Origin of the sequence: Paenibacillus sp. FSL P4-0113, from assembly GCF_038009305.1 — a bacterium.
GTDB lineage: Bacteria > Bacillota > Bacilli > Paenibacillales > Paenibacillaceae > Paenibacillus > Paenibacillus polymyxa_D.
The window spans coordinates 3,180,858-3,238,528 of the sequence record NZ_JBBPAZ010000001.1 but is presented as its reverse complement, the minus strand read 5'-3'; the positions used below and the strand labels follow the sequence as shown (position 1 = coordinate 3,238,528).

Here is a 57,671-nt window from a genome sequence, read left to right as displayed (position 1 = left end):
AACACAAATTGGGGAAAAGGTTATGGTCTTATATATTCAAACGTTATCGCAATTAGACGTATTATACAAGATGATGGCTCAATAATTAACAAATAAGAAAATAAGAAAATAAGTAGTAGCTTAAAACATCATAATAATATTTGATTCCAAGGTATTCTCAGGAGAAAATAGTGCTGCCCCGTTTAGCTAGGTAGGCTTTATTGAGAACGGAAGAGGGAGTGGTAAGAAAGTGAATTTTATAAAAATCATATTGATTGTTACTTTTGTAGCCATTATATCGGCATGTAGTGGGTTTAAAGGAGAGGAAGCTTTCTCGTCTCCTCACCCCCAAGAAATATCATCACACAGGGTCACACAAGATAATAGAAATGTTACTGAAAAAGAAGCACGGTGGCTTTTAAATGGAGAAGAAGACCCATATCCGACTCAATTTTTGACCAATTTAGATGATCCTACAGGGAAGACCTATATACGAATCGATGACTTGGTAGATGCGATGCAAACTAAAGAAGAGCGAATAAAATATCGCGGCTCCCAAGTAACTGTCAGTAGAGTATCAAATGATGGAAGTCGAATGGCGATCGTAAGGACAATCTCTGATGTGGAAGAAGGGGGCGAAAAACACATTCTTGAGGTATATGATCTGAACTCAGGAAAAAAAGAGTCCGAGTTTGAACTGCCTTCAACGTCTTACCCTGTAGTCTCTCCTGATTTAAGTAAATATCTTTATGAGTTGAATGGGCAAGTGTATTTATATGATGCAGTAAAGAGGAAAACGACAAAAATAGACATTGGGAAACGTAAAATAGATTTAGGTATCATTAGTTCAGGATTATTTTCTCCAGATGGCACTAGATTCTGTTTTGAGGAAAATGACCAACCAGGCATCATTATGCTGAATCTGTCCGGTATTAGTGGAGTAAAACGTTTACTTACAGGGTCTATGGTTTCGCTTTTGCAATGGGATCAAGAAGATAAATTAATTTATACAATTTCTGAAGAGGACGACAATTACACAAAAGATGTCTATTCATTTGATATAGAGAGCGGAGAAAAAAGGTGGATAACTAAAAGTACGGCACCATTTATACTATCCCCTGATCAAAAATTGGCGCTGTCCGCAGAATACGAAGCATCAAAAATGTATCTGGTTCATCTGAGCGATGGAAGAAAGGAGGATATATCCTCTTTTACTAAAAACCAAGGAATACGCACGGCTCCAATACAGTGGATCGAAGCAAAAACCAATTATATGAAGTATAGCAACAAGGTTAAAGTGAAAAGAATTACTGCCTCTTCTACGCTACCTGATCAGGGTATTCGTTCTTTTAATGTGGACAATTTAACGGATGGAAATTATTCAACCTCTTGGTGTGAAGGAACCAAGGGGGGCGGAGTAGGGGAAACGGTAACTATAGATTTGGGTTCAACTCAAGAGATGAGAGGTATAGATATAACCGATAACTTCATGTGGGTTAATAATAAGTATTTAGACGTAAGTAAAATCAAAAAAATGAAACTTGATTTTTCGAATGGGCAATCTGAAGTGTTTGAGGGCAGTGGGGCACGTTTCAAATTTGATGAACCTATACGGACTTCTTTCGTTAAGATTACCATCCTGGAAGTGAAAAAAGGCGCGGACTTCCCAAATACATGTATAGGTGAGCTGAAGTTATTGTGATGAACAGTAGAAAACGGAAAAAAACTGCAGTATGGATAAGTAAAATTACGTTATTGGTCATGATCTTTTCCATGCTATGCGGGTGTATACAATCGAATGAGGGGCAAAAAGTAGGACAGGAGCGGAATGAAACTTATGCTTCTGTCTCTCAGTCCAAGAAACCTCCTCCAACAAAAAGGGCTGTAAATTGGTTGCTCTTTGAAGCGGAAAATGAAAACATGCCTGTGGACTATCTCGTTGATATGGATGATCCTACAGGCAATACGTTTATTGATACAACTGATATTATTGATCGGTTGTACGCAAGTGAGAAAGAGGATTTCCCTAGAAGTGAGCTGGAAATAATGCGATTTTCTAGTGACGGCAAGACTATAGCACTGAGCAGATATACACATATGATAGATTACAGTGCCATTTTTATTTATGACTTATCCACATATAAAAAGTTGTATGAATTTAATATACCTGATAGGGAATACGTCGTAATATCACCGGATTTAAGTAAATGTGTGTACACCAATAATGGAGATTTTTTTCAATACAATATTCAGGGACGAGTCACTCAAAAACTATCTATTTCCAACTATACTGGTTCGGAAGAATCTATTGGATATAGTGTGTTTTCTCCTAATAGTTCAAAATTATGTATTGAAGATAATGGTACTCTATATATTTTTGATCTGATGGCGAATAAAGAGGTTCAACGAATCACAGTGACCAAGGCAATGCAGGTTTATCAGTGGCTTTATAATAATAAGATAGTTTACCGTTCCTATGATGACGAAAAGTGGTACATGTTGAATTTAGATGACGGAAAGAAGAGGATGTTGGCAGAATTCTCTGAGAACCCTGTTTTAACTTTAGATAACCACAGGGTTGCTTATGTGAATTCGAAGGGTGAAATGCAACAACGAAACATCCAAACAGGTTTGCCTATAAAATACTCCAATCTATTTCACAGGATAGGCTATAACGTGTCCCCTACACAATGGATACAAACAACAACGGATTTAATGAAATATCGAAAAAGTATCCCGGCACGGAAAATCATTGCCTCTTCTACACTTCCAGACCAAGCAGGAAATTCCTATGCTGCCCAAAACATCATGGACGGAGATGCGAGTACAGCCTGGTGTGAAGGAGTTAAAGGAGACGGGATCGGGGAGTGGATCAAAATTGATTTCGGCTCTATGCAAGAACTGAAGGGGTTTGAACTTTTTAATGGTTTAGCCAAGTCATCCAAAGCCTTCCAAGCAAATAATAGAGTTAAACGAATGAAACTGGAGTTTTCAAACGGGCAGACCAGGGTGATAGATAATGATTTTATAAGAAACGAATTTCTTGATAACCCCATTCATACCTCTTTCGTGAAAATAACGATTGAGGCCGTAGAGCGAGGAACTAAATATCACGATACCTGTATGTCGGAGATACGATTCTTCTAGCATTTCTAACAAAGGAGAAGACATATGAAATGGAAAGAGCCAACGTTTGGTGCAACCCCTATGTTGAGAGCTTTAACAACTGCTAATGCACACAGGAAAGCACAGGCATTTGATCTTGCAGCAGAACAGAAAAAACAAAAACTAAGCTACCCAGACTGGGCCCAGACCTGGATGCGTAAATACAAAGAAGATTGGTATATTGCTCAAGTCAATGGTGACGAGGTAGGTATGCGTAAAGCGCAAAAACTGGCAGAAGGACTTCGAAGCAAATTACGCGAAATGGCCACATTCCCCAAGTGGGCTCAAGAGCAAATGCAAAAAGAAACCGTTCGTTGGATGACTGCGGAGGCAAGTGGAGATATCAGGGAAAAGCTGGCTGCCGAGAAGGCGGGACGAGCTATACGCGAGAAGCTAGGTCTGATTGATATGAGTACTAAAGCACCACCAGAAGTACCCGTTACCACCGAATCGAAAGATGAACCTACAAAAACGAACGTAAAGACTCCGGCTGGAAAATGGATACCTGCTGAATTCCAGTATAACGGTAGTTCTGAAGCTGAGAAATATTTCAAAAAGCGTTCGAAAAAATTTATTAAACAAAAATGGAATCAGGAAAAGCTGCACAGTTTGTGGGAAGCTACAAAAAGCATACAAGAAACGTATCATATTCAGATTGATCCACGTCTTTTGTTAGCTATTATTATTCAGGAAGGGACGGGAAGCTTTAATACGAGTAGTACAAATCGAGCAGCCGATGGTCAGCATGGTGTCGAGACTAATTATGCAAAGGATTTGGTGAAGGCACATAATTTAATATTTGGTAAAATGTTGGGATACATTTACTATGGTGAGGAATTTAGACAAGTTGTAGTTAAAAACAACAACTTGGAGGGGATTAAAGGTAAAGGTGATATATATCAATACTGCAATTGGATAACTCCGATTGTAAGAATGAATTCGAAGAGAGTAGATTGTGGGCCGTATGCTGGTCATGGTACATGGGGTGAAGATGTAAAATCCATTTATAACAAACTAAGTAATAAAGAGGCCGATAATTATGACTTATATCTATCAAATATTAGTAAAGACACAGCTCAAAATATTGCTAGCTCAGAAGGTATAAAACTTCCTGCTATTACCTTCAAGGCACTCCGAAATGCTCAAGATAGTGGTGGTAATGAGATTAAAAAGTGGACGGTAACGGGCGAACGATAAGCTAAAATTCGAAAAGAGGAAAAGAAGTGTACAAGCCAAGTTACGGTTATTTTATTATATTGACTTTTTTGGCTTTAGGAGTAACCGCATGTAGTCTTTCAGATATCAATACTTATGACAATGGGAAAACAGCTACTGCTAAAGCTAAGCAAGAAAGCTCTAGCTACTATCCAGAGAAAGGAACAGACAAAGCCAAAAATGTTGTATCTGCCGATCCAAAGCCCCTTCAGGATGAGGACTTCACAATATCATATCGGTCGCACAAAATTGATAGGAATACGGATATTAAAGAACTTATCCATAAGTGGGGTTACAGTGAGGGATACGATAGCTTCAATCGAGGATATATTAGTGGGAATGGAACCTACCGAAGATGGAACTTATCTTATCCTAACTATGAAGATTCAGAAATTCGATTTGTAGTTCTATCTAAGATCGAATTTGAAGGGGAGGAACCGGTTGATGGTGAAAGTTATCTAGTAGCCGTGAGCTTGGAAAATCCCAAGTTTAAAACCAAAAGAGGATTGAAGATTGGTGATACCCTTGGTAAAGTGCTACAACTTTACGGTCAACCAAGTACCATAACAAATAGAAGTCTGGTTTACTCCAAAAATGGCCTACATTTGAGTATTAATTGGGATACTAAAACAGAGAAAGTAAATAATATTTTTATTGAATATAACATGGAGAAATCCGTAAAGCAGCAACGTAGTGCTGATTATGTAGAAGAGGATGCTCAGCCCGACCCTGATCTGGAACCTTATACTATTCAAAGGGAACAATCATTTACCACCACTCTTAATGGATGGGGAGAAGTAAAGTTTATATCCACTTTAAAAGATGAGGATACGAATGATCTGATTCAAGCAAAGTTTTTTTTGGAAGTTAACAGTGACAAAAATGTGGAAAACAAGATCCTGTACGAATTCCCCGAATTTTATGGTAACAACGGTAAAATGATCGACAGGATCAAGGCAGTAAGTTTTAAGGATTTGAATCAGGATGGACGTACAGATATTGTTATTATTGCTGATTATATCACCGGAGTTAATGCACACGGAATAGAGACTCTACCTGTCGCGGGAATTTACTTTCAGAAAAAGGACAAAACGTACACTACCCTGCCTGAGTTGGATAAGAGTATCAATCAAACTGGACATAACCGAACACTTCAAAATGTCATTCAATACGTAAGCAAATAACGTATAAACGTTCAATGAACAATGTGAAAAGGGAGTTTTTTGAAATCAACTTTATAAAACAAAATAAAATACTATTTTTAATATTGTTATTTAGTCTGCTATTGAATGGATGTTCTGAACAACCTACGAATGAGAAGCAGCAAGCAGTTGAACCCATCAAACCTAGCACTCAAATGATAGAGAAAAAAGCTGTGACTGAACCAGAGTCTGCTGCTCAAAAACAAGATTGGAATAGCAATATTGTGAATCCGATTAATAAAAGAAATGAAAATAACGCCATAGATTCTAACACATTAGATCAGTTTATAAAGAAAATCCAACCCCCAAATGAGCAGCTTCAGAAAATATTAAAAGAAGATTTGGACCATGATGGAAAGCCGGAATATGTACTTGCTTTTGGATTAGAAAAAGAGGAGATTTACAACATATTTGTAGTCCGGGAGGATGATGGTTATCACATCATTGATAAACTAGAGGACCCGGTTATAGTTGTGCATCTAAATACAGATGTGAAAATCATGAAGCTGGATCAAACAGACCAAAAATTTATCGTTGTATACTCTATAGGCGACGGAGGGGCTTATTCAGAGGGATTCTCCATATACACCTTGGAAAATAATCATATCAAGAGTATAAATTCTGATTTTCCTAATGCTACTGGACAAGGAATTCGAACGTTAAAAGATACCGACCATGATGGTGTATTTGAAAGTGTCGATTATTACGAGTTTAGCGACACTCAGGAGCATACCATCGTGGTCTATCAAAAATATGATGGAACAGGACCTGAAAAAAAGGAGATTTTGTATAAAAATAAAAGTAAACAGTTTGTATATCCAAGCGATCCTAAGGCTGTGATATTGAACTACTTGGAAGTTGATTATCTTATGAAGTGGTTTGATTTACCTTTTCCTGAAATGGACCAGCTCACCGATCCGGCAGCAAGGCAAACGTATGATTTTGAGGATGCCATCGATTTATCCGGTTTAGCATATTTATCTTACCCGGTGTTGGAACTGAGTATTAATGAGGTTAGTAGCGATGATAACCGAAAAATATTTTTGGTAAAATATGATTCATTAGAAGAAAGAGCGAAAAAGGAAATTACGTTTACGTTAGAAAAACAGTCAGATAAATGGAAGATTATAAGTATAGAGATAAACGATAAATTGTAGAAAGCGTGATATCCAGCATGAATTACTTGAAGTACTGCCGAACTTGTTGCGTCCTGTTACTACTCATTTCCTGTGTGGTGCTGAATGGGTGCATGAAAGGACAGTATTCTCCAGCAACTGAAACAAATCATGCACTATCTCTCCAAAATGACGATAAAACGATTTCCTATTCGAAAAAGCTGGACACGCTAGTGAAAAAACTCCATATAGTCAACGATGAAAATAAGGATTCTGATACCAGACAAAATAAGCTTGAGGAGTTCACACAGGAACTTAATTTGTTGTTAAATGAGCCTGAAAGTGTAGAGATGAAGGATGAAGAATTAGTAGAAAAGTTCGATAATAATCTCACTATCTTAACAAAATCGTTTCCGTTAAAAAGCGGGCAGCTAAACGTTAGGGTTATGAATTATAGAGCACCTAAAACGGTGACAGGTACGATCGGAGATAAATACACATTTATTCAGTGGTGGAGTTCGAAGCAACTTGTACATGCTCAGATGATTGAGAATGGCGGGCCAGAATTGACTACAGACTTCGTGGTCCGAGATTCAGACCAAGGAATACAGTTGTGGTTAGGGGGGTATGTCTCCATATATCATCCAGACCCCGTATTTGTTGATCTGTGGGAGTTGTCTGGACAAAAGTGGACGGAGAAAAGCATAAATGTAGGTAAGATAAAGCTTCCGGATGCGTGGGAATTGAACGAGGATATAGATGAGCTTATTTTAGAGAATCGACAACATGATAGCATGAGTATCGAGGTTTTAGACCACGGCGATGGTTTCTTCATAAACAGTGATGATTCTGAACAAAACCTTATCATTGAGTTCTCCAAAAGTGGAGAAGTCCGTATTAATTCCGAATATAGCACTGCCTTGAATACTCATAGTGAACGGCAAAGCTTTGAACTCATTCAAGAGGAATATTCAAAAAATGGGATCGTGATTAAATACCCTCAAATTATAAAACTCAAGGATATTGCAAAGCAGAAATCTTTAAACAAAATTCTTAAGGCTGATGCTTTAGAAGGATTACAAAACTATGCGGATTCCAATGCTGGAGTCCATGTCGAAATTGATTATGAGATCAAACGAGAAAATGAACGATTCTTGAGTGTTCAATATACGGGTATTCATTATGTGAAGGACGCAGCCTATCCTACTCATATGTTTTATACGACGAACCTGGATATGAAGCAGGCTTCAAGAATAAGGTTGAGGGATCTGGTAAAGGTCGAGAAACCTTTTATTGAGCTTATAAAAAGCGGGAAGATTACAGCTGTTCAGCCGGAGCAACAAGGATTAATTGGTGATTTCACAAAAGATGATTTGATTCAATTGTTAACAAATGCGGATGTAACCAAAGGTTCGCTTGCGGAAGTAGAAATGGAATCGTTTAGTTATTTCACAAATGATTCATTGGGGATGAGTGTACCTATGGCACATGTGGTAGGGGACCATGCGGAGTATGAAATTCGTTTTGCACAAATTCCAGAGAATATTAGGCAAAATGAGGAACTATGGAGTGAGTTAAGTTCCGTTGAGGATCAGTCTGTTTCCACAGTTGGCGGTGAAAAGTTGAATACCGACCAATATGAAATTGAAGAGTCGCAGTCTTTTCAAACTACTTTCGAAGGCTTTGGGAAAGTGCGGTTTGTATCCACATATGGGTATTCGGAAGGTTTTCGTAAATTCTTTTTCTTCCTATTGGATGGCCAAGGACATATGCTGTATCCATTCCCCGATTTCTACGGGAACCGTGAGTGGGTTGCACGTTACGGAGGAGTAGAAGCAGTGGCCTTCAAGGATGTGAATAAGGATGGATTGAAGGATGTTATCATTATTGCCAAAGTTGACAACGGGATTCATGGACCTGGTAGAGTTGACCAGTTCCCTATAGCGGACATTTATTTTCAGAAAAAAAACAAAACTTTTACCACGCTCTCTGCATTAGATGAGGCTCTTAACGATCAGGAGCATAATCAAACCATTAAAGATGTCATTCAATACGTAAGCAAACAACGGATAAACGTAAACTAACCGACAAAAGGGAGCGGTAACATGGGATATCCAATCATCAAGTATAATGGAACGGTTTTATCTCTTAAAAATCCAAAAGTTAAAGTTGTACAGAAAATGAATGAGCATGTGAAAGTCTTTTTGACAGGTGTATTGACGGGTGCCCAAATGGAAGAGTACACAGATCATATGGAGGCAGGGGCGAAGTTAGTCGTTTCTTATGTGAATGATGATCAAAAGCAGAGTGTATTATTTAGGGGATTAGTCACGCAGTTCAGAATCAAGTTGGTGTCCAATGTAGCCTATTTGGTCGTCGAGGCCCTCTCCTATACAAGCCAGCTGGATGAAGTGCTTCATAGACAATCATTTCAAAATGTGAAGATGAAGGTGCAGGCATTACTTGAACATGTACTCAAATCCTATCCCAAAGCCAATTGTACGAGCCGCTTAAAAGATCAGCTTTTACAGGAATTTACGATGCAATTCGACGAAACGGACTGGTCGTTTCTAAAACGTATAGCGTCTCGGCTTGGTTGGGGACTAATACCTGATCCGATTGGAGAAAAACCTCAGTTTTATTTTGGATTACCGGATGGTGTCAATCAGCGTGAGCTCAGGCAGTATAACTACTCCATGACGAGAAAAACCAAACCAGGAGCCGGCAAGGATGACAACCTTCTATATTATAAAGTGCAAACGACGGGGGCTAGAGATGTCCTGCTGCAAATTGGGGCGGAGATTAAATTTAAAGGGAAAGCTTTATACGTCCTGCAGTCTGTTGCGTTTATACGACATAGTGCTTTGTGGCATGAATATGTGCTGACTACAGCGGATGGAATGAAACAGGATTTGATTGTAAATGAGGACATTCGGGGCATGTCATTGAAATCCAAGGTCATTGGAATCGAGCAGGATCATGTGAAGGTTTTCTTTTATGAAATGGATAAGGTCAAGCCTAACGTCAAGGAAACCTTCGCTTTTCCAACGGCTACATTTTATACATCGGAAGGGAATACAGGATGGTACTGCATGCCGGAGCTGTTTGATTTTGTAGATATCTACTTTCCGACCGCTAAAGAAAAAGACGCTATTGTGACCCACTCGATCCGAAAGAGATCCAAAGGCGGTGACTTTATTAAGGACCCGTCGACGAAGATCTTTATGACCAAGTACCGCAAAGCTATTATTTTTGAGAAAAATGAAATTTTAATCACGGGGAACGACGATGAAGTGGTGATTCGACTGCTGGATGACCATGGAATTGAACTGCGAAGCAAAAAGGATATCCGTGTAAAAGCTGACGGGAACCTGGTATTCAACGCAGGTAACACAATACAGGTCACCGCGAAGGATGCCATCGGTTTAAAATGTAAAACGAGTTTGGTCGAAATGGACGGTAACATCAAAATGACTGGAGAAAAGATAAAGACGCAATAACTAATCCATCGTGAGAGGGTAAAGAATATGGCTAAAGTAACTACAGGAGCAATCGTGAATGAGAAACCGCCTACCCAAGAAGATATGATTCAAGAATGGAAACGTAAAATTAGCAAAGGAGAATATCCTTTTATTCATGTAACTAAGCATAGCACCAAAGGTGAAGAGCGCTAAATATGACTAACGACGACTGGAAGAGGCCCCTAAGGGGCCTTTTCTGCAATCATGGTTCAATATTCTAATTCTTTTTAGGATTCCTACTATCGATGAACCAATCTGGTCCAGTCACGTAGACCACCTCTTTTTTCTTATAGTCGTAATTTATTGAGATTGTCTGGCTTTCATGCCCTTTTATATAGCCACGGAGATAAACGGTAGAGTTAACGTAACTGCCAATAAACTCGTTATTTTGGTAAATATACTCGGCATTATAATATTTCCTAATATAGTCTTGCCCGATAGGTATACCAGCTTGTACTATTTCTTCTTTTTCTACATTCGATGCGTACTGCATGTAATAGAAAACACCTACTAGGATGGAGAGCAAGATAAGAACATTAATCCAAAATTTCCCTTCTTCAATAAATTATCTCCTTCTGGCAAAGTGAACACACGAAAATATGTTTTAAAAACCGTAACCCAATTTAAAATGATGTTCATCTGTGCAACTTTCATCTAACATGCAGTTAAAAAGACCTATTCCAATTAAGCTATGTACTATGACCAGAAATACTGAATCCAATGACTTTATACTTATTTTTCCTCCCCGCTATATCGCTCGTAAATAGGATGCACTATAATTATACTACTTCTTAATTTGGGAAAAATTAGACTTTAACATAGATTACAAATATGTTGAAAGTGAAATGCTCGATGAGTATCCCTTCTCAGGAAGAAGGGGTCTTGTATTTGGGGACTTCACTGTCGATAAACCAATCTGGCCCGGAGACGTCGATCACTTCTTTGGTTTTATAATTATAGTAGATGGTAATTTTGTTGTCTTCGTGGCCTTTAATGTACCCATATAGATAGAGCCTGGAGTGGACAGCAGGATCATCCACAGCATAATCCTTTAATATGAAATCGGCATTATAGTGTTCTTTAATAAACTCCACACCGATGGGAGTGGCGACGTCTACTAATTCTTTTTTCTCTTTATCGGACAAGCTGGAACAACCTCCTAAATACATAATAATTAAAATAAGTGCCAGAATCAGTGGGATTTTTCTGTTCAAGTTACAATTCTCCTTTTCTGGTAATCACCTTTTTTCATAACTCTATAATATATTTACACAATAGACAAGGTGGGAATAACTTGACCTACATTAACGATAAAACATACTGGACCATTGCGGATAGAGTTTATGACCGAGAGTTGACTGCCAAAGATTCTAAAAGCAGAATTCTTCCTGACTGGAAGATTGTTGAGCCTGAAGGAGCTATGCTGCATGATACGAACGGTTCTGGATTCGATGCGACTGTATTCCTTAACGAGAAGACCAATCAGGTGATCATCGGTTATAGGGGTACAGAACCTCCAGATCGCCCCAAATGGAGCGTGGCGATGGACTGGGGAACGGATATCAGCGATGTCGTCGGAGGACGCGCGAAAACGTTGGAAGAAGTCCATCAATATTATGAAAATAATAAGGCAGAGGTGGCTAAACTCCCACCACAAGTGCAAAGCGCATTTCTTCAATATGAGGAGAAGTACCAGAATAATCAATTTACACAAGCTGAGAATCTATATGATGTCGTAAAAAAACAGTATCCCTCTGCTGAAATAACGACCACAGGCCATTCTCTAGGAGGAGCGGAGGCAGAATATGTGGCGGTGCGGAACGGACTGACATCAGTCGCTTATAATCCACCAAGCATTGTGCATCTGTTACCGGATGATCTTCAAAGGAAGGTGGAAAATGGCGATTTTCGAAAGACGAATGTCGCTTATGTCAATCCGAAAGATACTATCGGTTCGGGAGCTAATGATGCACAGCCACATGTGGGTACAACCTACTTTATAGACAATGATTATAAGACAGCTAATAGAGCTAAAATCACTATTCCTGTTTCATTACCAGTCGAAAGAGAAAATAAGTGGGCTAACTTTTTTTGGGGGCCCAAATGGTCTCCCATTGTGTATGTCCCGATGACGTTGCCTATGATGCAGCAAGATCCGATTACAAAGTTCTATAATTCGGTAATGGGAGAAGCGACACATAGCATGGATCATTTCACATTTGATGAAAACGGCAATATAATCAATCCACTGTACACCATGGACGGACAACTGGTAGAAGGTAATCCGCGGGTGCAGGCGTACGAGCAAATGCTGGCCGCGCAGGCAGAGCTCAAGCAAGTCATGGGCGATCTGGTTGAACGTTACGGTGCACAAATGGGTGCTTTCGGGCAGTTTGCTGCTACTGCACTGGGTGTGAATTTGATGGGAGCAGGACAACAAGATGGTCGCACTAATGGTGGGGCATATTTTGTGGGCAACAAAAATGGAGGCACAATTCAATTAACACCTGAGGAGCTAAAGCATGCTGCTAATCAGATGCGTTCTAGCTTGTATGGATTTTCCAGTGATACCCGTGCGTCCATTCAGTTATTTCAGGCTCATATTGGGACAAGTGAAAGTCAGTCTTTGACCCCGCTTGCGCATAGTGCTACGGCGACACTGGATCGGATTAATCGCTGGTATCAGGAATCGATTACAGAGATAGCAGAATATATAGATCGTAAGGGCCAGGAATTTACGATGGTGGATCAATAAGAAAGAGCAGCTGGAAGAACACAACGGGAGGCGAAAGAGATGAGCAGAATATCTTTGAGCCTGGGGGATCTGCGTAGGGCTGTTCAGCAATGCGAGCAGCTAAAGCAAAGACTTCAGCATCAGGAGCAGCAGATGAGAAATATATATGGTAGGCTGCAAGACTGGCGGGGCGAATCGGCTGCTGAATTAACACGTAAAATGGAGACGTTTCTCCAAGGCACAACTGTACGAATACAGGAATTGGACGACCATAAAGAGCAGTTGAAACGTTATATTCGGAAAATGGAAGAAGCTGATCGGCGTGAGGAGAGACGCAAACGGGCTGCACAATGGTGATACAGGCGGACTGCAATAGTTAGGAGAACATCATGAAAGATCAAAATGCATTTGTCATTTTACTTATATTGAATATCGTTTATGGCTTAACGCTATTTGCCTATCCGGCCATGCTGATGGTGGTCGCATTTCCTTTCGATGCACCAACAGCTGGAGATTATCTCAGCAATTATATTTTTGCCTATGTCATAATGAGCTACCCGATAGGAATATTCATATCATGGAGCTGTTGGTATTTTTATCATCGTTATGCTTTTAAGAGGGCGTATATCATAGCTAACTTTATGCTGCTGTGGCCGGCTACTCTTGTAGTGTCCTCGTGGATTCAATCGGCTTTTTCTTGAAGGGGTTCCCATCTGGCCAGTCAGCTACATAACATAAAAAACCGTACAATCGCTAGGGGACTCCTGCGGGGTACGGTTAAATGCATTTAAGTAAAAGCTACATATATAGTAGAAGGAAAAAAATTTCCTCTGGAATGACGACGATAAAACCCTTGGCCAGAGATTTACCGGAGTCTACTTTAAAATTACCCTGTGGGCGAATATAGCAGCGTTCGGAAGCTTGAAGATGAGTTAAAAAAGGTGTAAAAATGTTGAAAAGCTACAAAGTTCGACATATTGTTCGCTTTTTCGCATCATATGTGTTTGGATTAGGGATTTTTGTTTGCTATTTATCGTATATTTATGTATAATCTATCGTGTTGAAAGATTGATTGTACGTAATATGCTGATGAGGGTGGGTTCATGACGCTGCTCGACAGTAACGAAAGCAAGAAGCGGATGTGCCAGATTTACAATGAAGTTTCAAAGGAACTGTTCGGCTTCGGGACCACGCTGCTGCGGGCCACCGTTGAGAACAACATTGTTACCTTTGTGGCGAAGCACCGGCGTTCTCCACGCTCGGCGGCATTGGAAGTGGAAGCCCCCGGCTTGAAGCTGGAAGTGGATTTCCGAATGTCCATGCTGTACAAGAAGAGACTTCGCGAGAAGCTGATTGAGGATATGGAGCTCGATATAGATGCTTTACTGCGTGATTATGATTCAGCAACGCAGTGGGCTATTACGAACATCATTCTGAAGGAATCCTAATAAAATTGGATATTCGGCTTTTCGCTTCGGATCTATCTGAGGGGAGAACCTGTTATAACGCGCAGCGGGATCAACTTATTCTTTGTTTACGAAGAAAAGTATTCTTGTTTTACAAGAGTACTTTTCTTTTTTTGTGTCATAAGGTGTGCATAATAAAAAATAGGGGGAGTTTCATATGAAGAAATGGTTTAAAGGGTTTATGGCTGTGACCTTGGCATCCGTGGTACTGGCAGGTTGCGGCAGTAATGCTACTGGCGGTCAGACAGATGGAAAAGATGGTTCAGCTGATGGGAAAAAGAAACTAGTTATTTCCACATGGGGCTTTTCCGAGGACTTTTTTAACAAAGAAGTGTACGAGCCTTTTGAAAAAGAACATAACGTTGATATCGTGGTCGAAATTGGAAATAACGCGGAACGGTTGAACAAAATCAGTCAAGGCAGCACAGACGTCGATCTGATTTATCTGTCCGATTATTATGCTCAACAAGGAATCCAACAGGGATTGTTTGAGAAGCTGGATCGCAGCAAGGTGCCGAACCTGAACCAAATTTATGATATTGCCAAAGCACCGCTGGGTGAGGAGTATGGTCCTGCTTATACGGTCGGGCGTCTCGGTATTGCCTATAATCCGGAGCTGGTGAAAAAGAATGTGACCTCTTGGGCTGACCTGTGGGGAACTGAGTTCAAAGGAAACGTGACTTTGCCGAATATTACGGCGACTGCCGGACCGATGATGGTAGATGCAGCCTCCAAGGTAGCGGGTAGTAAGGAGTTTAATGAAGACCAAGCCTTCGGAAAACTGAAAGAGCTGAGTCCGAATATCGTTAAGTTTTATAGCAAAACATCTGAGTTTGTGAACATGTTTAGTCAGCAGGAAATTGCCGGCGGTCCGATCATGGAAATGTACTTCAAAGATTTGCAGGCGGCTGTGCCAGGAGCGAAATTTGTAGCTCCTAGTGAAGGTGCTTACGCAGTAATGAACACGATTAATGTAGTGAAAGGCTCCGACCAGAAGGAGCTGGCTGAGGAATTTATCAACTGGCAGCTGAGCAAGGAAGTTCAAGAAAAATCCGCCAAGGCAAAGGTTGATTCCCCGGTGAATACGCAGGTGGTACTGTCCGGTGCGGATACAGAGGGAATTACGTACGGTACAGAGGTAGTGAACAAGCTGACCAAGCTGGATATGAAGTTCGTTAACGATCATATCAAGGCATGGACAGATCGCTGGAACCGGGAAGTTGCACAATAATGAAGAAGGTTATATTAGATGTAGATACGGGCATTGATGATGCGTTGGGTATTTTACTAGCCGCCAAAAGTGGTCAGCTGGATATCCAAGCGATTACTACGGTATGCGGTAATGTTTCACTTAAACAAGCAACATTGAACACATGCAAAATCCTCGACCTTTTGGATAGACCGGATATTCCGGTTTATCGGGGGGCGGAGGCCCCCTTAATACGTAAAGGCCTGCACGAGCATCGTGTCCATGGAGAAGACGGCATTGGAGGCGCACTGAGTGGAGTAGTCCCAGCCATGTCTGCGTCCGAAGGTTTTGCACCGGATATCATTATTGACACCGTGATGGCTCACCCGGGGGAAGTGACGCTCATTTGCACCGGGCCACTCACCAATCTGGCACTGGCGCTGCTGAAGTGTCCCGAACTGACGGATCACGTCGATGAAGTCATTTTTATGGGCGGTGTTATTCACGGGTGCGGCAATATTACACCTGTAGCGGAGTACAACATGTATGCTGACCCTGAAGCCGCACGAATCGTATTTCATGCAGGATTTGGTCGGTTGATACAGGTGGGACTGGATGTAACACGGAAGGCTCTGCTGACTGCGGATCATATTGCTCGTCTGACCCGCCCAGCAATTCGTAATTATGTAGCTGAAAGCACGGCCGTTTATACCAAGCGTTATGAAGAACGCAACGGGGTAAAAGCCTGTGCGCTTCATGACCCGCTTGCCGTGGGTGTCGCATTGAATTCGAGGTTAGTCGATACCTCGTCGTTGTATGTCGACGTGGAAACCTCCAGTCGTATATGTGACGGACAAACGGTGGGCGATGTGCAGAACCGCCTCAATCATAGCCCCAATATGAATGTATGCGAACAGGTGGACAGCGAAGCTTTTCTGGAGCTGTTTATCCAGGTGCTGAATAAGGAATAACATTTTGATAACCGCAAGGAGCTACCCATGAAGAAAACATACTTGTATTGGCTGCTGCTGCCAGGTCTGCTCTTTCTGGCGGTGTTCATGGTCATTCCGATTGTGTTGACGATCGGTTCGACCTTCGTACAGAACAGCTCATTCACCCTAGAAGGCTATCTCCATTTCTTCAAGGACCCTTACTTTCTGAAAATATTGCTGACTACGCTGGAAGTCAGTGTCGTAACGACACTCGTGTGCGTATTACTTGGCTTCCCGACGGCTTATTATATTTCGCAAAAGGCCCCGCGTCGTAAAGGGATCCTGCTAGCGCTGGCTATCTTCCCATTATTGACGAGTCCGGTGGTGCGGTCATTCAGCTGGATGGTCATTCTGGGTCGCAAGGGACTGTTAAATAACGTGCTCATCGGTTTAGGACTTGTAGATGAGCCGCTGAATATTTTGTATACTCCGGCAGCGATGATTATTGGCCTGGTTCATTTGTTTTTACCACTGATGATTATTTCACTGATTGGTGTACTCGAAAATATTGACGGTGATCTTGTTCATGCTGCTCAGAGCCTCGGGGCCTCCAGATTCAGCGCATTCCGTAAAATCGTATTTCCGCTGTCTGTGCCGGGCCTGATCATTGGAAGCATTCTCGTTTTCGTGGGCAGCCTGACTGCATATACGACACCAGCACTACTTGGAGGAAAACAGCGGGTTATCGCTACATTTTTGTATCAGAACGCGATGACGCTAAACGACTGGTTTTTAGCTTCTGTTATTGCAACAATTATGATTGTTATTACATTTATCGTGGTCGGTCTCTTAAATAAGGCGGCCCATAAACTCAATCCGAAGGGGTAGGTGGATATGCGGGAGAAACATTACGGACTAGGCTTCTTTAGCCTGCTGGTCTTCATCTTTCTGCTCGGTCCGCTGTTGATCATATCGGTCACTTCTTTCGAGCCGGGCACGGTATTAAAATTCCCTCCGCAGGGCTTTTCCCTGCGCTGGTATGAAAATATTTTTGAAGTGGATTTGTTTATGTCCACGTTCAAAACGTCCATTGTGGTCTCTCTGCTAGGCAACATCTTGGCACTGCTGATCGGTATGCCTGCAGCCTATGCGCTTAGTCGTTTTTCGTTTCGCGGGAAGGATGCGCTGAATGCTTTGTTCCTCTCCCCTTTGCTCATACCGGGTATTGTGCTTGGTTTTACGCTGCTGCGCTATTTGATCATTGTTTACCATTTACCAGTATATGCTGGACTATTGATCGGACATACGGTGATTATGTTGCCGTTCATTATTAGAGTCATTGCATCCAGTTTGTCTAACTTTGATTTTGCGATTGAAGAAGCAGCGCTTAGTTTGGGGGCTGGACGGCTGGAAACCTTTTTCAAGGTGGTTCTGCCCAACATCCGCTCAGGCATTATTGCGGCTATCCTGATTGCCTTTCTGGAATCATTCAACAATGTCGACATTTCCGTCTTCATGACAGGACCGGGCTTCAGCACCCTGCCCATTCAAATGCTGACTTACGTCGAAAATTATTTTGACCCGACGATTGCGGCGATTTCGGTTATGCTGATGATTTTAACCGGTATCCTGATGTTCTTGATTGAACGACTGATGGGATTGTCTTACTTCACTAAAAGGTAATGGAGGCTTCAACCTTATGGCACTGCTTACTCTGGATCGCGTATCGGTCGCTTATGACAACCAACTGATCTTGCAGGATTTCGATTTGCAGCTTGAACGGGGGCAATTGCTCTCGTTGCTCGGACCGAGTGGTTGTGGCAAAACGACCACACTTCGTCTCATTGCAGGATTTCTCGAAGCTAAACAAGGAACATTTTTGTTTGGCGATAAGGATTATACTCGGGTTCCGGTGAATAAACGGAACTTCGGCTTTGTATTTCAAAGTTATGCACTCTTTCCGCATTTGTCTGTTTTTGATAATGTTGCCTTTGGTTTGCGGTTACGCAAAGTAAAGGAAGATGATATAAAGCGCCGCGTTATGACGATGCTGGATACGGTTAGCCTGAGGGGATTTGAAAAACGTTTCCCTGGTGAATTGTCAGGCGGACAGCGTCAACGTGTTGCGATTGCGCGAGCGCTTGTGATTGAACCCGATCTGCTGTTGTTTGATGAACCTCTGAGTAACTTGGATGCTAACCTGCGTGTAAATATGCGTGTGGAAATCCGCCGTATTCAACAGGAACTGGGCATCACTACTGTATACGTATCGCATGATCAGGAGGAATGTTTTTCGATTTCTGACCAGGTTGCGATTATGAATAAGGGGAACATCGAACAATTAGATGCTCCATCGACCATTTTTAAATATCCGACGACCGAATTTGTTGCCCGTTTTATTGGGTTTAATAATTTTCTAAGCTTTGACGAGCGTACTGAAGAAGGAGATCGTATTCGACTTAATACAGGTGATCTTTCGTTCGGCGTAGCGCGTAATCAGGGTACGGCCCAGCCGGGTGCTCGTCAGGGCGCTATTCGCCCGGATGATTTGGTCATTCGAACAGAAGGCAACGAGACAGGAGAAAATGAGCTTCCCGGTATTATTAAGGTAAGTACTTACCTGGGGCGTAGCTATCAGTATGTGGTAGAAACGGCGAAAGGCAACTTTACGGCTAATCAGGAAATGGATACGCCTTACCTGAGTGGTCAGCGGGTTACCCTGCATTTTCCGGCAGATAAAATGGTGCTGGTCCAATAATCAGCGGGTTCGATGAAGGAGATACATCATGCGTGCAGACAAAATGATTTTACAAGTTAAGGTGTATAACAGTTACTACAAGACGTTCGAAGAAGGTAATGTAGCTATACTTGATGGCAAGTTTATGTATATCGGTCAGCGTGGTCTGGAGTCTTTCGAGGCTGCTGAAATTGTCGAAGGGCACGGGAAATATATGATTCCCGGCCTGATCGACATCCATTTGCATATCGAAAGCACAATGGTGACACCGGCAACCTTTTCCTATGGACTGATTCGCAATGGGATAACGACGATTGTACCAGAACCGCACGAAATGGCGAATGTTTTCGGATTGGAAGGCGTCCAGGAAATGATGGAAGCCAGCAAGGATTGCGTGGCTGATATGTTCTACGGCATCCCAAGCTCCGTCCCGGCAACACCGCTCGAAACCTCAGGAGGCGAGATCGGTATTCCCGAGATTGATGCGCTGCTGCAAACGGGTGAAATGATCTGCCTGGGTGAAATTATGAACTATGTGGATGTCATTCGTGATCCAGAGAGCAAGACGAATCGCATCTTACGCCATGTTCGTGAGCACTACCCGGAGCTGATCATTGAAGGTCATACGCCACAGTTGCTTGATCTGGACCTGCATCAGTTGATCTATGCGGGGATAGGCTCAGACCATACTCACCAAAGTATTGAAGGTATGAAGGCGCGGATGGCTGCGGGGATGTTTATTGAAATCCAGGAAAAATCCATGACCCCTGAAGTGATGGACTATCTTATTCAGGAAGATGTGGCACAACATTTTTGCTTTGTAACGGATGATGTGATGCCAGACTCTTTCGTAGAGCGAGGGCATCTAAACCATATTGTAAGTAAAGCAATCGGAATGGGCATGAAGCCTGAGGATGCCATTTATGCAGCTACGTTTACTCCTGCTGCACGGATGCGTATGCATGACCGCGGAACCATTGCACCGGGAAAAATAGCTGACTTTGTACTGCTGTCGGATCTTGGTCAATTTGATGTGGAGCAAGTCTATAAGGACGGACTCAAGGTATTCGATAAGTTCGAGGAATACCATCAAGCACCAATAAAATGCCGCTTCCCCGCCCACTTTTATCAAAGTGTGAAGCTCAATCCCCTCACGGAGCAGGATTTTACTGTAAAGATGGATGTAGCTGATGGCACACATCAATGCCGTGTTATGATGGTCAAAGATGGCTCTACTTTTACAAGTGAACGGATTGCACCTGCACAAGTAGAGCAGGGGGAACTGGTATGGGAACATGGTGAACATGGACTGATTGCTACGTTTGAGAGGTATGGAAAGAATGGCAACCGTGCTTACGGTTTGATCGGGGGAGATACGATTAAACGTGGGGCAGTGGCAACCACCTATTCGCACGATAACCATAACTTGCTGGTCGTAGGGCATAACAAGCAAGATATGATACTGGCTGCGAATACGGTTCTTGCCAGCCAAGGCGGTTTTTGCGTAGTTGAAAATGGCAAGGTGCTGTCCCATTTGCCTTTAACCGTAGGCGGGATCTTAACAGAAGGACCGCTGGAAATGGTTGCGGCGCATGTGAAGGAGCTGCGTTCAGCCTTGCTGTCGCTGGGCTACCGCCATTACAATCCAATCATGTCGCTGAGCACGCATTCTTTGCCGGTCAGCCCGGCCTTGAAAATTACCGATCACGGCCTGATTGATGTAAATGCTGGCAAGGTTGTACCTTTAATCGTGGAAACTTCAGAGATGCAAGAATAATAAAAGAGCCGACCCTCTTATGGGCCGGCTCTTTTTTGATGCTTTAGCAAACAAAGTTAACATCTTCTATCCTCCTATTGATGTAACCTATGTATAAAAGATAAACAAGTCTTGATTCTGGGTACCCGATTGCATGTAGAGTTTGCTTTACAATTAGTTCATGTAATCTTCATGATTAAAATCGAATAAGGACTTGAAAAACATCGTCACAGTGTTATAATTAAAACAGGATTTAGATTAAGTCTAAATTAATTGATTAAGATTTATTAGATTGACGCATGGAATTTTGAAGAAAATCAGACACTACTGCTAACGAGCATCCAAGCTTTACACCAACTATATTTGAACGAGAGGGGATTTTAAACATGAGTACATTAAATCATACGAACGCACCTACACAAGAGGCTATTCAAGAATTGCACAAGGCATTGAATCGTCAGGTAGCTACCTGGTCTGTATTGTACACGAAACTGCATTATTTCCACTGGTATGTGAAAGGACCTAAATTCTTCACATTGCATGCTAAATTTGAAGAACTTTACAATGAAGCAACAGCTAATCTAGATACGATTGCTGAACGATTGTTGGCTATTGGTGGCCGTCCGGCTGCGACCTTGAAGGAGCATTTGCAACTTTCAGCTATTCAGGAGTCCGCAGGTGAGCAGACAGCTGAGGATATGGTGAAGTCCGTTGTTGCTGATTTTAAAACCATCACTGTTGAGCTGGCTAATGGGATGGAAGCAGCGGAAGCGGCACAGGATAAAGCGACAGAGGATCTTCTTAACGGCTTAAGAGAAGCAATGGATAAACACATCTGGATGCTGAGTGCGTATTTGGGATAACCCATTGGTATAGACTTCCATGTATATGGAGATCAGGTGAACAAGACACATATCCCGTTGGTTCCACTCTGCCACTGGAGTATAATAACGAGAAGGCGTGGAAGACCACAGGCTCTAGAGTTATAGAGCTGCCGGGATGGGGTGTGTGTTATGGAAGTGAAACAACAGCTTTTGCATGAAGCGGAGCAGTTTATATATACATGTTATGAGGAGCTGGGCCGAAGCCGCGATGAAGCGGAGGCCCGGCTTCTTAATATTCGTCACGACATAGAGACTACGGGAACGTATGATCATACGTACGAAGAGCTGGAGCACGGGGCACTTATGGCTTGGCGCAATAGCAATCGTTGCATCGGTCGCTTATTTTGGGACAAGCTTTTGGTCAGGGATGCGCGGGGCGCGTCAGATGCAACGGAAGTGGTTCGCGAGCTCTTGGAGCATATACGCATAGGAACGAATGGCGGTAAAATTAAGCCAACGCTTACTGTATTCCGCGCCTCCAAGCCAGGGCAGCCGAATATCCGCATCTGGAACCATCAACTCATTCGTTACGCTGGATATGAAACCGATCAAGGGGTCATCGGGGACCCGATCTCGGTAGATTTTACCAATACTTGTAAAGACATGGGCTGGCAAGGAGCGATGACCCCTTTTGATATATTGCCACTGGTTGTGGAAGCAGGCGGGCGGCCTCCCGAGCTATATGATATTCCTGAACATTTGGTAATGGAGGTGGCCATTGAGCATCCAGAAATCTCGGGTTTCGCTTCCTTGGGATTACGTTGGTATGCTGTGCCTATGATTTCGGACATGACGCTGGAGATTGGCGGTATCATCTATACAGCGGCTCCCTTTAACGGCTGGTATATGGGAACAGAAATCGGCGCCCGCAATTTTGCGGATACCTTCCGCTATAATATGTTGCCACAGGTGGCTAAGCTGATGGGGCTGGATACGACGAGTGAAACAACGCTTTGGCGTGATCGGGCGCTGGTGGAATTGAATATTGCTGTGCTGCATTCTTTCAAAAAGGCGGGAGTCAGCATTGTCGACCACCATACCGCAGCGGCACAATTCAAGCTGTTTGAGGAACGGGAAGCCAAGGCTGGGCGCGCACTGACAGGCAATTGGACATGGCTGATTCCCCCGCTATCCCCGGCGACAACGCATATTTTTCATAATTCCTACGATAATCGGCTTGTGAAGCCGAATTTCGGAGTTCAAGAGAAGTCGTATATGTCGAGACAGGCTAATACAGTATCAGATACAGTGCTTCAGCAGAAACGCCAAGGCTGTCCTTTTCATTCCGGATAACGATGGGAATGACCTGATTGCTGCATTAGGACTCGAGCTTATCCCATGCAACGATAAATAGGGTAGCCAGTGGTCCTATTAATAGGGAGAGAAAAAACCAATTTAGCCCGCTCCGATTTTTGGATTGTGCCAAGCCGGCATTAATCAAGGCAAGTGTTCCCCAGCCTGCATAATAATCTTCTGACATGGTATTCTCCTTTGTAAAAAGGTATAATATCGTACTGTGTATGGTATGAACACATCCATGATTTCATGAATTTAGAGTAAATATCACTTTATATATTCTGGTTTGAGGAGCGAAGCTAAGTTGGAAAGATATCAGGCAGAGCGCATTGTCGCTGAGCTTTTGGAACGGGCTGCTATAGGTGTGACAGTCAAGCTGGAAAAACGTTTTCCTGGTGGAAGGCTGATTGGGGGCAAATATGCTATGAATGCTCACGCCATTACCATGTATACGGACGTTATCGAAACACAGTGTTTACAGATGTTCGGCAGCATTGATCGAGTTGAGGAGTATTTTACAGTTGTGCTTGCACATGAGATTGGGCACGCCGCCGATACGGAATTAGTGGACCTCTCCGATGCGTTGGAGCAAGAGAGTGGGATAGGGACCCGGCAACGACTTGCGCTGCAAATTGAAGAAAACGCATGGAATTATGCGCTTGGGTTGGTGCCTGAAATAGATGCAACGTTTATTTCTGCCGTAATAGACGAGTCCTTGCTGGCCTATCGGGTCCCGATTATGGAGCAGTCTGACATTGCGTAACAAAGATGATCCGAGAGCCGTCAGGCTCTTTTTTTGTTGATTAAAACAGACGAGATTGGGTCGGATGATCTAAAGGAGTAGCTTTTTAAGCTGCGACACGCGTCCCTGGGATAGTTCGAGCATTTCGGCTAATTCTTTTTGAGATACATTTGGGTGCTCCTGCATGAGCTGTTTTAGTTTATTCAGGAGATCATTCTGATTTCTGTAACTCCTTCTTTTCTTGGGCTGGACAGGACGTGCTTCACTCAAATGACTAGAAGGATTATCGCTCTTCAGATTTTCAATACAACTTTTACATATCAGATGATCCCTGAAATAGCTCAAATGATCTACGGCACCACAAAAATAGCAAGAAACCCCCGTATACTTGCGAATCATCAGTCCCTCTGGGGTAATAAAAAAATCGAGGGCATCTCCAATATTAATATTCATAGAATTGCGCAGCTCCTTAGGCAGCACAATGCGGCCTAAATGGTCTAATGGCCGTGTCATTCCTGTGTTCTTCATCATTTTTCCCCTTTCCTGAAATGCGCTTATAGTTGTAGGAATTGTATGTATATATGCTGGAAGTACAAAGCGCTTATATTACAGTTTGTTTTGGTATAGCTATGCTGAAAAAAAAAGCTCCGGCATGACGAACAATTACGTCTGCCGGAGCATTGTACAGCCAATGAATCTAAGATGTCATGTCGAACTACTGTGGGTTGGTTGTCCAAATACCGGCTACTTTTAATTGAACTCGTGGAGGCAGTTTCAATGTGGCTAATGTCAGATCGGCCAAATCCTGCGGTTGAAGCATGCGATCCTCATCACCAATAGGTAAGCCTGCGTTTGCCGCCAGTTCTGTATTGACAGTGCTTGGAGTCAGCGCGGTGACGCGAATGTTAGATTTGCGAACTTCCTGCATCAGTGCTTCCGTGAAGCCCATCAAAGCAAATTTGGATGCGCAATATGCTGAGCCTGTTGCAAAACCCCGTTCTCCTGCCGTCGAGGAAATATTAATAATGTTTCCGCTCTTTTGCGCCAGCATGCTTGGAAGCGCAGCATGTGTGACATAATAGGTTCCCATCAGGTTTACGCGAATAATACGTTCCCACTCTTCGGGGTCCATCTTCGCGACTGTGCCAAAGGTAGCAATGCCTGCATTGTTGATCAAAATGTCGACAGCGCCTAGCTCATGTTCCAGTGAAGCTACAGCGGCAGCGGCCTGTGAGCGATCCGATATATCTGCAACAGCACTCACCACTTTCACACCGTATGTACTCCCCAGTGAATCCTGCAGCTTTTGCAGGTCAGTCAATGTGCGTGAAATTAATCCCAGGTTAACGCCTTCCTTAGCTAAAGTTTCGGCAATTGCTTTACCGATTCCTTTACTGGCTCCTGTAATAATAGCTGTTTTATTCTTAAGTTCCATCCAGTCTCCTCCTTATTAATCTATAATGTGGTTGTGCATCTGGGCACATGGTTACATTATACAAGGTTAAACTCATTGAACCAAACTTCGCCTCTGATGAGGCATTCATTTAGAGGTCTCTATTTGGAAATATAAATATCCCCTGAAGTGGTTTCGACCTTAATCACGTTCACACTACCGGGAACAGATTCGGGAGTATTGATACTCCCAGAGTCAGAGCGGACATTATAAACACCTTTAAAATCGGGAGCTTGCTTAATCTTCACGTCACCAGAATCAGCATTCACTTCCAAGTTGGCTACGGCACGTTGCGTAATATTTGTCTCCCCTGAGGTTAGGGAAATAAGGCCATTACCGCTATAATCACGAATGGTAACATCACCTGAAGTAAGCTTTAACTCCATATCTGCTGCAAGCTGACTGGCTGTAAAATTGCCGGATGTTAAATTTGCGATCAGGTGGGTACTTTGGAGGTTTGTAATCTCGGCAGTGCCTGAAGTAGCGGTGATGGAAGTATTCTGCACGGAGGCATCCTGAAGTTTTACATTCCCTGAATGTGCATCTACCTGTAGGTCAGTTAGTGTTTCGCCAGAGGGCATCTCTACGGTAATCGTTTGATCCAAATCAGGAGTGATCGAAAAGAATGACAAGGAAGGAGCCGGCTCCGATTGAATCGTAAGCTTACCGTTCTCAATTTGGGCATTATGAATTTGGTCGGCTACCTTTGTCTGAACTTCTCCACTAATGCGTATCGTACCTTGGTCGCCAGAGCCAGGAGTAAACAAAATAGAGACATCATCAGAGCTGTCCACTTTCAGCTTCTGTAGCTGACCACGTGTAAACGTCCATTTTTTGTTAATCGCAGTTGTTTCCTTCATGACTTGTTGACTCCATGGGGCACCGTAGGCCACCATTCCGGCTACACCGATGACAATGCACAGACCTGCTGCAATAAACCACTTTTTATTCATGTTGTTAGTAAGCTCCCCTCAGGGTAGTCTGATTCCATTTCCAGTATCGTACTGTGCCTTTGACCATAAGGAGTAAGAGATAACGTACACCAGGCAGCAGCAATAGACCTATACCCGTCAACGTGATAGAGAAAAAGAATTTGGCCGGGTAAAAGGTGCTGTTTAGCGCATAATCAGTAACAGCGAGAAGGGGGGCTACAATGAAGCTGATCGATACCACAGCCAATGAAGCCCATACTACCCATAGGGTAGCCATAATCGGGATGGAGATCAGCAAGTTAAGAAACAACAGCCCTAGGAAAGTAAAAATATTGCGTGCAAAGCTTCCCTGGCGAAGCGGAGGAGAAGCGTTCCAGGCTGCATTGGGATCATCCAACGCTTCTCGGGCAATATCCTCTGGGTTACCCAGCTCATTGGCAATCTCACTTTCGCTTTTGCCATTAACCAACCCGTAGTCAAAATGCTGGCTCAAATCACTAAGCAGCTCATTGCGTACCTCTGCAGGGAGAGGAGAAAGACGCTGTTCCACCTCTGTAAGAAACTGTTTTCTATTCATCGGAATTTCCTTCCTCCAGTAGGCTTGCGACATTATGGACAAAATCATTCCATTCCCGCGTAAGTATTCTTGTATAATGACTGCCAGTATCGGTCAGCCGATAATATTTGCGAGGAGGCCCCTCGGTCGATTCCTGTAAATACGTTGTGCAGTATCCTTCTGATACCAGACGGCGAAGCAGTGGATATAGGGCTCCCTCGGCTACTTCAATATGACGGGAGACGGCTTGCGCCAACTCGTAGCCATAACGGTCTTTGCGTCCAATTAGAACGAGAACGCACAGTTCCAGTACCCCTTTTTTGAATTGGATGTTCACATTCACGAGCGGTGCTCCCTTCCTGGATGTTATCAATAATTCATAGGTGTCGTTCGGAATAAGGGAAAGAAACGTGTGTTTGTGCGTAATTTGTCACGGGTACTAATTATAGAACAGTAGTCAGGTATAATTTAACATCATGTACTGATTAATGCAAGGTACTAAATTTTTAATAATAAAATATTTGTGTCAAAATGGACAGATTTCCTTCCTTGGAGGCTTTATTGAGTAGCGAATGTTGTAGAAAAAAGTATTTTTATTTGGGAATTCATCGAAATATGGCTGGAAGCACAGATAGGATGCCGCTTTAATTTCATTCATTAAAATGATAGATTGTAAAGTATTCAACAGGGTTAAAAATTACTTTTTATGAAGAGGTGGATAAAGAATGGACTGGAAACATTGGTATATGGAACTGGAACAGGATGATGAGTCTTGGGATGTATCTGAGGAGATTGTTCTGCGTGGTGTAGTGCAACTTGATTTTTGCGGGCAGCCCTCGGAAGTAGAAGTCGAATTTATCGTGGGAGCCGATTCCGAAGAACAGGCACAGACTATAGAAGAACCTACACTGTTGCAAAAAAAGACATGGGAGCAGTATATGGAATATTCATCAGCTATTCATCCTCAAGTGTTGGAATCCATACACCATCATTATGCTGGCATCGTGGAAAAGTATCGGAATGCTTACAGTACATGGGGAGAGGACCCGGATGAATATGCGCCTTATGTGGAGCGGCCGGAACAATTGTTGAATCGAATACAGCTTATGTCTATATTGATTTCCGACTCATCGGCAAAGGATGAACTGTATTTGAATTTTAGTTGTTCCTGGGATCGAGAACATGGCTTAGGCGTACATATGAAGCAGATGAAAATGGAGCATATTCAAGGCGCTTATACATTATATGACCTAGAATAAATCCCCTTCCCGGGCTTTTAGCAGAAAGGACCGGAAAGGGGAACAGAATATGTTGAAAATGAAGGCGTGATTCGAAACGATAAAAAATTAGTTGGATACAGCCAATGCAGCCCGGGCTGCTTGAGCCGCTTGTACCATTTGTCGCAAGGCGGCGACAGATTCCTCTTTGGTGCGGGTTTTCAGACCACAATCCGGATTAACCCAGAACAAATCTGATGGCAGTACGCGCAGGGCACGCTGGATCATGCTTAGCATTTCAGATACATCGGGGATGCGCGGACTGTGGATATCGTACACGCCCAGACCGATGCCTTTGTCGTATACCTGATCTTCAAAGCTGACAATCAGTTCTCCGTGGCTTCGCGAAGTTTCAATAGATATAACGTCGGCATCCATGTCGGAGATGGACTGAATCATATGCTGAAATTCGGAATAGCACATATGCGTATGGATTTGGGTCGCAGGTTCAACGGTGGCCGTGGTCACAAGGAAGGCTTGAACTGCCCAATCCAGATAGGCTTGCTGTTGTTCTTTTTTCAGCGGAAGCCCTTCACGAATTGCGGGTTCATCGACCTGAATCATGCTGATGCCCGCTTGTTCCAGTGCCTCTACCTCTGCCCGTAATGCCAGAGCCAGTTGTAAAGCAACTTGGCTACGCGGAATATCATTACGTTCAAAAGACCAGTTCAAAATGGTCACAGGGCCTGTAAGCATTCCCTTAACAGGCTTGGAAGTTAACGATTGAGCGAATGCCGTTTCTTCCACAGTCATGGGCTGATCGAAGGAGACGTCTCCGTATATAATCGGCGGTTTGACACAGCGGGAGCCGTAGGACTGCACCCATCCGTTTTGTGTAAAAGCAAAACCGTTCAGCTTTTCGCTAAAAAATTCAACCATATCGGTCCGCTCAAATTCCCCGTGTACAAGCACGTCAATGCCAATGTCCTCCTGAATATCAATCCATTCCTTGATTTGCTGTTGGATGAACGTCCGGTATTGCTCGGCAGACCATTCTCCTTTGCGATAGTGCAGGCGGGCCTTGCGGATCTCGGCGGTTTGCGGGAAGCTACCAATGGTCGTCGTAGGCAGTGGAGGCAACTTCAGCTTATTTTGCTGAATCTCACGACGCTCGGCGAAAGGAACGCTGCGTGTTAGAGGCTCCTTTGCCAGCAAGTCAGCCAGATCGTCAGCTGTTTGTACGCGTGCCGCTGAGCTGTTGAAACGGGCTACCGCATCTGCACTTTGTCCAAGCTTAGCAAGTGCGGATGGATCGTGTTTGCCAAGTGCAGCCGTCAGGACGGCGATTTCCTCGAGCTTTTCATCGGCAAAGGCCAGCGCTTGCACCAGTTCTCGGTCCAGCTTGTGCTCTGCTTCCAGACTGACTGGCACATGCAGGAGACTGCATGATGGCTGCACGATAAGCTGCTCGGCAGTGGTTTGTTCTGCTAACTGACCCAGCAGGGTAGCCACAGCGTTCAGGTCGCTGCGCCATATATTGCGCCCGTCAATGACCCCAGCGCCCAGCGTTTTTCCTTTAGGGAAACCATGCTGCAATATATGCTGGAGATTTTCGCCATCATCATACACAAAATCAAGACCCAGTCCCTGTACCGGAAGTGCGGACAGACGCTCATAATGGTCCAGGCTGCCAAAGTAAGTTTGCAGCATTATATTAAAAGAGGGCGCAGCTTGGGCCAAAGCTTCATAGACTTCCTGAATAATGTCCAGATCCTCTACTGGGAATGAGGTGGTCAGGACAGGTTCATCGATTTGGACCCACTGAACACCTTCTGCTGCTAGTTCAGACAGGACACGGGTGTATAAAGGCAGGAAGGTTCTTATAATAGAAGCAAGCTCCTTGCGATCATAGCCTTTGGAAAGGGTAACGAATGAATAGGGGCCGATGAGGACCGGTTTCCCATCAATGCCTAGCTCTTGTTTTGCTTCACGATAAGCCTGTAAAGGTTTATTTTCAGTGAACACCGGGACTGCGTTTGCCAATTCAGGAACGATGTAGTGATAATTGGTATTCATCCATTTGGTCATTTCACTGGCGGTTGCTCCCTTCTGTCCACGAGCGATCCCGAAATACACGGACAGAGGAATCGGACCTGCAGGACGATGGTTGAACCGTTCGGGTACTAGACCAAACATCACAGATGTATCCAGCATGTGATCATAATAGGAGAAGTCTCCGACAGGAATGCGATCAATCCCCTTGTCACGTTGCTTGCTCAGATGCTCCAACCGTAATCTTTTCATCTCCGTTTGCAGTTCGCTTTCGCTAATACTGCCGTTCCAGAAGCGTTCCAGTGCTTTCTTCCATTCCCGGTTTTCGCCAATACGCGGATATCCCAGATTACTGCTAATTAAGCCGGACAATTCAGGCCATTCAATGACGGACATGTACTTTTCCTCCTAGTGGGTGGCTGTTTTATTTTTACGTACCAAAAAAGGCATTCTTCCCCCCAGAGTTAAAAATAAGTAGGGGAAAGAATGCCTCCGTGATTAAAAAATCAAAAATGCGGCGACTGCTCTTAACACCTCCCTATCTTCCGTAGGTACTTGCGATGTTGTTAAAATAGGCAGGTCTCCTGACTTACGGATCATGACTCTCAGCATCCCTTCCCGGTCTGTGGACCAGTGGTTGTATGAACAGCTGAAAGTTCCCCGTTTACAGTGGCGGGACCGTGCCGGATTTGCACCGGCTTCCCTTTTAAGCCTGATCTGAATAGAACAGACACCTATCTCCAAGCTATGCGGTTAAGGTATGACGAATAATTATGCACTCGTATACTTGTTCACCATCATAAGTGAAACTTGCAGGATGCGCAATAGAAACTGCAATGGAATCTGTTAGGGATATGCAAAAAAAGACAAGCCTCATCCATGATGGAGACTTGTCCTAGATTAGATATAGCATTTGCCGAGTAACCTTCGCCTTAAGTCAATGAAACGGTGTAACCTGCCTGAATGCTGGCTTTTACATCTACCAGACGCTGGTTGCGGCTCCCCCGGAAGGGAAGGGTCAGGTCCTTTTGCTGTTCTACAAAGCGACCATCCACAATCACATCGCACAAAAGTGCTAGCTTTTGTCGCTCCTGATCTGTGAGTAGATCTTCATAGACAAAGCCAGTGTAAGCCCACACGGTTCGGTCGGGACAGGCCGCACGGAAGTCACGCACAAATTGCGAGCATTCTGCTGCTGAGAAAAACGGGTCTCCCCCGCAGAGAGTCAGTCCGTCCAACAACGGATTTTCCATGATGTCACGAATGACCTCCTGTTGTCGTTGGGGGGTGAATGGCTCACCTGCACGGAAGCTCCACGACGCTGGATTAAAGCATCCGGGACAGGCATGACGGCAACCGCTAATGAACACGACGGTACGCAGGCCGTATCCTTCATTCAGAGATTCCGGAATGTAGCCACATAAATTCACTTATGTTTCACCCGGTCTCGAACTTCTGCCTGTTTTGCAGCATTAAAGCGAACGGTATAATCTCCTGTCAGATATCCGGTTACCCGACGTAAGCGCTGAAAGTGTGTGTGCTCCTCATCTGTGCCACATTGGGGGCAGCTTGTCCCGATAATCCCTTCATAACCGCATTCCGTACAACGATCCACCGGATGGTTGATGGAGAAGTAGCCGATATTCTGATGCAGCGCGTATTGAACAATTTTAAGAAACGCATCTGGGTTATTCCGCGCATTACCGTCCAGCTCAATGTATGATATCGCACCAGCGTTGCATAGGTTATGGAACGGAGCTTCCAAGCTGATTTTACGAGCAGCCGGGAGCGTGTAATACACGGGAATATGGAAAGAATTCGTGTAATATTCACGATCATTCACCTCAGGAATAATCCCGAAATCACGTTGATCCAGCAAGGTGAACTTGCCCGACAGACCTTCGGCAGGCGTAGCGAACAATGTAATATTCAAATTGTGATATTCACTCATTCGATCGCAATACACGCGCATAGAAGTGATGATTCGTTGTGCCTCGCGGTATACGAAATCATCCTCCCCGTGGTGTTTCCCGTATAGTGCCTTCATGCACTCAGCCAGTCCGATGAATCCGATCGAAAGCGTACCGTGTTTTAGTATGCTTCCTACCTTATCATCTGGCTCTAGTTGTTCTCCACCTTCCCATACCCCTTCGCGCATCATAAAGTCCGAGGCTTTGGCCGGCTGGCTGGTCTGGATTTGATAGCGATGGATTAGGCCATCCACCGCAATGCGCATAACTTCTTCTAGTCTCGCATCAAAGCGATCACGGTCAGGTGTCAGGCGTTTGCCTGTGCAAATACCATACTCAATGCCAAGCCGCACCAGATTAATGGTATTGAAGGAGAGATTTCCCTTGCCACTCTGCCGGTTTCTACCGAAACGGTCAGAAATGGTGCGGGTACGGCAACCCATTGTCGCTATAATGGTATCCGGGTCATCAGCACGATAAAAAGGCAGGTTGAAGGTGGCATCCACATTCACAAAATTGGGATACATCCGTCTGCTAGAGCATTCTACCGCCCGTAAGAACAAATCATAATTGACGTCGCCTTCTGCCTGATTGATTCCCTCTTTGCATTGGAAAATATGCTGCGGGAAAATAGGAGTTTCCCCGCTGCCCAAGCCGCGGATCGTGGCCTCCAGTAGCGATTGAGTAACAAGCCGTCCCTCAGCAGACGTGCACATTCCGTAATTCAGTGAAGTGAATGGAATCTGTCCACCCGCCCGACTGCTCATGGTGTTCAGGTTATGAATGAGCGATTCAGCAGCCTGCCGGGTTTCCGTCTCTGTCTCTTCGCGTGCGAATGCGTAGGAACGAGGGCAAACTTCTTGCAAATAGGGATTGGCCATATGTAGTTCATCGTCAGACAGATTGGATTCTATCTCTTCCTCGAACAACCGGAGTCCCTTGCGCAGATGCTTGCGGAAGGACCGGGCAACGTATGGGGCAAGATCCCAATCGATTTTATTGGCGGAGACACCTCCGAATTGGCTATTTTGCTGAGACTGGAATATGATGGCAACTAGTGCCATAGCGGACATAATCGTTTGCGGTGTGCGTACAGAGCCATTGCCTGTATTGAATCCGTCTTGTAGTAACCGGCCAAAAGGGATAAAGATACAATTCGTAGTTCCGAGTGCGTATTGGTCCAAATCGTGAACATATACATATCCGTGATCAATCGCGTTCGTCAGTTCAGGCGGAAGTACCCGCAGGCGCGCATACCATTTGGCATACTCGGACCCAAGCTTGCTCATTTTGCCGCTGAACGATTCTCCATTCAAATTTGCATTCTCCCGCAGCATGTCCAGATCTTGTGCCCCAATGACCCGCTCGCCGATGTCGTATAATTGATGTTCCTCCAGCACCTTCATCGTAAAACCCTCCATATAGTAAAATATATATATTTTTCACAAAAACAACATATTGATGATATATAGTGATAACCAATTGTTTCGATCTATATATTGTATATACGTATACATCGGGAGTATGTGACTATTGTCACATTAGCAAGAGCGGCCGACACGAAAAAGCCAGGTATAGAGTAAGGGGCACATCCGTAGATATGCGCCTTACTCTATACCTGGCAATCGAAGTTGTGACAAAAAAATGAATAGGGTCGTCGGTACATTGTGTATGATTTTGGGATATAGATTTTAGAAGGTTTAGAGTAGCTTTTTCAATTGGGACACCCGGCCTTGGGAGATATCGAGCATTTCTGCATACACTTTTTGTGGCAGATTCGGGTGATCCTGAATTAGCTTGCGAAGCTTTTTTACCATTTCACCTTGCTGCACTCTGGATTGCTTGGGCTGCCACGTTGTGTTGTTTTGGATCGGCTGGGTATGTTCTTGAGCCTGGATAGCATCATTGCTTGTGGCATGCACATTTTCATCGGTCTTTAATAATTGAATGCAATCAGCGCAGATAAAGCTGTCCCGAAAATAAGTTAAGTGATCCACCGCGCCGCAAAATTTGCAGGAGACACCCGTGTATTTTCTTAATACAAATCCTTCTTCGTCTACGAAGAATTCAAGCGAATCACCGATATTGATATCCATTGTGGTGCGCATTTCCTTGGGGAGTACAATTCGCCCCAATTGATCCAGGGGCCTTGTCATTCCGGTATTTTTCATCAGCGCTTCCTCCTTCAATGATATATCCTGATTATACCAAAAAATATTATTTTTAGCTTTGTATATTGAAGGTAAAATGCAACTTTTTTTTGTCTTTATGCTGCGATTCTCTTTCATCCAGTATAGGATGTTTTCGGTATTGTTGCCGGGATACTCCTTTTTAGCTATGATATATTAAAACGCTTTCATGTATACCTTTTCATCATATTCTTAAATGGGATAAGGAGATGACGGATATGAGTCATGAAACAACGGATATCGAATATTTATTTCAAGATCCGAAGATTTATCTGGATGAGCGTGTACGGGATCTCGTGTCGCGACTAACCTTGGAGGAAAAGATCGAATCCATGTTGCAATACCAGCCGGCCATTGACCGATTGGGAGTCGCAGCTTACAAGCACGGTACGGAAGCGGCACACGGGATAGCATGGTTGGGTGAGGCGACTTCATTTCCTCAGCCTGTAGGATTGGCATGTACTTGGGATACGGAATTAATGCGTCAAATCGGCTCTGTTATCGCAGATGAGGCACGTGTTTACTATCGTCGTGATCCCCAATTAAACGGTCTGACCCTGTGGGCACCTACGGTGGACATGGAGCGTGACCCGAGATGGGGGCGCAATGAGGAAGCTTACGGCGAAGATCCATATTTGACGGGAGAGCTGTCGAAGGAGTTAGTCAAGGGAATACAGGGGGATCATCCGGTATATTTGAAAGCGGTTGCCACATTGAAACACTTTCTGGGTAACAACAATGAGGTGGACCGGGGAAGCGGCTCCTCCAGTATAGACCCACGAAACCTGCGAGAATATTACCTAAGAGCTTTTGAGAAGCCTTTTATGGAAGGCGGAGCCCAGTCGATGATGACTTCCTACAACTTGATTAATGGAACGCCTGCTACGTTATATCATGGGGTTAACGATATTGTCAGGGACGAATGGGGGATGGACGGCTTTGTCGTAAGTGATGCGGGTGATGTCATGGGGATTGTCAACGATCATCAGTATTACGATTCCCACACGCCAGGTGTGGCCGAATCTATTCGGGCGGGAATTGACAGCATTACAGATGATGCGGAGATCTCCAAGCGGGCGATTCGAGAAGCTTTGGCGCAAGGATCGCTGCAAGAAGAAGACTTGGATCGGGCATTGTTTCATACGTTCCGTGTCCGTTTTCGGTTGGGGGAATTTGATCCGGCTGCAGACAACCCCTATGCCTCGATCGGAGAGGAAGCTCTCATGACAGAGCAAGCCTGTGAATTGTCGTTGCGTGCGGCAAGGGAGCAGATCGTATTGCTTAAAAATGAGCATGAACTCTTGCCTTTGAACCCTGCCCGGTGCGGCAAAGTAGCGGTCATTGGTACCCATGGCAATGAGGTGTACCGCGACTGGTATTCCGGTACGCTGCCCTACCGGGTTACACCGCTGGAGGCGATTCGTGCCAAGCTGGAAGGCGAGGACGAGAAGGAACGCGTCGTGTACCGTGATGGCAATAATCGCGTGATCTTGACGGCGGCGAATGACGGATCGAAGCTCGCAGTTGATTCTTCTGGTGAGATGCGCCTATCCCAGGATGGAGAGCCCACGGTATTGACCATGACGGATTGGGGCTATGGTAGTGTGACGTTACATGATGAGCATCTGGGTACTTACGTGACGAGTGATGAAATAACGCTCCGTGTGACAGCTGATGAAGCGTATGGCTGGTATGTCAAAGAGGTCTTTGGGCTGACTCCTGTTGGACAAGGAGAGCATCTGTGGACGACATGGAATGGCAAACCAGTCATTGCCGGAACAGAGGGCTCATTAAAGGTAGTGGAGGCTGAAAAATCTGCACTTAACGCTGTGGAGTGTAACGCCTCGACAGCCTCGACAGTTTCAGGACAGAGCCATACAACATTCCAGGTAGAGACGGTGTCAGATGGTTTAGCGGAAGCGATAGCCGCTGCGCAAGCGGCAGATACAGCAATTGTATTTGTTGGAAATCACCCGCTCATCAATGGAAAGGAAGAGAATGACCGCCCAGGCTTGGAACTGGCAGCTTCCCAGCAAAGGCTTATCGAGGAAGTGTATCGCGTCAATCCGAATACGATTGTGGTTCTGACGGGTAGCTATCCATTTGCCATTCCTTGGGTTCAGGAGCATATTCCAGCGATCGTATACACGTCTCATGCGGGACAAGAGCATGGTGCGGCAATAGCGGATGTATTATTTGGAGATTATGCGCCAGCGGGGCGTTTGAATATGACCTGGGTTCAAAGCGAGGATCAATTGGGCGACATCAAAGATTACGATATTATTCGCGGTGGTCGTACCTATCAATATTTTGAAGGTGAATCCTTGTATCCATTTGGCCATGGATTGACGTATTCGCCTTTTGAATATAGTGACCTGCGTACAGATGCCCTGAAGGATAGCGTAACATCTAATGCTGCACTGGATGCCGTGGATACGCTCCAGGTGTGGGTAGAGGTGACGAATCGGGGCGTAGCTGCTGGTGAAGAGGTTGTGCAACTCTATGTACGGCCTGGTGCCTCACGAGTAAAGCGACCATTGAAGACATTGTGTGGTTTTCAACGTATTCGCTTAGAGGCAGGTGAGACGCGAACGGTTTCCTTTACGATTCGGATGAAGGATTGGGCGATCTGGGATGTTACGCGGGATTGCTATTGCGTTGAATCGGGTGAATATACACTGCTGGCTGGTGCTTCCTCAGCGGATATCCGATTGGAGCACCCTGTGTACGTTCGAGGCGAAGTCATTCCACCACGCCAAGCCGGACGAAGTATCCGCGCTGAAAACTTCGATGATTGCTCCGACATCGTACTAGATGAAAGCAAGGAGCAAAGGGAGGCCTGCGTACGTCCGCGCACACCTCAACGTTCTGGTTGGATTGCCTTTCATGGCGTAGACATGGATACGGTGAGTGTGGCCGAGCTTCAGTGCCGCGTGTCAGGCAACAGCAGTGATGCCACAATTGAGCTGTGTTTGGATGCACCCGATAGTGAAGCCGTGGCACGTGTGAACGTGGGCAATACAGGAGGGGCGCAAGCATGGGTTACACTCTCCGAAGCGGTACATTCAGTCTCTGGCATACGTGATGTATATCTGTTGTTGAGCGGGGAAGTGCGGTTAGCCCATTTTATTTTGGGCGATCATGCTACAGAGGATTCCGGCTTTCAGGCTTGAACTTACTTCTGACATCACGTACAATGCATTCAACGAAGTTTCTACAGCTTAGGGGTGTCATCTCATTTGAATAGTGAAAAAAGACTACGCACCGCAACGCCCAGATGGCTTGGGGTGGCGGTAAAGGCGCTTGTCTATTTGGAAAAGCACGGAGAACTCTGTGCCAGCGGTTCTATTGCCCGTTCCATTGACTGCGAAGTCACTTTGGTGCGCAGGGTGCTGACGCGACTTGTACAGGCAGATTTGATTGCAGCACGCGAAGGTCGTGAGGGAGGCTATGTGCTTACCCGTTCGGCCGACCATATTACACTTGCCGATATATACCACGCCATTGAAATATGTGATCCAATTTTCCCGGGTATGATGCATGAACCGGAAACCAATCCTTTTTGTGAGGAGTTGGCGATAGCCGTATCCGAAATTTTAGCCGAGAGCGAACGACGTATGCTGGAAGTATGGGGGGCCCATACGCTGGCTTCGCTTGCCAAGCGTACATCACTCGTGGTGGGGAAATGCAATCATAATGAAGATTCAAAATGATAATAGCCGATACGACTCTCAAAAGAGGGTTGTATCGGCTATTTCTATGAAATGGTCATGCCTCAAATTATATTTCATATGAGCAAACCCGGTTACGTCCTGCATTTTTAGCTTCGTATAGTGCTTTATCTGCCTGCTCCAGCAGGGCTGCCCCGGACATATCTTCCCCGGTACCAGGAAAGGTCGTCACGCCGATGGACACCGTGACTTTAAGAACAAGATCGTCCGCTAAACTAAACTCGTGCTGATTTACTCCACTAAGAATCTGATTAGCTATGCGTAGCGCTTGTCGAAAAGCACAATTCGGCAAAAGCACGGTGAATTCTTCCCCCCCGCTGCGGGTGACTACGTCATTAGGACGACATTGATCCATTAAAATCTGTCCAAGCTGGCGCAGCACTGCATCTCCTGCGGCATGTCCGTAGGTATCGTTGACTTCCTTGAAGTGATCAATATCCAACACCAGTACAGATAAATGCTCATGACGTTGGCGAGCTTGAGGGAGCTTCTCTTCCAATGAGAACTCAAGCTGCCTTCTATTGCTTAAATTAGTGAGATGGTCTGTGTAGGAGGTATGCTCCAGACGAAGTAACAGCTCATTGGATGTGTTGATAGATTCAGCAATGAGGTACAGAAGACATCCGCCGACCATGGAAATGAAGAATTGGAGCGGATACACGTGCAGAACATCATCAAGATTTTTCAAATTAATCATAAGGGGACAGAATATAATGCCCAAAGCAAAAACGTTCATAATCATCAGCTTGGGTAAACGTGACCAGGACAGATGTGACAATAAAGCGCACCCCAGGCCAACGAGTATCATAAAAATAGCGCCTACGATGGCTTGAGCGTTAATACCAAACAGCAATAATCTACCTATACATATAAACAGAGTAGCCGTGAGCGCTGCTGGGCCGCCGATGTAAGTGGCGGTAGCTACGATGGCCAGATGACGAAGATCGGCGATCGTATTAAATCCTACTGGAATTGAATAGTACATCATGACAATGCCGTAGCACCCAAAAAGGGCGCCTCCAATCCAATGTATCTTACGCTTCAAGGTGTGCAGACGGATTTTATATCTTTGTGATATGAGGCCGGTTATGTACAAAAAGGTGACAAGGATACAGGTATTTACAAAAAACGTACTGAACAAGATGTTAACCCTCCCGAGAGGCATATTTCTTCATTTTATCAAAAAAACTGACATTAAGCTTGCAAATGAAGAATTTATTGAAATTTATTACGCGGGTACGCTTATAACGTTTCGTTCACGTATTTGGTGCATAACTGGGAATAGATTGAGCATACTCCAAAGATACAAGAATAAGGAAAAATGGGCGGTGTCTATTGCTGCCTTACTGGAGATGAGGTTTGCTCATGATTCGCTATCCCTATCGCAAACATAATAAAAAGTCGGGTGCGGGTAAGAACAATGAAAATTCTCCGCGCTATCTAAAAATAGATACTTGTTTGGAAACCAACTTGCAGCAAATTAAGAAATTGACTTCAGATAGCCCAGACTTTCTGATGCGTCGCTTTAAATTGGGGCTGAGGGCGGATGTTCCCGCCGCTATTGTGTTTCTGGATAGTATGGCTAAAACGGATACGGTGAATGAACTCATCATGAGATCCATGCTTAGCCGCCCATCTGCTGAAGTGGCTGCTGAGGTGGAGAGTGCAGAAGCGCTGTACGCAAGAATACAGAGTCATGCGCTTTTACTGGGAGAAGTGAAGGACTGCGATGATTGGAGTTCCATGATGGAACAACTGTTAATGGGAGACACGATCATCTTATTGGAAGGCTGCGAAAAAGCGATTGCGTGCGGTACGCGTGGGGGAGAGACACGCGCGGTCAGCGAGCCAACAACACAGACAGTCGTCAGAGGACCAAAAGATGGATTTGTAGAATCCCTGTTCACGAATATTTCTCTGGTCCGGCGACGGATTAAAAGCTCCGATCTTACACTGGAGATGTTCCAAGTGGGAAGCACGTCCCTCACGAATGTGGCCATGCTGTACATGAAGAATATTGCAAATCCACGCGTCGTAGATGAGGTTCGTAAACGGGTAGAAAGCATCAATATTGACGCCATATTTGAGTCCGGCATGGTTGAGGAGATGATACAAGAAAATCATTTCACACCATTCCCAACGATCTTTAACACGGAAAGACCTGATACCATCAGCAGCAATATTATGGAGGGCCGAGTGGCACTCATTATAGACGGAAATCCGTTTGTATTGGTGATGCCCACAATATTTGCCCAATTTTTCCAGAATTCTTCGGATTATGAAGAGCGTTACGATATGGCGACTGTTGTTCGGCTCATTAGATATATCAGCTTCATTATTCTTATTCTAGGGCCTTCTCTCTACATTGCCTTAACAACATATCATTATGAAATGATACCAACTCCATTGCTGATCAGCATATTGGCTCAGCGGGAATCCGTTCCTTTTCCGGCATTTCTAGAGGCGTTTATTTTGGAAATCACCTTTGAGATTTTGCGTGAGGCGGGTATTCGAATGCCGCGTGCGGGTGGTCAAACGGTATCTGTTATAGGAGCGCTTGTGTTGGGTCAAGCGGCCGTGGAAGCCGGAATTGTCACCCCGCTGCTCACGATTGTAGTAGCCCTGACGGGGATAGCCAGTTTCGCAATCCCAGCCTACAACATGGCGGTGGCCGGGAGATTGTGCCGATTTATTTTCATGATACTGTCTGCGTTCATGGGTCTATACGGCATTACATTGGGGCTGATTGCGCTAATTGCTCATATGAACAGTCTGAGTTCTTTCGGGGTGCCCTACATGGCGCCTTTCAGCCCTGTTGTGCTGGAGAGTCAAAAGGATGCCGTATTGCGACTCCCGTTCTGGATGATGAGGAAGCGTCCTAAAAGCATTACATCTAAGAACCAGAAACGAATGAAGGATGGAAGTGGGATTTCCTCTTCTGATAAAACTACACCAATGCAGGAGGGGGGCAATCAGGGTGTATCAGGGGAAGAGGAATGAACAAAGTGCAGTAACTTTTAAGAGGAGAATAGGGGGGCTGTGTTTGGTTTTACTACTGTTCGCTCCATTGTTATCCGGTTGCTGGGATTCTGTGGAGTTAAACCAGAGAGCAGTAGTAGCTGGGATAGGGATTGATTTGGTTGGGGAGTCGGACTATGAGGTTTCCCTACAGGTGATCGTGGCAGATGAAATCGCCGGAGCCAAAGCGAGAGGAGATACTCCTGTCGTTTTGTATCGGGAAAAGGGAAAAAATCTGTTTCAAGCGCTCCGCAGAGCCTCACAAAGGGTTCCGAGGATCATTTCTTTGGCGCATACCAAACTGATCGTTATTGGTGAAAAGCTGGCACGGGCTGGAATCGGCGATATGATGGATTCTTTGGAAAGGTCTACAGAAATCCGGCTGCCGGTGAAAATGCTGGTGGCACGCGGTAATACTGGGAAGGATGTACTGGCAATCATGACCGCGATCGGCCGTATTCCCGCCAATGATATTTCAGGAAAGCTGGAAACATCGGAGCGTTTGTATGCCGGGGATTACGCGGTGACTATCGACGATGTGATTCGCAGCATGTCTCATAAGGGTGGCGGTCCTGTGCTGACGGGCATAGGGGTCAATGGGAATTTGGAGCAGGCCGCAAGCAAGAACAATGTGGACAATATTTTACCGAAAGCCATTGTTCATATTAACGGAATGGGGGTGTTCAAAAAGGATCGGCTTGTCCACTGGTTGGAAGATGACCAGGCCATTGGACTGTCTATGATCAACAACAAGGTGAAAAGTGCCCAAACAACACTGAGCTGTGGTAAGAATAGGGAAACCATTGGCATCGAAACCTTGTTTTCTGCAACCAAGATACACACTCGGATGGAGCAAGGAGAGCCTATTTTTGTGATTAACTTAAAACAGACCGGGGCAGTACAGGAAGCCGAGTGCTCGATTAACTTACAAAGTCCGGAGGCGATGAAAAGACTGCAGGAGCAATGGACAGAGGAGACGAAAAAAGTGATCGCTTCAACAGTCAGGGATGTTCAGCGTACCCGCAGCGATGTAATAGGCTTTGGCCTTGCGCTGGAGAGGAGCTATCCCAAACAATGGAAAAGGCTCTCTTCCGATTGGAGCCGTTATTTTGCGGAAAGTACCGTCCGTATTCAAGTGACTTCTGTACTGAAACACACTCAGTCGCGGACTAACCCATATTCCAAGGGTGAATCAGACTAGTGAAAAATAGAACAAGGAGGGAAGGCCATGAAAAAAAGGGTACAGATAGGTGCAAAAGAGATGATCTCTCTTATGGTGTTGTTTGAGATGGGCACATCTATGATGTCTATTCCCGGAAGGAATGCGGGCAAGGATGCATGGATCGCCATCCTCATTTCAGCGATTTTTGGGGCATTGCTTTTTGTATGCTATGGCAGCCTTCACCAACGCTTTCCCAACTTGCTAATGACACAGTACTGCAGGACCCTTTTGGGCAAGAAAGCAGGGAGTGCGCTTGCTTTTTTATATATCGTGTTTTTTCTTTACGGCGGAGCACGGGATCTTCGGGACACGGGGATCCTGATTGCCGACCGGACACTTCAGCATACGCCGTTGACAGTCATTTGTGCCTTAATGATTGGACTTGTAATGTATGTGGTGTATTTGGGAATCGAGGTTGCAGGCCGGACGGCCATCATCATGTTGATTTTGCTGCTACTGCTGGGCCTGGCTACGAATATATTAGTTTTGTTGGCAGGCATTGTAGATGTGGGCAATATATTGCCCATAGCCGAGCATGGCTGGCAGCCGATATGGCAAGTTGTTTATTCGCAAGCTGTGATGCTACCGTACGGCGAGATGGTTACGTTTGCGATGATTCTCCCCACATTAAAAAAAGGCTATCGTGCCAATGGGGTAGGGGTCTCTGCTATATTGCTGGGAGGGCTGCTCCTGTCTATTGTTACACTGTCCAATGTGCTTGCACTGGGGGAAGAGGTGTTCAAACGGGCGACTTACCCGCTGCTCTCGATGATCAGCAAGGTCGAAATATCTGATTTTATCGACAGAGTCGATGTCATCGGCGTTATGAGCGTTATTATATTTGACTTTTTTAAAATTTTCATCTTCTATTATGCCGCGGTTAAAGCCGCAGAGGATGTATTGAGAATGTCTTACCATAAACTGATCCTGCCATTTGGGCTGATCATGTTAGTCTCTTGTGTATTGATGGCACTGAGCTATCAAGATCACCTTCAAACAGGCGAGTTAGTGCTGAAATGGCTGTTTCCGATATTTGCCGTGTTTTTTCCTATCTTGCTGCTAATCGTGTCGTGGCTGAGAAAGACCCGGAATAAAAAAGGAGAGGAAAATGTCTCATGAGTCATCGTCTTGCCGACAAAACATACATCAGTACGGGTCAAATGCTCATTCTGATGTTCCATTTTATTCTGGGAAATGCGGGTTCTTTTTCTGATGACTCTCTTGCGGAGAGGCAGAGGAGGAAGTAGAAACTTTGAGGAAACGTGACCATTGTGAGAAAAGGAAGCGAAATGCGTTTCCTATTTGCTTTTTGCCCACATTTATAAAGAACACTATAAGCATTCCTGCCAGAACGATATATTCTGATGGTCGCATAGTGCGAAAAGCCAATGAAATAGGCTCCCAAGGATGATGAACACCGAAAAGCCATTTTATCGATATACTTGTTCCGAGCATTAGCAGCATAAAGAGCGTGAATATCCACACTATCTTCATAAAATATCCCTCCGATTATAAATAAGCTAAGCATGTACCCTGTATACATTGTGTTGCAAAGCCGTTCAATTTATCCGATACCATTGACTTGAAATAAATTAAGATTTATACTTATTCTAAATTGATCTTTAATATGATTGTAAGTTTGTAATTAATATAATCTGTGTTGGTTAAGGGAGATGCGGTATGAGAACTTTAAATTTAACTTCGCAGCGCCAAGCGGTATATGATGTGGTTCGTGAAGCTCACGATCATCCTACTGCGGCCGATGTTATGAATCGGTTGATGGAGCGCGGATATAATCTGGCCTATGGAACGGTATATAATTCATTGCGTTATTTGACGGATAAGGAATTAATCCGTGAATTGAAGCTGGGGGAAGCTGCGAGTCGCTATGACGGACGGATGGACGATCATCAGCATATTATTTGTCAGGTATGCGGCCGAGTAGATGAAGTGATGAGTGAAGTCCCACATGATTGGATTGACACGGTTGCGCATGAAACGGGGTATAATATTGCCCATGCCCATGTCGTATTCGGAGGAGTGTGTAAGGAATGTCAAAGCAAGCGAATCCGATAACGAATCGTTTTAAAGTGGCTGACATGCCTAGACGGGTGAAGGGCAGTTGGACATCGATGTTAGCTGCTCCCTCTACACCTACGGTGCAGACCGTTCCTTCCAATGAGCCTTTGTATTGTCCAACTACACGTCGTATCATTCTGATCAGTTCGGTACCGGGTGTAGTTCACGGGTTGGTGCGTACGCTGTCAGATGCGTGTTTTGATGTGATGGTTTTCCATCGCTGGGAGCCTGAAGTGCAGCGTCATCTGGGAAGCGATCTCTTGATTTACGATTTGACCGCCACCGAACCACAGAGTAAATTACTGGATATCCGCAATCGTCTTGAGGTAGAACACATGAAAGACACACCGGTTATGTATGTGGTTCAGGATCGGGTGTCTGTACATGCGCATGAACTGCTTCCTTCAGAAGAGGTGCTGGTGTGGCCGCTGGCTTCCAATCATATGGTGCATGATATTGAACGGATGATTGTACGCCATCCTGCCACTTCCCGTCAGGCAGCGCAAGCCAGCCGTCGTACGGTGTTCAAGGACATCTGGATTGACCGAGATAAAATGCTGGTATATAAAGAAGAGAGTCAATTGAATCTGACTAAAACAGAATACGATTTGCTGCTGAAGCTGATTGATGCTCAAGGCAAAGTGATCTCCCGCGAGCAAATGATGCACGATATCTGGGAGACAGATTTTGTAGGCGGCAGCAACGTTGTAGATGTGCATGTCAAAAGTTTGCGCAAGAAGCTGGATGATCGGCCTGCGGAACCTGAATATATTGCAACCGTAAGAGGTGTAGGATACAGATTGGCAGATTGAGCGGAAAGTTATGAATACCGATGAATTTCCGCCGGATGGAGACATTCGGCGGTTTGTATATGATTCCATGAAGAAACTGACATTAGGTGTGACGGTTGACTTTGTCAGGAGATATACACTACAATCGGTAGTGTGAGGTGCTTCTTATGAAACGACTGAATTTTAAAGCTGGCGAAACCGGGCTTAACCGATTTTTCGGACCTCTGGAAGCCAAAATTATGGATATTTTATGGTCCACTTCGGATCGGAGTATCAAAGAAGTGCAGACCGCGTTGGAGGGGGATCGGGACTTTAACTTCAATACGGTAATGACCGTGATGAACCGTTTAGTGGAAAAGGGAATACTGAGTAAGAGTATACGTGGGAGAACGTCTTTATATCGTCCAGTTTTAAGCAGGGAAGAGTTCAGGGATGAGCAATCCAAGGGACTGAGTCACGAATTGGTGGACGAATTTGGTCCGCTTGCTGTCAATCATATGATTGATGCTCTGGAGGTGGCCGATCCGAAGTTGATCGAACGTCTGGAACAAAAAATTAAACAATGGAAAAAGGATATGTAGCGATGTGGAAAACACGTTCTAAATTACTGTTTACAGCAGGCGCCTTGATTTCGGGTTTTGCCCTTATACAGATGGGTATGTACGCCGGGCAGCATGTTTTCGGCTGGAAATTGAATTATAACGTGTTTCAAATTTGCAGAAGTTTGTTGCAGTATTACGGAATCGGCTACATGGTGGATGCGCTCAGCGGGCTGGTTTTCGTTACCTTCGCTATCGCCGGAGGAGAAGCAGTCAGACAGTGTATGGCTACCAGGGCAGCTTTTCGCAGACTGCACCGAATGCGTGACCTGCCGCTGACCGAAGCACTGGGTGAACGATATCGTGAACTCAGGACCGATCGGATATGGGTCATTGATTATGCCAAGCCAGCCGCCTTCACCATGGGATTATGGAAGCCACGTATTGTATTGTCCTCTGCACTATTGTCTGTACTGGACAAACACGAAGAAGAAGCTGTCATATACCATGAAGCCTATCATATGCAACATTATGATCCGTTGAAGACCTGGTTGCTGCAAGTATGTGCTAAACAGCTGTTTTACTTGCCGGTGCTACGTCACATTACCCATCATTATAAGACGGCCCGTGAAATTTTGGCTGATAACGAAGCGATTCATCGAGCGGGTTCACCAGTTGGGATTGGGAGCGCATTGCTCAAGCTTCTGAGTATGACGCCTGCCAATACTCGCCTGGTAAACTCCGCCACTTGTTCCTCGTTTGCAGAAACGTCCATTAACTATCGTATCTCACGTATTTTAGACCCTCAGCAAGAACCTGTCATTCGGATGCCTTGGCGTTCGATTATGTTTTCTAGCTATGTGCTAGTGATGCTGACACTTATGTTCGCACTGGCGCTAATCTAAGTTTGGCAAGATGTTTCCTACAGGTGGCGCTTTTTGCGCTACCGATTCTCAATGTGTAATACACTACATTGTGTAGTTTATTGCGGGGTTTTTATACAATTTAAAAGGAGATGAGCAAATGAATCAAACGCTTATGAATATTGGATTATTGTTGGTACGGATTTTTACAGGGGTTATTTTTATCGTTCACGGTGCACAAAAGTTTCAGGGACTCGACGGAACCTCCGGTTTCTTCCAAAGTATCGGACTCCCTGGTTGGATGGCTCCTGTGGTCGCCACGGTTGAGCTGGTTGGAGGAATTGCACTGGTTCTGGGTATCGGAACACGATTGGCTGGAGCGGCATTGACCATCGTTATGATCGGTGTATTGCTCACTGCTAAAAAAGGACAGCCTTTTGGCTCGATTGAATTTGATCTGCTGATTCTGTTCACCAGCCTTCAGCAAGCGCTTGTCGGTGGACGCTTTCTGGCAGTGGATCAGTTATTTGGCCGTAAAAAGGTTGAAAACAGTAACGTACAGGTCTAAATATTCATATAACCGCGCCCTTAGTCTTATAGGGCGCGTTTTTTGTTTTTCTCCTTTGTGAAATTTTATTGTAAATCATTTGCTACTTTCAACCGATATAACTAACACGGAATGTAATTCAAATATATCGTTTTATGAGCAAAGGGGAAAAAAACATGGGAACAACGCGAAAGAGAAAAACGATATGGACACTCAGGAACAAGCTAAGTTTGGGCTTTTTACTTGTTTTGCTGATTCCGAGCTTAAGTATTTCCATTGCGACCTATAAATCATCATATAATGCTATGGAAAAACAGCTCCACGGCAGTGCGAATCAGGGGGTAGCGACAGCTAACTCAATTATTGAATACGCAATCGCCAGTAAAATTAAAGATGCGAGTTATTTGGCGGAGCGTCTGGACGGCTCGATGATAGATGGTCGAAACAGCCCTTTGATTCAGCCGAAGCTGATCCAATACAAGGGTTTGCATGAAGATGCCACGGATATTTTTGTTGGAACACCGGAGGGGCTGATGATTCGGGGGGTGCCCAAGGAGGATGAAGGGACATTTGATCCTCGCACACGCCCATGGTACATCGAAGCGATGAAGCAGCCCGGTAAGGTTGCAATTACGCCTGTTATCATCAATTCATCGGGTATTCCTGTTGTCGTAGTATCTCAGACGCTTTCCGACAAGTCCGGGGTTATCGGGATTTCTCTAAATCTGGAAAGTGTACGTAAACTGGCCTCCATCAAAGTGGGCCAGGAGGGGTATATCATCATTTTGGATCATACGAAGAAGTTCGTAGTCCATCCTACGGCTAAAGCGGGCTCATCTCCTCAGGAGAATTCGCTTGATACGTTGTATACTGCGCCGAGCGGGAACTTCAACTATATGCATGAAGGTCGCGAGAAATATTTGACCTATGTAACGAATACGGATACCGGCTGGAAAATTGCAGGCACCTTCTATCAATCCGAGATTAGCGATGCCACCGCTGCCATGCGTTATGTAACCATTTTCGTGCTGGCTGCCTCACTGGTGATTGCGCTTATCGCGATTTTCCTGATTACCCGCTCTGTTTTGGTACCGATTCGTAAGCTGCAAAAATCAGCAGAACGAATCAGTGAAGGAGATTTGACGGGCGATTTGGAAACCGGAAAAACGGATGAGGTAGGCGAATTGTCATCTCACTTCCAAACCATGGTCGACAGTTTGCGCACGATGATCCGAAGCGTTCACGAAACGACAGATCGGGTAAGTTCTTCAGCGGAGGAACTGGCTGCGGGTGCAGATCAGACAACCCAAGCGATTGAGCATGTCACCATCGCTATCCAGGAAGTGGCCGTGGGCAGCGAACGTCAGGTGCAGAGCGTTAAGCACGGCTCTGTAAATATGGAGGAGCTTGCTCAGCAAGCAGCGAACGTATCCGAGCGTATGGTGGGCGTATCTGAACATGTGAAGATGAACGCCGAGTCAGCTCAGGAGGGCAGCAAGGCTGCTACGCAGGCTGTACAGAAGATGCATGACATCGATGAGACCGTTAACGATCTCGGACAGGCCATGGACTCCCTCAATGAGCGCTCCGGTGAAATCGTGAATATTATCAGCGTTATATCCGGTATCGCCAAACAGACCAATCTGTTAGCTCTGAATGCGTCCATTGAGGCCGCACGTGCCGGAGATCATGGCAAAGGATTTGCCGTGGTTGCTACGGAGGTGCGTAAGCTGGCTGAGGAATCAGCGAAGTCGGCTACCTTGATCTCGGAGCGCATTGAAGCGATGCAGGTGGATATGAATCATGCTCTGGGCGCTATGCATCGAGCGCGGACACGGGTGACAGAAGGCATTGATTCGGTAACCACGTCTGAGCAATCCTTTGCGGAAATCAGCGAGGCCGTGGAACGAGCTATGGGGCATATCAATGACATTACCGGAGTGACTCAGGAAATGGCACGAGGGACTGTAGGTGTCGTAGATATTATGAGCGATATTGCCCACATTTCGGACGAGGCAGCGAGCAACACCGAGTCCATCTCAGCAGCGGCTGAGCAACAGCTTGCTTCTATCGAGGAGATTGCTTCATCTACAGCGGACCTGAGCCAAATGGCAGAGGAATTGCGCGAACTGGTTGGACGTTTTCAGGTTGAAGGAAAATCCTAAAATGATAAAAAGCGCCCGGATACAGGAGATTGTACTCTGTATCCAGGCGCTTTTTTTAATGTTTTAAGCATAATTTCCGGTTTGTAGGGTTAGAAGTTAACGTTGGAAGGACTTGCGGCGAACCAGACGGAAACGGACATCCCGTGAGCTGTCGGAAGGACGCAGCGAACTTCTCTGAAACATATTGTTCAGAATCAGTGCGAATATGACTAACACTGTCCCATATAGTTCAAAACGGCTAATGGCATAACCTTGGAAGTACATGAGTACCAGCGTGGTAATCGGTACAAAGTTAATAAATAGAATTCCGTTCAGTGGAGATAGCTTTCGGATTCCGGCATTCCAGCTAAGCAGGGCCGCTAACCCTGGAAGCAGGATCATAAAGCTCATTTCGTATTTAACTGACCACACAGCCTGCCAGTCCGGCACCACAATCCAGTTGAAAGCAGAGGCAAATGTGACGACTACGAAGGAGACGAGAGTTCCGAGCAGGCAGGTTAGGGTTGAATACCGAAGAGTAGACCATCCTGCAAAATGGCTGCCTCCCATGGAATATACGACCCATCCGACGACGCCTACGAAAATAAGCAGCAGCGGCAGTAAATGTTGTCCGGCAAGTGTGAAAAAGGTCCATTTTCCGTTCGTGATCACCAGTAAAGCCCCGGCCAGCGCAATCACCATGCTGATTAGTGTATATTTCGGAGGCATTTTACGGGTCATGACCCACACCATCGCAATAGAAATCATCGGCATTAGCACTTCCATTATAGAGGCTACCAGAGTGCCTGCTGCCCCCATCGCGTGCTGTCCCTGGAAAACGGCCATATTATAAATGGTGAATCCCATGGTCCCGAAGAATAACAACGTCTTGCCCTTGCCCTCAAAGCGAAATGCAGTCCTTCCCTCTTTGAGCCACAATAGTACGACTAAAATGAGTGTAACCGATAAATAGCGCAAAAATGAAAAGTACAGTGGATTGATGTGTTGTAATGCAATGTGCGAAACCGGAAACATCGCCCCCCAGGACATACTGGCGATTAGGCATAATAAAGATCCGGTCATGATTTGTCTGTTCATGGTGTGCAAAAGCTCCTCCTTGCCGGTCTCAGCGGACATATCTTATGGACAACATCATAAAGGATGGGAAGCTGTTGGTAAAATGATTGAAAATAAACATTATGATCATTTAAAATGATAATAAGTGACAAGGCGCGTCAATTTTGATGGCCCCTTGCCCTTCACAATAAGGAGGAGCAGTAGTGGATCTGAACGATTTAAACATTTTCCAGACGGTGGCTGCGCATGGCAGTGTCAGCAAGGCTGCAGCCGAGCTTAGCTATGTCCAGTCCAATGTAACGGCCAGAATCAAGCTGCTCGAAAAGGAATTGCAAACGCCTTTATTTAATAGACATAAGCGGGGAATGATCCTCAATGCCGAGGGCAAGCGTCTGCTGCAATATACGAAAAGCATTTTATCGCAATTTGAGGAAATGAAACATGCGTTTCAGAATACCTCTGCACCTTCGGGGATGCTGGAGATTGGCATCGTGGAGACTGTCATTGCCCTTCCGGCCATTTTACATGCTTACTATAGCAAGTACCCGGATGTCGAGTTGTCTCTCAAGGCTGGGGTTACAGAGTCTCTGGTGCAGGAGGTTGCAGAAATGCGGCTGGATGGAGCCTTTGTGACCGGGCCGGTCAAGCATCCGCTCATTGAACAGTTTGATGTATTTCAGGAAAAGCTGGTCCTTGTATCCCAAGGAGATGATTTTTCCGTTGAGGATCTCACGACCCGTCCGCTTCTCTTATATAAAAAAGGCTGCGGCTACCGGGGACGACTGGAAACCTGGCTCAAAATGGAGGGCATTATTCCTAAGCAGATCATGGAGTTTGGGACATTTGAGACGATTATCGGCAGTGTGGCGGCTGGTATAGGAATGACCGTATTTCCTGAATCTTCGATCAGCGGGCTAGTGGCTCAAGGCCATGTGTGCGGTCATGCGATGCCTGAGCCGTACAATGAAGTAACAACGGTGTTTATCCGACGTAAGGAAGCCTTTGTTACCAGTACCTTGCAGTCTTTTATAGATGAGATTATCACTCAGACAGAGGCATAGCTTTATCGATTGGGCTCGGGTACAATGAGAGGGATTTGATCTCATTTTTCTTCCTGAAGGAGGGCTATTATGTTTACAATATATCCGGCGGCTTCCCGATTCAGCTTCGATAAGGGCTGGCTGCGGGGGAGTCACAGCTTTTCATTCGCGGAGTATCAGGATGAGAACAATACAGCGTTTGGTCCTATGCGTGTCTGTAATGACGATGTCATCACACCGGGACGGGGCTTTGGGGCGCATCCGCACAGTGATATGGAGATTGTTTCGATTGTGCTGTATGGGGAACTGCGTCATGAAGACAACCGTGGACATGTAGCAGTGACCCGTTTTGGAGGCATTCAGCGAATGTCAGCGGGCCACGGCATCATTCATACAGAGCACAACGCATCACAAACGGAGGATGTCAGTCTGCTGCAATTGTGGTTTAGCCCGCATACGAGAGGACTGAAACCGTCATATGAGGCCACAGCGTTCAATCCTGAGCGTCTTCACGGTCAGCTTCTGCCTGTCGTTGCCGGAAAACGTGTACCGGGCACAGAGGGTGAAATTGCTGCAATCAACCAGGATTTAACGATTTATTTAAGCAAGCTTCAGCCTGGAGAGCAAGTAGAATTTACACAGGCCGAGGGGCGGCGCGTGTTCCTGTTCGTCATTGAAGGCTCACTGCGTGTGAACGGTGAACATATTCTGCAAGGGCGCGATTCAGCTCGTATTGAGCAGGAGCCAAAGCTAGCACTGGAAGCAGAGGAGTCTGCTTTTTATATGTTGATCGATTTGCCCTAAAAGGAGGTGCGCACATGGCGCAGCAGGAAACATGGCTGATCAAGCATGCCGTCACGGGACGTAGCTTTGCCGACAGCCGCAAGCAGGTTTTCGATTGCCGTTTGGAATCGGTGGATGGCGTGTTTCGCTTCACGCTTCAAGGGCTGCCGCGTGAGACGGCAGAGGCGATTGTGCGTTATAGCGGGGAGTTGAACGTATTTCGTTTTGTATCGCCAGTAGATGATGGAGCCGTGGTGAAGCATTGGTATTACGTCACTCCGGAAAGCGTGGAATATCATGATCAGACAGATGAGCTTAGGTTCAAAGCTGGTTCTGAGATTGAATACCATCCCGAGGAGTATTGGGGAGATTAATCATTCCTTTATCATAAATCTTCAGATATATAATGGATTTTTCGAAGGCCCTGCATCATTGCAGGGTCTTTTTGTTATCCGTTCAACATGTTGAGTTCATTGGATACATAATCCTTTGCAGGCTGGTACATCCTATAGGTCATATTATCTGTTCGGCTCATTCGTAAAGGGGGAATAACGATGAAGAAAGGGCGCTTTCCCAAGTTGCCGAAGCTACCGTGGAGCCGGAGAGCGATTCCAGCCGCAGACCGCAAGACACGAAATTCCAATGTGCCCAAAGGACTGTCTGAGTCTTCGTGGCTGGAACAGCCGCTGCGTAGCAATGTGGAAGACAATTTGATTGCTTTGCGTGACATTTTCAAGGATTGCTCTGATATCGTCTACCGAGAGCTCATGATTTCTCCTGAACGCAAAGGGTTGTTGGCTTATTTTGAAGGTACGGTAAAATCAGAGGATTTGCAGGATCATATCCTGCGACCTGTCATTCTGGGCATGATGCTCAAGGACCCTGAAGTGAACGGCAAATTGGAGCCGCTGGATGAAACTCGCATCTCGATGTCCCAGACCAAAACGATGGACGAATGGAAGATGGTAGCGGCAGCGATACTGGACGGCAATGCCGCCTTGTTCGTAGATGGTACGCCTCGTGCTTATATTTTTAGCGCCAAGGGTGGTGTCCGCCGTGGCGTAGAGGAACCCCAGACGGAAGCGGTTATTCGCGGACCGCGTGAGGGCTTCACTGAGACCCTTCGCGTCAATACGGCACTGTTGCGTTTCAAGTTGAAGACCTCCAAGCTCAAGATGTACAGCATGACCATCGGAACAGAAACTCAAACGAGCGTCGTCCTTACCTATATTGAAGGGATCATAGATCCCAAACTGGTGGAGGATGTAAAAAAAAGGCTCAGCGATATTGAAATTGATGGTGTTCTGGAGACTGGATATATTGAGGAACTGATTGAGGATCATCCGTTTTCTCCGTTTCCGCAAATGGAATATACTGAACGCCCGGATACCGTCACCGCACAATTACTGGAAGGACGTTTTGCCATTTTTGTGGACGGAACGCCTTTTGCCCTGATTGGGCCGGTCACGATGTGGCAGATGATGCAAGCAAGCGAAGACTATTACGAACGTTTTTTCATCAGTAATATGGTGCGCTGGATTCGTTTTCTTTTTCTCATCATGGCTCTCTTTCTGCCCGCATTATATGTAGCGGTTACGACCTATCATCATGATATGCTGCCGACGACACTCATATTGAGTATTGCAGCGGCTCGTGAATCCATCCCTTTTCCAGCACTGGTGGAAGCGTTAATGATGGAAATTTCTTTTGAGGCATTACGTGAAGCAGGGATTCGTCTTCCCAAAACGGTCGGTCAGGCCGTCAGTATCCTTGGCGCACTCGTTATTGGGCAGGCCGCAGTACAGGCAGGGATTGTATCGGCACCCATAGTCATTGTGGTGTCGCTCACAGGTATTGCTTCGTTTACCATTCCACGCTTTAACTTTGCCATCACGGTTCGTCTGCTACGATTTCCAATTATGCTGATGGCGGGATTATTCGGATTGTTTGGGATCATTATTGCGACAACGCTGATTGCTACGCATCTAACCAAGTTAACATCGTTTGGGGTCCCTTATATGAGCGGATATAGCCCGTACAATCATATGGATCAAAAGGATATCGTTGTTCGCGCGCCTTGGTGGAAAATGACTAAACGTCCTTCCTGGATTGGTAAAGACAACAACAAACGAGCGAAGAAAAATATGAATGGATCGCCTAAAACCGAGGAGGGATGGTGATGAAGCCCAAATCGAATACACAGCAAATACGTAAAGTGGCTGTGCTCTGTTGTCTGCTGCTGTGTTCTGTTCTCTTAGGAGGATGCTGGGATCGCCGTGAAGTGAATGATGTGGCCTTTGTGATGGGTACCGGGCTAGACAAGGAGGGCGATCAATACCGGGTAACGATGCAAATTGCTCTGCCCGGACAACTCGGATCTTCGGGCAGTACAGGAGGAGGGGGAGGTACAAGCGGTACGAAATCCTACTACCTGGAGTCCAAAACAGGTCCAAGCTTCCGGGGAGCAAGCACCGAGGAACAGCGCGAGGTTTCACGAACACTGAATTACTCTCATCGACGGGTGCTGCTGTTCGGGGAGACGCTGGCACGGGAAGGGATTAGCAAAATGATGGATGTCATTGCACGTATCCCGCAGAACCGTCTGTCTTCCCTGGTTGTTATCACGAAGGGGTCAGCGATGGAAGTGCTTCAGGCAGATGCTCCGATTGAGCAATATCCAGCGGAAATGGTGCGTGAGCTTAACTTTTCCTATATGAAAAAACCTCGTTCCGTTAAGCTGCTGATCAATTCCGTCCTGCTGGAAGGCATTGACCCGGTGGTGCCGGTGGTGGCTCTGGTGAAGAATGGGCCCTCTAGTCTTAAAGACAAGAAGACGAATATTCAGATCGATGGGCTGGCTGTATTTCGCCAAGACAGGTTAACAGGGATTATTGATAACCACCTCAGTCGGTTTCTGCTTTTGGGTATGGAACAAGCCAAGGAGACAGAAATATTTATCCCCCCTCCCAAAGGTAGAGGCTACATATCTGTACACCTCATCGAAAATAAAGTCCATATCAAGCCCTATATTCAGGGGGATGAGATTCGAATGACCGTTCATATGAACTGCAATGGGAATGTGAAGGAGAATGAGACGGATTTCGATATTTCCAACGAGGAAAATTTGAAGTGGCTGGAACATCAGACAGCCGAGGAAATTAAGAGGGAACTGGGAGAGGGTGTCAAGGTGATCCAGCAAAAGTATCACTCAGACATACTTGGTTTGGGCCGGGCTATTATTACGAGTCACCCGGATGAATGGAAACGGATTAAACCTCAATGGGATCAACTATATCCCAAGGTGGAGGTCACCATTGATCCGATCGTGCATATTGAGAATATTGGTGCGGTCACCAAACCATTTGGAATCAAAAAGGAGCAAATCCAGAATGAATAAAGTATTCCTATTACCTTTATTGCTGGCTATGCTCTTCATGTATCTGATTGATCGCAAAAGTATTAATAGTGCACCTTCCATCAATCGTTGGGTCTCCCGTGTATTGTATGTTATTAGCATTGGTATCTGGATTTACGGAACATCGACGAAGAGTTCCGTTTATGTGGCTACATGGCTTACCCGTTTTATTGACTTGTGGCTCCCCCCTACGTTGTAAATCGTGTATTGGATGCCTGCGGATAAAAGGAGGATGACCTGTATGAAACAGTTCACAACCAGACAAATCGTACTGCTGGGTGTATTGATGGAGGTCGGTATTACCCTTATACATGCTCCGGCGCAGGCAGCGGATCACGCGAATCAGCATGCCTACTGGACCTGTATAATTGCGGCTATCGTGCTATGCTTGCCGATCTGGGCGATGTTGAAACTCAAGCGACGTTTTCCTGACCAGGATCTAATGCAGGCGATGGTGAGCTCTCATCCTGTGCTGGGACGTATGCTGCTTGCAGTCTACCTTATTTTATTCCTGATCATTTTTGCACGGGATTTGAGAATTATCACGGATTTTGTGGAGGTTGTGCTTTTGCCGCTGACTCCGATTGTGGTCACTTCTCTTATTTTACTGTTGACTCTGGTATTTATGGCCAAAGGCGGAATAAGCACCATCGTCAATATGGCGGAGATTTTTGTACCGTTGTTGATTCTGACATTGCTGACCATGCCGCTTTTTTTCGGGCGTAATATGGACTTCTCGGTACTGAGACCTTATTTACATCCGGAAGTAGATGGAGTGATTAAGGGCAGCTGGCGCATGCTGGGATATATGGCTGATATCCTGATGGTTCCCTTTGTGATTTCTGGGAAGAGCTATAATGGGCGTAGTGCGTGGTATGGGCATTTGCTCGGAACCGCATTTCTGACCATGCTGGTGTTGCTGTCGGAGTTGGTTATTGGTGTTCCTATCTTTTCACGGCTGTTTTATCCATCATATGAATTAGTGCGTCAATTGCAGCTGACGGACTTTCTAGATCGGTTCGACTTGTTCGTGGCAGCACTGACCGTACCCACCTTTCTTACGAAGATCGGAATTGATCTGTACGTTACCAGTTTGGCGGTAAAGCGTATGTTCTCCCATGCCTGGGGGAGTCTGATGGTTTGGCCCGTAGGTTTGTTAGGTTATGTCTGTTCGTTTATGCTGTTCTCCAACATCGTGCAGGTTTTTGATTTCAGCCGGGAGTGGACCGCGGTGATGATCATTTTTTTTGTACTTATGCCCTTGGTACTATGGATGTTACTCCGACCCAAATCTAAAGGGAAAGGCGGAGATGATAAGGCATCTAACGGAGAGCGGGATAGCAGTAGTCAGCTAGAAAGCCGGCAGGGAGATAGAACAGGACACACCCACTTATAAGATTACTGTATTCATCGAAAAAGTAATTCTTATTTGTCTTTTACCCCTCTGATTGTATACTTGGTAGAAAGAAATACGACTTCTACTAGGGAGGAAACAGAATGGCACAACGCATGGCAGGTAAGAGAGTCGCTCTTGCTGGTCCCCGTAAAGCAGACGAAATGGCGCTGCTAGTTGTGAAGATGGGAGGGGAGCCAGTACATCGTCCGGCCCAGGGCACTGTTTTTCTAGATGATATCGAGCTGCGCAACGCTGTTGTATCGTGGGTAAAGAACCCTCCGGACTGGTACATCTTCACGACAGGCATGGGGCTGGATGCCCTGTTCGATATGGCAGAGGATATGGGCGTGGCTGAGCAGATTATAGAGTTGCTGCAATCCTCCAACATTGCAGCGCGGGGCTACAAGACGGTCAATGGACTCAAAAAGCGTGGCTTTACGCCAGCAGTACGAGACGAGGACGGAAGTTTGATCGGATTGACAGGAGCTTTCGCCCCATACGATCTGAAGGGGAAGGAAGTGCTGTTGCAACTGCATGGCGATCCAGCCCCACGGTTGGTAAAATGGCTGGACGAGCAGGGGGCAGTGACCCGCCAGGTACTTCCTTATAAGCATATCCCACCTGAGGAAGCAAAATTGCAGGCGTTACTGGAGGATGTTATCCATCGTAATGTTGATGCCGTTACATTCACGAGTGGCCCGCAAATTCGATTTTTGGCCCAATA

57 protein-coding genes and 1 riboswitch (2 of these 58 cut by a window edge) are annotated in these 57,671 nt (G+C 45.3%); of the genes, 42 read left to right on the top strand and 15 right to left on the bottom strand.

Features of this window, described 5'->3' with window-relative positions:
• The 9 genes from MKX46_RS13835 to MKX46_RS13795 form a co-directional block, all read left to right on the top strand.
• Positions 1-96: the final stretch of an NlpC/P60 family protein gene (locus MKX46_RS13835; protein ID WP_341071353.1), read on the top strand. The gene continues 2,667 nt to the left of window position 1, outside the view; 96 of the gene's 2,763 nt are visible here — the last part of the coding sequence; the start codon falls outside the window, past its left edge; it ends in the stop codon at positions 94-96.
• 133 nt (positions 97-229) lie between these two features.
• On the top strand, positions 230-1,681 hold the full coding sequence (locus MKX46_RS13830; RefSeq protein WP_069010974.1) for an NADase-type glycan-binding domain-containing protein: 1,452 nt from the start codon (positions 230-232) through the stop codon (positions 1,679-1,681).
• The gene (locus MKX46_RS13825) at positions 1,681-3,126 is read left to right on the top strand and encodes an NADase-type glycan-binding domain-containing protein (protein WP_340957254.1); all 1,446 of its coding nucleotides are present in this window, start codon (positions 1,681-1,683) and stop codon (positions 3,124-3,126) included. The genes MKX46_RS13830 and MKX46_RS13825 overlap by 1 nt, the downstream gene beginning before the upstream one ends.
• A gap of 24 nt (positions 3,127-3,150) precedes the next feature.
• Positions 3,151-4,341 carry a hypothetical protein gene (locus MKX46_RS13820; protein WP_069010972.1) on the top strand — a complete coding sequence of 397 codons (1,191 nt, stop codon included), beginning with the start codon at positions 3,151-3,153 and terminating at the stop codon, positions 4,339-4,341.
• Positions 4,342-4,367: 26 nt separating this feature from the next.
• Positions 4,368-5,543: a hypothetical protein gene (locus MKX46_RS13815; RefSeq protein WP_341071351.1), complete on the top strand. Its 1,176-nt coding sequence runs from the start codon at positions 4,368-4,370 to the stop codon at positions 5,541-5,543.
• A 14-nt stretch (positions 5,544-5,557) separates the two neighbouring features.
• On the top strand, positions 5,558-6,718 hold the full coding sequence (locus MKX46_RS13810; protein WP_341040239.1) for a hypothetical protein: 1,161 nt from the start codon (positions 5,558-5,560) through the stop codon (positions 6,716-6,718).
• A 17-nt stretch (positions 6,719-6,735) separates the two neighbouring features.
• Entirely contained in the window at positions 6,736-8,760 is a 2,025-nt protein-coding gene (locus MKX46_RS13805; protein WP_341071350.1) for a DUF4163 domain-containing protein, read from the top strand.
• Positions 8,761-8,781: 21 nt separating this feature from the next.
• Positions 8,782-10,176 carry a hypothetical protein gene (locus tag MKX46_RS13800; RefSeq protein WP_341071349.1) on the top strand — a complete coding sequence of 465 codons (1,395 nt, stop codon included), beginning with the start codon at positions 8,782-8,784 and terminating at the stop codon, positions 10,174-10,176.
• A 27-nt stretch (positions 10,177-10,203) separates the two neighbouring features.
• Positions 10,204-10,350, top strand: a complete 147-nt coding sequence (locus MKX46_RS13795) for a hypothetical protein (protein ID WP_023990839.1) — start codon at positions 10,204-10,206, stop codon at positions 10,348-10,350.
• A gap of 64 nt (positions 10,351-10,414) precedes the next feature.
• Here the strand turns inward: MKX46_RS13795 and MKX46_RS13790 are convergent, their stop codons facing one another.
• On the bottom strand, positions 10,415-10,690 hold the full coding sequence (locus tag MKX46_RS13790) for a hypothetical protein (protein WP_341071348.1): 276 nt from the start codon (positions 10,688-10,690) through the stop codon (positions 10,415-10,417).
• Between the two features lie 373 nt (positions 10,691-11,063).
• Positions 11,064-11,411, bottom strand: a complete 348-nt coding sequence (locus MKX46_RS13785) for a hypothetical protein (protein WP_025721830.1) — start codon at positions 11,409-11,411, stop codon at positions 11,064-11,066.
• Between the two features lie 80 nt (positions 11,412-11,491).
• Between MKX46_RS13785 and MKX46_RS13780 the strand changes: the two genes are divergently transcribed.
• The 12 genes from MKX46_RS13780 (at position 11,492) to MKX46_RS13725 (ending at position 23,188) form a co-directional block, all read left to right on the top strand.
• A complete protein-coding gene (locus MKX46_RS13780; protein ID WP_341071347.1) occupies positions 11,492-12,952 on the top strand; it encodes a lipase family protein in 1,461 nt (486 codons plus the stop codon).
• Positions 12,953-12,991: 39 nt separating this feature from the next.
• Positions 12,992-13,288, top strand: coding sequence for a WXG100 family type VII secretion target (locus tag MKX46_RS13775; RefSeq protein WP_014278615.1), 297 nt, complete (start codon positions 12,992-12,994; stop codon positions 13,286-13,288).
• A gap of 32 nt (positions 13,289-13,320) precedes the next feature.
• Positions 13,321-13,632 (top strand): hypothetical protein, encoded by a 312-nt coding sequence (locus MKX46_RS13770; RefSeq protein ID WP_341071346.1) that lies wholly within the window; start codon positions 13,321-13,323, stop codon positions 13,630-13,632.
• Positions 13,633-14,034: 402 nt separating this feature from the next.
• Positions 14,035-14,379, top strand: coding sequence for a hypothetical protein (locus MKX46_RS13765; RefSeq protein ID WP_029518631.1), 345 nt, complete (start codon positions 14,035-14,037; stop codon positions 14,377-14,379).
• A gap of 175 nt (positions 14,380-14,554) precedes the next feature.
• A complete protein-coding gene (locus tag MKX46_RS13760) occupies positions 14,555-15,628 on the top strand; it encodes an ABC transporter substrate-binding protein (protein WP_029518630.1) in 1,074 nt (357 codons plus the stop codon).
• Positions 15,628-16,557: a nucleoside hydrolase gene (locus tag MKX46_RS13755; RefSeq protein WP_039271718.1), complete on the top strand. Its 930-nt coding sequence runs from the start codon at positions 15,628-15,630 to the stop codon at positions 16,555-16,557. The genes MKX46_RS13760 and MKX46_RS13755 overlap by 1 nt, the downstream gene beginning before the upstream one ends.
• Positions 16,558-16,584: 27 nt before the next feature.
• Positions 16,585-17,406 (top strand): ABC transporter permease, encoded by an 822-nt coding sequence (locus tag MKX46_RS13750; RefSeq protein ID WP_013312457.1) that lies wholly within the window; start codon positions 16,585-16,587, stop codon positions 17,404-17,406.
• 6 nt (positions 17,407-17,412) lie between these two features.
• On the top strand, positions 17,413-18,201 hold the full coding sequence (locus MKX46_RS13745) for an ABC transporter permease (protein WP_013312456.1): 789 nt from the start codon (positions 17,413-17,415) through the stop codon (positions 18,199-18,201).
• Positions 18,202-18,217: 16 nt separating this feature from the next.
• Positions 18,218-19,276, top strand: a complete 1,059-nt coding sequence (locus tag MKX46_RS13740; protein ID WP_341071345.1) for an ABC transporter ATP-binding protein — start codon at positions 18,218-18,220, stop codon at positions 19,274-19,276.
• 28 nt (positions 19,277-19,304) lie between these two features.
• Positions 19,305-21,032 (top strand): adenine deaminase C-terminal domain-containing protein, encoded by a 1,728-nt coding sequence (locus MKX46_RS13735; protein ID WP_029518626.1) that lies wholly within the window; start codon positions 19,305-19,307, stop codon positions 21,030-21,032.
• A gap of 365 nt (positions 21,033-21,397) precedes the next feature.
• Entirely contained in the window at positions 21,398-21,874 is a 477-nt protein-coding gene (locus tag MKX46_RS13730) for a Dps family protein (RefSeq protein WP_039271713.1), read from the top strand.
• Positions 21,875-22,024: 150 nt separating this feature from the next.
• A complete protein-coding gene (locus MKX46_RS13725; protein WP_341071344.1) occupies positions 22,025-23,188 on the top strand; it encodes a nitric oxide synthase oxygenase in 1,164 nt (387 codons plus the stop codon).
• Positions 23,189-23,213: 25 nt separating this feature from the next.
• Here the strand turns inward: MKX46_RS13725 and MKX46_RS13720 are convergent, their stop codons facing one another.
• Positions 23,214-23,375: a hypothetical protein gene (locus MKX46_RS13720; protein WP_165145977.1), complete on the bottom strand. Its 162-nt coding sequence runs from the start codon at positions 23,373-23,375 to the stop codon at positions 23,214-23,216.
• Positions 23,376-23,495: 120 nt separating this feature from the next.
• On the opposite strand from MKX46_RS13720, the gene MKX46_RS13715 reads away from it, so the two are divergent.
• Positions 23,496-23,954: a hypothetical protein gene (locus tag MKX46_RS13715; RefSeq protein WP_029518623.1), complete on the top strand. Its 459-nt coding sequence runs from the start codon at positions 23,496-23,498 to the stop codon at positions 23,952-23,954.
• Between the two features lie 69 nt (positions 23,955-24,023).
• On the opposite strand, the gene MKX46_RS13710 is transcribed toward MKX46_RS13715, so the two are convergent.
• The 5 genes from MKX46_RS13710 to MKX46_RS13690 all read right to left on the bottom strand — a co-directional run bounded on the left by MKX46_RS13710 (position 24,024) and on the right by MKX46_RS13690 (position 27,217).
• Positions 24,024-24,461 (bottom strand): AbrB/MazE/SpoVT family DNA-binding domain-containing protein, encoded by a 438-nt coding sequence (locus MKX46_RS13710; RefSeq protein WP_029518622.1) that lies wholly within the window; start codon positions 24,459-24,461, stop codon positions 24,024-24,026.
• A gap of 187 nt (positions 24,462-24,648) precedes the next feature.
• Positions 24,649-25,368: a 3-ketoacyl-ACP reductase gene (locus tag MKX46_RS13705; protein WP_341071343.1), complete on the bottom strand. Its 720-nt coding sequence runs from the start codon at positions 25,366-25,368 to the stop codon at positions 24,649-24,651.
• A gap of 119 nt (positions 25,369-25,487) precedes the next feature.
• Positions 25,488-26,339, bottom strand: a complete 852-nt coding sequence (locus MKX46_RS13700; protein WP_029518620.1) for a DUF4097 family beta strand repeat-containing protein — start codon at positions 26,337-26,339, stop codon at positions 25,488-25,490.
• Positions 26,340-26,343: 4 nt separating this feature from the next.
• On the bottom strand, positions 26,344-26,895 hold the full coding sequence (locus tag MKX46_RS13695) for a DUF1700 domain-containing protein (protein WP_029518619.1): 552 nt from the start codon (positions 26,893-26,895) through the stop codon (positions 26,344-26,346).
• Complete coding sequence (locus tag MKX46_RS13690; protein WP_029518618.1) at positions 26,888-27,217, bottom strand: PadR family transcriptional regulator; 330 nt, start codon at positions 27,215-27,217, stop codon at positions 26,888-26,890. Before MKX46_RS13690 ends, MKX46_RS13695 begins: the two co-directional genes overlap by 8 nt.
• A 382-nt stretch (positions 27,218-27,599) precedes the next feature.
• On the opposite strand from MKX46_RS13690, the gene MKX46_RS13685 reads away from it, so the two are divergent.
• Entirely contained in the window at positions 27,600-28,133 is a 534-nt protein-coding gene (locus MKX46_RS13685) for a DUF6985 domain-containing protein (RefSeq protein WP_039271702.1), read from the top strand.
• A gap of 87 nt (positions 28,134-28,220) precedes the next feature.
• Here the strand turns inward: MKX46_RS13685 and metE are convergent, their stop codons facing one another.
• The 4 genes from metE to MKX46_RS13665 form a co-directional block, all read right to left on the bottom strand.
• Complete coding sequence (gene metE, locus MKX46_RS13680; RefSeq protein ID WP_341071341.1) at positions 28,221-30,539, bottom strand: 5-methyltetrahydropteroyltriglutamate--homocysteine S-methyltransferase; 2,319 nt, start codon at positions 30,537-30,539, stop codon at positions 28,221-28,223.
• Positions 30,540-30,700: 161 nt separating this feature from the next.
• Positions 30,701-30,896, bottom strand: a riboswitch (cobalamin riboswitch).
• Between the two features lie 179 nt (positions 30,897-31,075).
• Positions 31,076-31,573 (bottom strand): anaerobic ribonucleoside-triphosphate reductase activating protein, encoded by a 498-nt coding sequence (gene nrdG, locus MKX46_RS13675; protein WP_069012087.1) that lies wholly within the window; start codon positions 31,571-31,573, stop codon positions 31,076-31,078.
• Positions 31,570-33,519, bottom strand: coding sequence for an anaerobic ribonucleoside triphosphate reductase (locus tag MKX46_RS13670; RefSeq protein ID WP_341071340.1), 1,950 nt, complete (start codon positions 33,517-33,519; stop codon positions 31,570-31,572). Before MKX46_RS13670 ends, nrdG begins: the two co-directional genes overlap by 4 nt.
• A gap of 294 nt (positions 33,520-33,813) precedes the next feature.
• Positions 33,814-34,284: an AbrB/MazE/SpoVT family DNA-binding domain-containing protein gene (locus tag MKX46_RS13665; protein ID WP_341071339.1), complete on the bottom strand. Its 471-nt coding sequence runs from the start codon at positions 34,282-34,284 to the stop codon at positions 33,814-33,816.
• A 236-nt stretch (positions 34,285-34,520) separates the two neighbouring features.
• On the opposite strand from MKX46_RS13665, the gene MKX46_RS13660 reads away from it, so the two are divergent.
• Both MKX46_RS13660 and MKX46_RS13655 read left to right on the top strand, forming a co-directional pair.
• Positions 34,521-37,475, top strand: coding sequence for a glycoside hydrolase family 3 C-terminal domain-containing protein (locus MKX46_RS13660; protein ID WP_341071338.1), 2,955 nt, complete (start codon positions 34,521-34,523; stop codon positions 37,473-37,475).
• 66 nt (positions 37,476-37,541) lie between these two features.
• Complete coding sequence (locus MKX46_RS13655; protein WP_029518611.1) at positions 37,542-38,015, top strand: Rrf2 family transcriptional regulator; 474 nt, start codon at positions 37,542-37,544, stop codon at positions 38,013-38,015.
• Between the two features lie 67 nt (positions 38,016-38,082).
• Here the strand turns inward: MKX46_RS13655 and MKX46_RS13650 are convergent, their stop codons facing one another.
• The gene (locus tag MKX46_RS13650) at positions 38,083-39,174 is read right to left on the bottom strand and encodes a GGDEF domain-containing protein (RefSeq protein ID WP_341071337.1); all 1,092 of its coding nucleotides are present in this window, start codon (positions 39,172-39,174) and stop codon (positions 38,083-38,085) included.
• A gap of 224 nt (positions 39,175-39,398) precedes the next feature.
• Here MKX46_RS13650 and MKX46_RS13645 point away from each other — a divergent pair, with 224 nt between their 5' ends.
• From MKX46_RS13645 to MKX46_RS13635, 3 genes are read left to right on the top strand one after another with little or no spacing between them, the layout of a single operon-like run.
• Positions 39,399-41,033, top strand: a complete 1,635-nt coding sequence (locus MKX46_RS13645) for a spore germination protein (RefSeq protein WP_341071336.1) — start codon at positions 39,399-39,401, stop codon at positions 41,031-41,033.
• Between the two features lie 43 nt (positions 41,034-41,076).
• Complete coding sequence (locus MKX46_RS13640; RefSeq protein ID WP_341071335.1) at positions 41,077-42,252, top strand: Ger(x)C family spore germination protein; 1,176 nt, start codon at positions 41,077-41,079, stop codon at positions 42,250-42,252.
• A 27-nt stretch (positions 42,253-42,279) separates the two neighbouring features.
• Entirely contained in the window at positions 42,280-43,392 is a 1,113-nt protein-coding gene (locus MKX46_RS13635; protein ID WP_341071334.1) for a GerAB/ArcD/ProY family transporter, read from the top strand.
• A 63-nt stretch (positions 43,393-43,455) separates the two neighbouring features.
• Here MKX46_RS13635 and MKX46_RS13630 read toward each other — a convergent pair whose 3' ends face one another.
• Positions 43,456-43,767 carry a hypothetical protein gene (locus MKX46_RS13630; protein WP_341071333.1) on the bottom strand — a complete coding sequence of 104 codons (312 nt, stop codon included), beginning with the start codon at positions 43,765-43,767 and terminating at the stop codon, positions 43,456-43,458.
• Positions 43,768-43,953: 186 nt separating this feature from the next.
• Here MKX46_RS13630 and MKX46_RS13625 point away from each other — a divergent pair, with 186 nt between their 5' ends.
• The 6 genes from MKX46_RS13625 (at position 43,954) to MKX46_RS13600 (ending at position 49,257) form a co-directional block, all read left to right on the top strand.
• Positions 43,954-44,349, top strand: coding sequence for a Fur family transcriptional regulator (locus MKX46_RS13625; RefSeq protein ID WP_023990809.1), 396 nt, complete (start codon positions 43,954-43,956; stop codon positions 44,347-44,349).
• Complete coding sequence (locus tag MKX46_RS13620) at positions 44,325-45,164, top strand: response regulator transcription factor (protein ID WP_341071332.1); 840 nt, start codon at positions 44,325-44,327, stop codon at positions 45,162-45,164. The genes MKX46_RS13625 and MKX46_RS13620 overlap by 25 nt, the downstream gene beginning before the upstream one ends.
• A gap of 146 nt (positions 45,165-45,310) precedes the next feature.
• On the top strand, positions 45,311-45,724 hold the full coding sequence (locus MKX46_RS13615) for a BlaI/MecI/CopY family transcriptional regulator (RefSeq protein ID WP_341071331.1): 414 nt from the start codon (positions 45,311-45,313) through the stop codon (positions 45,722-45,724).
• Positions 45,725-45,726: 2 nt separating this feature from the next.
• On the top strand, positions 45,727-46,587 hold the full coding sequence (locus tag MKX46_RS13610) for a M56 family metallopeptidase (protein ID WP_341071330.1): 861 nt from the start codon (positions 45,727-45,729) through the stop codon (positions 46,585-46,587).
• Between the two features lie 118 nt (positions 46,588-46,705).
• Entirely contained in the window at positions 46,706-47,113 is a 408-nt protein-coding gene (locus MKX46_RS13605) for a DoxX family protein (RefSeq protein ID WP_069012095.1), read from the top strand.
• 155 nt (positions 47,114-47,268) lie between these two features.
• Complete coding sequence (locus tag MKX46_RS13600) at positions 47,269-49,257, top strand: methyl-accepting chemotaxis protein (protein WP_341071329.1); 1,989 nt, start codon at positions 47,269-47,271, stop codon at positions 49,255-49,257.
• A gap of 96 nt (positions 49,258-49,353) precedes the next feature.
• Here the strand turns inward: MKX46_RS13600 and MKX46_RS13595 are convergent, their stop codons facing one another.
• A complete protein-coding gene (locus tag MKX46_RS13595; protein ID WP_341071328.1) occupies positions 49,354-50,334 on the bottom strand; it encodes a DMT family transporter in 981 nt (326 codons plus the stop codon).
• A 182-nt stretch (positions 50,335-50,516) separates the two neighbouring features.
• Here MKX46_RS13595 and MKX46_RS13590 point away from each other — a divergent pair, with 182 nt between their 5' ends.
• The 8 genes from MKX46_RS13590 to MKX46_RS13555 all read left to right on the top strand — a co-directional run.
• On the top strand, positions 50,517-51,374 hold the full coding sequence (locus MKX46_RS13590) for a LysR family transcriptional regulator (protein ID WP_341071327.1): 858 nt from the start codon (positions 50,517-50,519) through the stop codon (positions 51,372-51,374).
• 69 nt (positions 51,375-51,443) lie between these two features.
• On the top strand, positions 51,444-52,157 hold the full coding sequence (locus tag MKX46_RS13585) for a pirin family protein (RefSeq protein ID WP_069012100.1): 714 nt from the start codon (positions 51,444-51,446) through the stop codon (positions 52,155-52,157).
• Positions 52,158-52,171: 14 nt separating this feature from the next.
• Positions 52,172-52,510, top strand: a complete 339-nt coding sequence (locus MKX46_RS13580; RefSeq protein ID WP_341071326.1) for a hypothetical protein — start codon at positions 52,172-52,174, stop codon at positions 52,508-52,510.
• Between the two features lie 180 nt (positions 52,511-52,690).
• A complete protein-coding gene (locus tag MKX46_RS13575; protein WP_341071325.1) occupies positions 52,691-54,316 on the top strand; it encodes a spore germination protein in 1,626 nt (541 codons plus the stop codon).
• Positions 54,316-55,533: a Ger(x)C family spore germination protein gene (locus MKX46_RS13570; protein ID WP_341071324.1), complete on the top strand. Its 1,218-nt coding sequence runs from the start codon at positions 54,316-54,318 to the stop codon at positions 55,531-55,533. The genes MKX46_RS13575 and MKX46_RS13570 overlap by 1 nt, the downstream gene beginning before the upstream one ends.
• The gene (locus MKX46_RS13565) at positions 55,526-55,750 is read left to right on the top strand and encodes a hypothetical protein (RefSeq protein WP_250240686.1); all 225 of its coding nucleotides are present in this window, start codon (positions 55,526-55,528) and stop codon (positions 55,748-55,750) included. The genes MKX46_RS13570 and MKX46_RS13565 overlap by 8 nt, the downstream gene beginning before the upstream one ends.
• Positions 55,751-55,792: 42 nt before the next feature.
• On the top strand, positions 55,793-56,947 hold the full coding sequence (locus MKX46_RS13560; RefSeq protein ID WP_341071323.1) for a GerAB/ArcD/ProY family transporter: 1,155 nt from the start codon (positions 55,793-55,795) through the stop codon (positions 56,945-56,947).
• A 101-nt stretch (positions 56,948-57,048) separates the two neighbouring features.
• Positions 57,049-57,671, top strand: partial view of a uroporphyrinogen-III synthase gene (locus MKX46_RS13555; RefSeq protein WP_029518594.1) — the 5' portion only. The gene runs 229 nt beyond the window's last position; only the first 623 of its 852 coding nucleotides appear in the window; its start codon is at positions 57,049-57,051; its stop codon lies off the right edge, out of view.

What these genes read in the sequence shown, in the direction of transcription:
- MKX46_RS13825 (WP_340957254.1), top strand. Translation starts at nt 1,681, where the DNA reads ATGAACAGTAGAAAACGGAAAAAAACTGCAGTATGGATAAGTAAAATT.
- MKX46_RS13820 (WP_069010972.1), top strand. Translation starts at nt 3,151, where the DNA reads ATGAAATGGAAAGAGCCAACGTTTGGTGCAACCCCTATGTTGAGAGCT.
- MKX46_RS13810 (WP_341040239.1), top strand. Translation starts at nt 5,558, where the DNA reads ATGAACAATGTGAAAAGGGAGTTTTTTGAAATCAACTTTATAAAACAA.
- MKX46_RS13805 (WP_341071350.1), top strand. Translation starts at nt 6,736, where the DNA reads ATGAATTACTTGAAGTACTGCCGAACTTGTTGCGTCCTGTTACTACTC.
- MKX46_RS13800 (WP_341071349.1), top strand. Translation starts at nt 8,782, where the DNA reads ATGGGATATCCAATCATCAAGTATAATGGAACGGTTTTATCTCTTAAA.
- MKX46_RS13795 (WP_023990839.1), top strand. Translation starts at nt 10,204, where the DNA reads ATGGCTAAAGTAACTACAGGAGCAATCGTGAATGAGAAACCGCCTACC.
- MKX46_RS13790 (WP_341071348.1), bottom strand. Translation starts at nt 10,690, where the DNA reads ATGCAGTACGCATCGAATGTAGAAAAAGAAGAAATAGTACAAGCTGGT.
- MKX46_RS13775 (WP_014278615.1), top strand. Translation starts at nt 12,992, where the DNA reads ATGAGCAGAATATCTTTGAGCCTGGGGGATCTGCGTAGGGCTGTTCAG.
- MKX46_RS13770 (WP_341071346.1), top strand. Translation starts at nt 13,321, where the DNA reads ATGAAAGATCAAAATGCATTTGTCATTTTACTTATATTGAATATCGTT.
- MKX46_RS13765 (WP_029518631.1), top strand. Translation starts at nt 14,035, where the DNA reads ATGACGCTGCTCGACAGTAACGAAAGCAAGAAGCGGATGTGCCAGATT.
- MKX46_RS13760 (WP_029518630.1), top strand. Translation starts at nt 14,555, where the DNA reads ATGAAGAAATGGTTTAAAGGGTTTATGGCTGTGACCTTGGCATCCGTG.
- MKX46_RS13755 (WP_039271718.1), top strand. Translation starts at nt 15,628, where the DNA reads ATGAAGAAGGTTATATTAGATGTAGATACGGGCATTGATGATGCGTTG.
- MKX46_RS13750 (WP_013312457.1), top strand. Translation starts at nt 16,585, where the DNA reads ATGAAGAAAACATACTTGTATTGGCTGCTGCTGCCAGGTCTGCTCTTT.
- MKX46_RS13745 (WP_013312456.1), top strand. Translation starts at nt 17,413, where the DNA reads ATGCGGGAGAAACATTACGGACTAGGCTTCTTTAGCCTGCTGGTCTTC.
- MKX46_RS13740 (WP_341071345.1), top strand. Translation starts at nt 18,218, where the DNA reads ATGGCACTGCTTACTCTGGATCGCGTATCGGTCGCTTATGACAACCAA.
- MKX46_RS13735 (WP_029518626.1), top strand. Translation starts at nt 19,305, where the DNA reads ATGCGTGCAGACAAAATGATTTTACAAGTTAAGGTGTATAACAGTTAC.
- MKX46_RS13730 (WP_039271713.1), top strand. Translation starts at nt 21,398, where the DNA reads ATGAGTACATTAAATCATACGAACGCACCTACACAAGAGGCTATTCAA.
- MKX46_RS13725 (WP_341071344.1), top strand. Translation starts at nt 22,025, where the DNA reads ATGGAAGTGAAACAACAGCTTTTGCATGAAGCGGAGCAGTTTATATAT.
- MKX46_RS13720 (WP_165145977.1), bottom strand. Translation starts at nt 23,375, where the DNA reads ATGTCAGAAGATTATTATGCAGGCTGGGGAACACTTGCCTTGATTAAT.
- MKX46_RS13710 (WP_029518622.1), bottom strand. Translation starts at nt 24,461, where the DNA reads ATGAAGAACACAGGAATGACACGGCCATTAGACCATTTAGGCCGCATT.
- MKX46_RS13705 (WP_341071343.1), bottom strand. Translation starts at nt 25,368, where the DNA reads ATGGAACTTAAGAATAAAACAGCTATTATTACAGGAGCCAGTAAAGGA.
- MKX46_RS13700 (WP_029518620.1), bottom strand. Translation starts at nt 26,339, where the DNA reads ATGAATAAAAAGTGGTTTATTGCAGCAGGTCTGTGCATTGTCATCGGT.
- MKX46_RS13695 (WP_029518619.1), bottom strand. Translation starts at nt 26,895, where the DNA reads ATGAATAGAAAACAGTTTCTTACAGAGGTGGAACAGCGTCTTTCTCCT.
- MKX46_RS13685 (WP_039271702.1), top strand. Translation starts at nt 27,600, where the DNA reads ATGGACTGGAAACATTGGTATATGGAACTGGAACAGGATGATGAGTCT.
- metE (WP_341071341.1), bottom strand. Translation starts at nt 30,539, where the DNA reads ATGTCCGTCATTGAATGGCCTGAATTGTCCGGCTTAATTAGCAGTAAT.
- MKX46_RS13670 (WP_341071340.1), bottom strand. Translation starts at nt 33,519, where the DNA reads ATGAAGGTGCTGGAGGAACATCAATTATACGACATCGGCGAGCGGGTC.
- MKX46_RS13665 (WP_341071339.1), bottom strand. Translation starts at nt 34,284, where the DNA reads ATGAAAAATACCGGAATGACAAGGCCCCTGGATCAATTGGGGCGAATT.
- MKX46_RS13660 (WP_341071338.1), top strand. Translation starts at nt 34,521, where the DNA reads ATGAGTCATGAAACAACGGATATCGAATATTTATTTCAAGATCCGAAG.
- MKX46_RS13645 (WP_341071336.1), top strand. Translation starts at nt 39,399, where the DNA reads ATGATTCGCTATCCCTATCGCAAACATAATAAAAAGTCGGGTGCGGGT.
- MKX46_RS13635 (WP_341071334.1), top strand. Translation starts at nt 42,280, where the DNA reads ATGAAAAAAAGGGTACAGATAGGTGCAAAAGAGATGATCTCTCTTATG.
- MKX46_RS13630 (WP_341071333.1), bottom strand. Translation starts at nt 43,767, where the DNA reads ATGAAGATAGTGTGGATATTCACGCTCTTTATGCTGCTAATGCTCGGA.
- MKX46_RS13625 (WP_023990809.1), top strand. Translation starts at nt 43,954, where the DNA reads ATGAGAACTTTAAATTTAACTTCGCAGCGCCAAGCGGTATATGATGTG.
- MKX46_RS13620 (WP_341071332.1), top strand. Translation starts at nt 44,325, where the DNA reads ATGTCAAAGCAAGCGAATCCGATAACGAATCGTTTTAAAGTGGCTGAC.
- MKX46_RS13615 (WP_341071331.1), top strand. Translation starts at nt 45,311, where the DNA reads ATGAAACGACTGAATTTTAAAGCTGGCGAAACCGGGCTTAACCGATTT.
- MKX46_RS13610 (WP_341071330.1), top strand. Translation starts at nt 45,727, where the DNA reads ATGTGGAAAACACGTTCTAAATTACTGTTTACAGCAGGCGCCTTGATT.
- MKX46_RS13605 (WP_069012095.1), top strand. Translation starts at nt 46,706, where the DNA reads ATGAATCAAACGCTTATGAATATTGGATTATTGTTGGTACGGATTTTT.
- MKX46_RS13600 (WP_341071329.1), top strand. Translation starts at nt 47,269, where the DNA reads ATGGGAACAACGCGAAAGAGAAAAACGATATGGACACTCAGGAACAAG.
- MKX46_RS13595 (WP_341071328.1), bottom strand. Translation starts at nt 50,334, where the DNA reads ATGAACAGACAAATCATGACCGGATCTTTATTATGCCTAATCGCCAGT.
- MKX46_RS13585 (WP_069012100.1), top strand. Translation starts at nt 51,444, where the DNA reads ATGTTTACAATATATCCGGCGGCTTCCCGATTCAGCTTCGATAAGGGC.
- MKX46_RS13580 (WP_341071326.1), top strand. Translation starts at nt 52,172, where the DNA reads ATGGCGCAGCAGGAAACATGGCTGATCAAGCATGCCGTCACGGGACGT.
- MKX46_RS13575 (WP_341071325.1), top strand. Translation starts at nt 52,691, where the DNA reads ATGAAGAAAGGGCGCTTTCCCAAGTTGCCGAAGCTACCGTGGAGCCGG.
- MKX46_RS13570 (WP_341071324.1), top strand. Translation starts at nt 54,316, where the DNA reads ATGAAGCCCAAATCGAATACACAGCAAATACGTAAAGTGGCTGTGCTC.
- MKX46_RS13565 (WP_250240686.1), top strand. Translation starts at nt 55,526, where the DNA reads ATGAATAAAGTATTCCTATTACCTTTATTGCTGGCTATGCTCTTCATG.
- MKX46_RS13560 (WP_341071323.1), top strand. Translation starts at nt 55,793, where the DNA reads ATGAAACAGTTCACAACCAGACAAATCGTACTGCTGGGTGTATTGATG.